At 30.0% G+C, this 57,671-nt stretch carries 56 protein-coding genes and 1 other annotated feature (2 of these 57 only partly in view); of the genes, 42 read left to right on the top strand and 14 right to left on the bottom strand.

The window, feature by feature from the left end; translation table 11 throughout:
• The 4 genes from OCU47_RS16240 to OCU47_RS16225 all read left to right on the top strand — a co-directional run.
• A protein-coding gene (locus OCU47_RS16240) for a YwbE family protein (RefSeq protein WP_261829656.1) crosses the window boundary here: on the top strand, positions 1–114 show its 3' portion. 78 nt of this gene lie to the left of the window's left edge; the window shows 114 of its 192 coding nt (coding positions 79–192); the start codon falls outside the window, past its left edge; it ends in the stop codon at positions 112–114.
• Positions 115–603: 489 nt separating this feature from the next.
• Positions 604–885, top strand: coding sequence for a hypothetical protein (locus tag OCU47_RS16235; RefSeq protein WP_261829655.1), 282 nt, complete (start codon positions 604–606; stop codon positions 883–885).
• A 100-nt stretch (positions 886–985) separates the two neighbouring features.
• Positions 986–1,510: a GNAT family N-acetyltransferase gene (locus OCU47_RS16230; protein WP_261829654.1), complete on the top strand. Its 525-nt coding sequence runs from the start codon at positions 986–988 to the stop codon at positions 1,508–1,510.
• Positions 1,511–1,897: 387 nt separating this feature from the next.
• The gene (locus OCU47_RS16225; RefSeq protein WP_261829653.1) at positions 1,898–2,524 is read left to right on the top strand and encodes a GyrI-like domain-containing protein; all 627 of its coding nucleotides are present in this window, start codon (positions 1,898–1,900) and stop codon (positions 2,522–2,524) included.
• Positions 2,525–2,570: 46 nt separating this feature from the next.
• On the opposite strand, the gene OCU47_RS16220 is transcribed toward OCU47_RS16225, so the two are convergent.
• From OCU47_RS16220 to OCU47_RS16210, 3 genes are all read right to left on the bottom strand, one after another.
• On the bottom strand, positions 2,571–2,936 hold the full coding sequence (locus OCU47_RS16220; RefSeq protein WP_261829652.1) for a DUF2085 domain-containing protein: 366 nt from the start codon (positions 2,934–2,936) through the stop codon (positions 2,571–2,573).
• Positions 2,937–2,943: 7 nt separating this feature from the next.
• A complete protein-coding gene (locus OCU47_RS16215; protein ID WP_261829651.1) occupies positions 2,944–3,249 on the bottom strand; it encodes a zinc ribbon domain-containing protein in 306 nt (101 codons plus the stop codon).
• Between the two features lie 123 nt (positions 3,250–3,372).
• Positions 3,373–4,614: a helix-turn-helix domain-containing protein gene (locus OCU47_RS16210; protein ID WP_261829650.1), complete on the bottom strand. Its 1,242-nt coding sequence runs from the start codon at positions 4,612–4,614 to the stop codon at positions 3,373–3,375.
• A 169-nt stretch (positions 4,615–4,783) separates the two neighbouring features.
• Here OCU47_RS16210 and OCU47_RS16205 point away from each other — a divergent pair, with 169 nt between their 5' ends.
• Both OCU47_RS16205 and OCU47_RS16200 read left to right on the top strand, forming a co-directional pair.
• On the top strand, positions 4,784–6,016 hold the full coding sequence (locus OCU47_RS16205; protein ID WP_261829649.1) for an MDR family MFS transporter: 1,233 nt from the start codon (positions 4,784–4,786) through the stop codon (positions 6,014–6,016).
• A 37-nt stretch (positions 6,017–6,053) separates the two neighbouring features.
• A complete protein-coding gene (locus OCU47_RS16200; protein ID WP_261829648.1) occupies positions 6,054–6,560 on the top strand; it encodes a GNAT family N-acetyltransferase in 507 nt (168 codons plus the stop codon).
• 112 nt (positions 6,561–6,672) lie between these two features.
• Here the strand turns inward: OCU47_RS16200 and OCU47_RS16195 are convergent, their stop codons facing one another.
• The 4 genes from OCU47_RS16195 to OCU47_RS16180 form a co-directional block, all read right to left on the bottom strand.
• Entirely contained in the window at positions 6,673–7,008 is a 336-nt protein-coding gene (locus OCU47_RS16195; protein WP_261830647.1) for a DUF2085 domain-containing protein, read from the bottom strand.
• Between the two features lie 34 nt (positions 7,009–7,042).
• Positions 7,043–7,348 (bottom strand): zinc ribbon domain-containing protein, encoded by a 306-nt coding sequence (locus tag OCU47_RS16190; protein WP_261829647.1) that lies wholly within the window; start codon positions 7,346–7,348, stop codon positions 7,043–7,045.
• 207 nt (positions 7,349–7,555) lie between these two features.
• Positions 7,556–7,732 carry a hypothetical protein gene (locus tag OCU47_RS16185; protein ID WP_261829646.1) on the bottom strand — a complete coding sequence of 59 codons (177 nt, stop codon included), beginning with the start codon at positions 7,730–7,732 and terminating at the stop codon, positions 7,556–7,558.
• A 173-nt stretch (positions 7,733–7,905) separates the two neighbouring features.
• Entirely contained in the window at positions 7,906–8,598 is a 693-nt protein-coding gene (locus OCU47_RS16180; protein ID WP_261829645.1) for a DUF421 domain-containing protein, read from the bottom strand.
• A gap of 165 nt (positions 8,599–8,763) precedes the next feature.
• On the opposite strand from OCU47_RS16180, the gene OCU47_RS16175 reads away from it, so the two are divergent.
• The 3 genes from OCU47_RS16175 to OCU47_RS16165 are packed head-to-tail and all read left to right on the top strand — an operon-like array spanning position 8,764 to position 12,896.
• Positions 8,764–9,195 (top strand): MarR family winged helix-turn-helix transcriptional regulator, encoded by a 432-nt coding sequence (locus OCU47_RS16175; RefSeq protein WP_261829644.1) that lies wholly within the window; start codon positions 8,764–8,766, stop codon positions 9,193–9,195.
• Positions 9,196–9,247: 52 nt separating this feature from the next.
• Positions 9,248–10,987: an ABC transporter ATP-binding protein gene (locus OCU47_RS16170; RefSeq protein ID WP_261829643.1), complete on the top strand. Its 1,740-nt coding sequence runs from the start codon at positions 9,248–9,250 to the stop codon at positions 10,985–10,987.
• A complete protein-coding gene (locus OCU47_RS16165; RefSeq protein WP_261829642.1) occupies positions 10,974–12,896 on the top strand; it encodes an ABC transporter ATP-binding protein in 1,923 nt (640 codons plus the stop codon). Before OCU47_RS16170 ends, OCU47_RS16165 begins: the two co-directional genes overlap by 14 nt.
• Positions 12,897–13,041: 145 nt before the next feature.
• Here the strand turns inward: OCU47_RS16165 and OCU47_RS16160 are convergent, their stop codons facing one another.
• Positions 13,042–13,779 carry a hypothetical protein gene (locus OCU47_RS16160; RefSeq protein ID WP_261829641.1) on the bottom strand — a complete coding sequence of 246 codons (738 nt, stop codon included), beginning with the start codon at positions 13,777–13,779 and terminating at the stop codon, positions 13,042–13,044.
• Between the two features lie 79 nt (positions 13,780–13,858).
• Positions 13,859–14,245 carry a nuclear transport factor 2 family protein gene (locus OCU47_RS16155; RefSeq protein WP_261829640.1) on the bottom strand — a complete coding sequence of 129 codons (387 nt, stop codon included), beginning with the start codon at positions 14,243–14,245 and terminating at the stop codon, positions 13,859–13,861.
• 432 nt (positions 14,246–14,677) lie between these two features.
• Between OCU47_RS16155 and OCU47_RS16150 the strand changes: the two genes are divergently transcribed.
• The 16 genes from OCU47_RS16150 to OCU47_RS16075 all read left to right on the top strand — a co-directional run bounded on the left by OCU47_RS16150 (position 14,678) and on the right by OCU47_RS16075 (position 32,567).
• Positions 14,678–15,502, top strand: a complete 825-nt coding sequence (locus OCU47_RS16150) for a CPBP family intramembrane glutamic endopeptidase (RefSeq protein WP_261829639.1) — start codon at positions 14,678–14,680, stop codon at positions 15,500–15,502.
• 293 nt (positions 15,503–15,795) lie between these two features.
• Positions 15,796–16,131, top strand: coding sequence for a PadR family transcriptional regulator (locus OCU47_RS16145; protein WP_261829638.1), 336 nt, complete (start codon positions 15,796–15,798; stop codon positions 16,129–16,131).
• Between the two features lies 1 nt (position 16,132).
• A complete protein-coding gene (locus OCU47_RS16140) occupies positions 16,133–17,077 on the top strand; it encodes a permease prefix domain 1-containing protein (RefSeq protein WP_261829637.1) in 945 nt (314 codons plus the stop codon).
• A gap of 92 nt (positions 17,078–17,169) precedes the next feature.
• Positions 17,170–17,787 (top strand): HD domain-containing protein, encoded by a 618-nt coding sequence (locus OCU47_RS16135; protein WP_261829636.1) that lies wholly within the window; start codon positions 17,170–17,172, stop codon positions 17,785–17,787.
• A gap of 185 nt (positions 17,788–17,972) precedes the next feature.
• A complete protein-coding gene (locus tag OCU47_RS16130) occupies positions 17,973–19,547 on the top strand; it encodes a VWA domain-containing protein (protein ID WP_261829635.1) in 1,575 nt (524 codons plus the stop codon).
• Positions 19,548–19,876: 329 nt separating this feature from the next.
• Entirely contained in the window at positions 19,877–21,187 is a 1,311-nt protein-coding gene (locus tag OCU47_RS16125; RefSeq protein ID WP_261829634.1) for a zinc-ribbon domain-containing protein, read from the top strand.
• A gap of 41 nt (positions 21,188–21,228) precedes the next feature.
• Positions 21,229–22,074: a hypothetical protein gene (locus OCU47_RS16120; RefSeq protein ID WP_261829633.1), complete on the top strand. Its 846-nt coding sequence runs from the start codon at positions 21,229–21,231 to the stop codon at positions 22,072–22,074.
• A 458-nt stretch (positions 22,075–22,532) separates the two neighbouring features.
• Positions 22,533–23,414: a UV DNA damage repair endonuclease UvsE gene (gene uvsE, locus OCU47_RS16115; protein WP_376778044.1), complete on the top strand. Its 882-nt coding sequence runs from the start codon at positions 22,533–22,535 to the stop codon at positions 23,412–23,414.
• A gap of 90 nt (positions 23,415–23,504) precedes the next feature.
• A complete protein-coding gene (locus OCU47_RS16110; RefSeq protein ID WP_261829632.1) occupies positions 23,505–23,936 on the top strand; it encodes a hypothetical protein in 432 nt (143 codons plus the stop codon).
• A gap of 215 nt (positions 23,937–24,151) precedes the next feature.
• Positions 24,152–25,285, top strand: coding sequence for a tocopherol cyclase family protein (locus tag OCU47_RS16105; RefSeq protein ID WP_261829631.1), 1,134 nt, complete (start codon positions 24,152–24,154; stop codon positions 25,283–25,285).
• Positions 25,286–25,378: 93 nt separating this feature from the next.
• Complete coding sequence (locus OCU47_RS16100; RefSeq protein ID WP_261829630.1) at positions 25,379–26,095, top strand: LytR/AlgR family response regulator transcription factor; 717 nt, start codon at positions 25,379–25,381, stop codon at positions 26,093–26,095.
• On the top strand, positions 26,092–27,111 hold the full coding sequence (locus OCU47_RS16095) for a sensor histidine kinase (RefSeq protein WP_261829629.1): 1,020 nt from the start codon (positions 26,092–26,094) through the stop codon (positions 27,109–27,111). The genes OCU47_RS16100 and OCU47_RS16095 overlap by 4 nt, the downstream gene beginning before the upstream one ends.
• 196 nt (positions 27,112–27,307) lie before the next feature.
• A complete protein-coding gene (locus OCU47_RS16090) occupies positions 27,308–29,134 on the top strand; it encodes an ABC transporter ATP-binding protein (protein WP_261829628.1) in 1,827 nt (608 codons plus the stop codon).
• Entirely contained in the window at positions 29,115–30,965 is a 1,851-nt protein-coding gene (locus tag OCU47_RS16085; RefSeq protein WP_261829627.1) for an ABC transporter ATP-binding protein, read from the top strand. Before OCU47_RS16090 ends, OCU47_RS16085 begins: the two co-directional genes overlap by 20 nt.
• Positions 30,966–31,180: 215 nt before the next feature.
• Positions 31,181–31,615 (top strand): YhfM domain-containing protein, encoded by a 435-nt coding sequence (locus OCU47_RS16080; protein WP_261829626.1) that lies wholly within the window; start codon positions 31,181–31,183, stop codon positions 31,613–31,615.
• Between the two features lie 25 nt (positions 31,616–31,640).
• Positions 31,641–32,567: a tetratricopeptide repeat protein gene (locus OCU47_RS16075; RefSeq protein WP_261829625.1), complete on the top strand. Its 927-nt coding sequence runs from the start codon at positions 31,641–31,643 to the stop codon at positions 32,565–32,567.
• 94 nt (positions 32,568–32,661) lie between these two features.
• Here OCU47_RS16075 and OCU47_RS16070 read toward each other — a convergent pair whose 3' ends face one another.
• Together OCU47_RS16070 and OCU47_RS16065 are read right to left on the bottom strand one after the other, a co-directional pair.
• A complete protein-coding gene (locus OCU47_RS16070) occupies positions 32,662–34,047 on the bottom strand; it encodes a hypothetical protein (RefSeq protein ID WP_261829624.1) in 1,386 nt (461 codons plus the stop codon).
• Complete coding sequence (locus OCU47_RS16065; RefSeq protein ID WP_261829623.1) at positions 34,034–34,603, bottom strand: RNA polymerase sigma factor; 570 nt, start codon at positions 34,601–34,603, stop codon at positions 34,034–34,036. Before OCU47_RS16065 ends, OCU47_RS16070 begins: the two co-directional genes overlap by 14 nt.
• Before the next feature lie 452 nt (positions 34,604–35,055).
• On the opposite strand from OCU47_RS16065, the gene OCU47_RS16060 reads away from it, so the two are divergent.
• The 3 genes from OCU47_RS16060 (at position 35,056) to OCU47_RS16050 (ending at position 38,091) form a co-directional block, all read left to right on the top strand.
• Entirely contained in the window at positions 35,056–35,679 is a 624-nt protein-coding gene (locus OCU47_RS16060) for a hypothetical protein (RefSeq protein WP_261829622.1), read from the top strand.
• 283 nt (positions 35,680–35,962) lie between these two features.
• On the top strand, positions 35,963–36,757 hold the full coding sequence (locus OCU47_RS16055; protein WP_261829621.1) for an alpha/beta fold hydrolase: 795 nt from the start codon (positions 35,963–35,965) through the stop codon (positions 36,755–36,757).
• Between the two features lie 50 nt (positions 36,758–36,807).
• Positions 36,808–38,091 (top strand): serpin family protein, encoded by a 1,284-nt coding sequence (locus OCU47_RS16050; RefSeq protein WP_261829620.1) that lies wholly within the window; start codon positions 36,808–36,810, stop codon positions 38,089–38,091.
• A 131-nt stretch (positions 38,092–38,222) separates the two neighbouring features.
• Here the strand turns inward: OCU47_RS16050 and OCU47_RS16045 are convergent, their stop codons facing one another.
• Complete coding sequence (locus tag OCU47_RS16045) at positions 38,223–39,113, bottom strand: AraC family transcriptional regulator (protein ID WP_261829619.1); 891 nt, start codon at positions 39,111–39,113, stop codon at positions 38,223–38,225.
• 151 nt (positions 39,114–39,264) lie between these two features.
• Here OCU47_RS16045 and OCU47_RS16040 point away from each other — a divergent pair, with 151 nt between their 5' ends.
• From OCU47_RS16040 to OCU47_RS16030, 3 genes are all read left to right on the top strand, one after another.
• Positions 39,265–39,876, top strand: a complete 612-nt coding sequence (locus tag OCU47_RS16040) for a sugar O-acetyltransferase (RefSeq protein WP_261829618.1) — start codon at positions 39,265–39,267, stop codon at positions 39,874–39,876.
• Positions 39,877–39,950: 74 nt separating this feature from the next.
• The gene (locus OCU47_RS16035; protein ID WP_261829617.1) at positions 39,951–41,153 is read left to right on the top strand and encodes an MFS transporter; all 1,203 of its coding nucleotides are present in this window, start codon (positions 39,951–39,953) and stop codon (positions 41,151–41,153) included.
• A 140-nt stretch (positions 41,154–41,293) separates the two neighbouring features.
• Positions 41,294–41,609 (top strand) — a binding site (T-box leader).
• A 184-nt stretch (positions 41,610–41,793) separates the two neighbouring features.
• Positions 41,794–43,797 carry a methionine--tRNA ligase gene (locus OCU47_RS16030; protein WP_261829616.1) on the top strand — a complete coding sequence of 668 codons (2,004 nt, stop codon included), beginning with the start codon at positions 41,794–41,796 and terminating at the stop codon, positions 43,795–43,797.
• Positions 43,798–43,905: 108 nt separating this feature from the next.
• Here the strand turns inward: OCU47_RS16030 and OCU47_RS16025 are convergent, their stop codons facing one another.
• Complete coding sequence (locus OCU47_RS16025; protein WP_261829615.1) at positions 43,906–44,289, bottom strand: hypothetical protein; 384 nt, start codon at positions 44,287–44,289, stop codon at positions 43,906–43,908.
• A 419-nt stretch (positions 44,290–44,708) separates the two neighbouring features.
• On the opposite strand from OCU47_RS16025, the gene OCU47_RS16020 reads away from it, so the two are divergent.
• From OCU47_RS16020 to OCU47_RS15975, 10 genes are all read left to right on the top strand, one after another.
• Positions 44,709–45,629, top strand: a complete 921-nt coding sequence (locus OCU47_RS16020) for a ribonuclease Z (protein WP_261829614.1) — start codon at positions 44,709–44,711, stop codon at positions 45,627–45,629.
• Positions 45,630–45,817: 188 nt separating this feature from the next.
• The gene (locus OCU47_RS16015; protein WP_261829613.1) at positions 45,818–46,537 is read left to right on the top strand and encodes a metallophosphoesterase family protein; all 720 of its coding nucleotides are present in this window, start codon (positions 45,818–45,820) and stop codon (positions 46,535–46,537) included.
• 48 nt (positions 46,538–46,585) lie between these two features.
• A complete protein-coding gene (locus OCU47_RS16010) occupies positions 46,586–47,491 on the top strand; it encodes a helix-turn-helix domain-containing protein (protein ID WP_261829612.1) in 906 nt (301 codons plus the stop codon).
• A gap of 240 nt (positions 47,492–47,731) precedes the next feature.
• Positions 47,732–49,018, top strand: coding sequence for an L-cysteine desulfidase family protein (locus tag OCU47_RS16005; RefSeq protein WP_482027287.1), 1,287 nt, complete (start codon positions 47,732–47,734; stop codon positions 49,016–49,018).
• 248 nt (positions 49,019–49,266) lie between these two features.
• The gene (gene motA, locus OCU47_RS16000) at positions 49,267–50,064 is read left to right on the top strand and encodes a flagellar motor stator protein MotA (RefSeq protein ID WP_261829610.1); all 798 of its coding nucleotides are present in this window, start codon (positions 49,267–49,269) and stop codon (positions 50,062–50,064) included.
• Positions 50,065–50,085: 21 nt separating this feature from the next.
• The gene (locus tag OCU47_RS15995; protein WP_261829609.1) at positions 50,086–50,844 is read left to right on the top strand and encodes a flagellar motor protein MotB; all 759 of its coding nucleotides are present in this window, start codon (positions 50,086–50,088) and stop codon (positions 50,842–50,844) included.
• Positions 50,845–51,177: 333 nt separating this feature from the next.
• The gene (locus tag OCU47_RS15990; protein ID WP_261829608.1) at positions 51,178–51,912 is read left to right on the top strand and encodes a GNAT family N-acetyltransferase; all 735 of its coding nucleotides are present in this window, start codon (positions 51,178–51,180) and stop codon (positions 51,910–51,912) included.
• 16 nt (positions 51,913–51,928) lie between these two features.
• Positions 51,929–52,381 carry a GNAT family N-acetyltransferase gene (locus OCU47_RS15985; protein WP_261829607.1) on the top strand — a complete coding sequence of 151 codons (453 nt, stop codon included), beginning with the start codon at positions 51,929–51,931 and terminating at the stop codon, positions 52,379–52,381.
• An 18-nt stretch (positions 52,382–52,399) separates the two neighbouring features.
• On the top strand, positions 52,400–53,215 hold the full coding sequence (locus OCU47_RS15980; protein WP_261829606.1) for a class I SAM-dependent methyltransferase: 816 nt from the start codon (positions 52,400–52,402) through the stop codon (positions 53,213–53,215).
• Between the two features lie 251 nt (positions 53,216–53,466).
• Positions 53,467–56,418, top strand: a complete 2,952-nt coding sequence (locus OCU47_RS15975; protein ID WP_261829605.1) for an Ig-like domain-containing protein — start codon at positions 53,467–53,469, stop codon at positions 56,416–56,418.
• Between the two features lie 98 nt (positions 56,419–56,516).
• On the opposite strand, the gene OCU47_RS15970 is transcribed toward OCU47_RS15975, so the two are convergent.
• On the bottom strand, positions 56,517–57,257 hold the full coding sequence (locus tag OCU47_RS15970; RefSeq protein ID WP_261829604.1) for an NADPH-dependent oxidoreductase: 741 nt from the start codon (positions 57,255–57,257) through the stop codon (positions 56,517–56,519).
• Positions 57,258–57,568: 311 nt separating this feature from the next.
• On the opposite strand from OCU47_RS15970, the gene OCU47_RS15965 reads away from it, so the two are divergent.
• Positions 57,569–57,671, top strand: the 5' portion of a protein-coding gene (locus tag OCU47_RS15965) for a DMT family transporter (protein WP_261829603.1). 818 nt of this gene lie beyond the right edge of the window; the window shows 103 of its 921 coding nt (coding positions 1–103); it begins with the start codon at positions 57,569–57,571; its stop codon lies off the right edge, out of view.

Below are 57,671 nucleotides of genomic sequence, written 5' to 3'. Positions count from 1 at the left end.
AAGTTAACTGAAGGTGTTGTACAAAGACTTCTTACAAATTCAGAGGTACATCCTCGTGGAATTAAAGTTATGCTTGAGAATGGAATTGTAGGAAGAGTCCAAGAAATAAAATAATAAGATATCTTCTTGGCTGCCAGTTAGAGTGATTATTAATCATTTTAACTGGTTTTTTATAAATTAAGGCATCTTGGAATTACATAGGTTTATATGCTAGCGTATTTGTTTTGAAATCCATAATTGACAAAGGTTGGTTGGAATTATACAATAAGTATGAATAAAGTATTTTTATTAGATAATTTTCTTATGAAAGGAGATGTTGTTTATGAGTTCAGATATAAAGGTGATTAGTGAATAAAACTTAATATGGGCGTAAATGTAACTTTAGGGGTGACCCTTTATTTGTGATGCATTTTCGCAGATTATCATAACCTTTCATAATATACTGCTTATTAAGTATAAGTAACACGACAGAAGGTTCGTGTTTTTTTGTATCCGTAGATAGTAGCCAGATTTAAAGGGTTACTTGTCTACGGTATTTTTATGCCCATTTTTAGTAATAGAAATTAATTTGAAGATATTAAAATTAATAGAGGTGTATTTGTAATGTATAAAAAAGAAAATGAAAATAAAGCAGTAGAAATTATTTTTTCATATGAAGTTAAGAAGGATAATAAGGTGTTTATATATTGGTATGATAAGCTTATAAAAATACTTTCAGGTGAGAATGCAAAGAAGTTCTTATTTAAAATTGATGGGGCTGATAGTTTAGAAGCTCAACAGATTATGGCTAGACTTACAGCCAATCTTAAACGAAAAAAGGATGGAGACATAAACACTATTGTAATTAGAGGGGCACATCATACAAGGAATAAAAATAATTATTAGAGTAGAATTTAATAGAATGCTATTTGAAGTATTATACTATTTGTGATATATTAGGATTATTTATTTGACAAATAGATGTAATTTAAAGGGGGCAATATATATGCAAAGAATTAAATTAGTTTTTCCGACACAAGAATATAAAGATCAAGTTTTGGAATATAGGAATGAATTTGAAATAAATGGGGACAGCATGGATGGGACTGCAGGGTTAGCTAACAAGAAAGATTTTGATGAGTGGCTATCTGCACTAGTAGATAATTCAAAAGAAGAAACTGTAAGGGAAGGACTTGTACAAGCTACCACTTATTTGGCAATAAGAATTTCTGATGGAAGATTAGTTGGTATGATTAATATTCGTCACAAGTTAAATCAGTATCTACTTAATTTTGGAGGTAATATCGGATACAGCATAAGAAAATCTGAACGCAGACAAGGCTATGCAAAGGAAATGCTAGGTCTAGCATTGGAAAAGTGCAAAGAAATAGGAATTGAAAAGGCACTTGTTACCTGCAATAAAACCAACATAGGTTCAGCAAAAACTATTTTAAGTAATGGTGGAGTGCTAGAAAATGAAGTGCCAGAAGATGGTGAAATCACTCAAAGATACTGGATTTCAGTTAAATAACAGAGTAGATTTAATTAATAATAATTTATAAGGGTTTATGAAATAAGCAGTATCAATATTAGTAATATTGGAACTGCTTATTTTTTCTATAGTATAAGGTTATATTATGAATTGCAGCTTACTGCAACGGAGGAAAAAATCATTAATTATTTGAAAAGTCATGAAATCATAACAAATAGATAGGCAAGAGAAGTATCAGGATTATCACCTTCAGGTATTAGGAAAGTGTGTGATGGTTTAGTACAAAAGAAATTAATAGTGGCTATAGGTGATAAAAAGAGCGGAAGTTATAAATTAGATGTATCTCTTTAATTATAATATGACCATATGATGTCATATTAAGAGTGCTATATTATATTTATCAATTGAATATAAAGAGGTGCTATGATGAAATTTGAATGGAGAAAACAAGAAAAGAATTTATATATACCAAAGGAAAAACCAGAATTAATAACAGTGCCACAACAAAAGTTTTTGATGATAAGTGGAAAAGGGAATCCAAACGATGAAGAGTTTAGTGAAAAAATAGAAGTATTATACTCTTTAGCTTATGCTATAAAAATGCTACCTAAACAAGGAGATATTCCGGAAGGATATTATGATTATACTGTTTATCCACTCGAGGGTGTATGGGATTTAAGTGAAGAGGGCAAGCAGTCTAATATATTAGAGAAAGATCAATTAATATATAACATAATGATTAGACAACCTAACTTTGTGACACAAGAAGTTGTTGATAGGGCATTTGAAAATGTCAAAAAGAAAAAGAATCATCATTTACTTGATGAAGTGACTTTTGTAACTATGGAAGATAGATTGTCTGTCCAAATGATGCATATTGGTTCTTATGATGATGAACCCCAGAGTTTTGATCAAATGAAGAAATTTATTGATGAAAATAATCTTGAAATAGTATCACTAAAGCATAGAGAAATCTATATTTCAGATGCAAGAAAAACTGAAAAATCAAAGATGAAGACAGTCTTAAGATATAGAGTTTTCTATAAACACTAAATAAGAGGGATAGATGCTTATTTTAGTACCTATCCCTCTTACTATATCATTTTATTAACTTAGCATAAAACCATTGTCCAGATTGTAGTCCCCACATTATTGCTAATCTGAATAAGCATATGGTAGCTATTCCAGCTAAAATTCCAGTAATTAATCTTCTGATGTTTGTACTTTCATAGTATCCAAGATATTGTCCAGTGCCATCAATTACTAATGGAAGCATCAATGAAAGTTCTAAAAATATGTGCATCCTATGAGATAGTATTACATAAATGATACCTAAAATATATCCAACTAAGATACCTGTGCAACGAGCACATAATGGAAATTGGCGACCTTTAAAGAAAAAGGATCTCTCTGGCAACCTATGGCACAAAAACATATAGTTTAGAAGTTTTTCACAATTAGTCATTATAACATTATAAGCCAGCTACGGCCCCTAGAAGTCCTAGTGCAAAGAATATAACATAAAGAAGAACCCAAGCAATAACTCCACCTATAGTCCATTTACATACCAAACTTGCACTGTTAGGCTTTTCATCCTTCCATAAGAAGTACAATATTAATCCAACTATTGGAAAACAACAGGAGACAACTCCAGCAGCATGAGATGGATTATCTATAGAATTTTTATTAAGCCCCCCTCTATTATCAGTAGCTGCACCACAGTGGATACAAACTGCAGCATTATCGTCAATTTCTTGTCCACAATTTTTACAATACATTGTAAAACCCCCTTAAAAAATAATAGTAAGAATAAAAAGTGTTTGTTTCAGATTAGAAATATTATTCATACTATATATCTTTATGACGATAATATGGGAAAAATTATCAGTGAGCAGAAAAAATTAGAGTAATTGTTTATAAAGTTTATTTGCTTCTTTATATTTTCTTCTACTTTCAAGATATTCAATAAGCTTCAATTTAATATCCCTGCAAAGGTCACTTATTTTTCGTTCCTCGTAGTAAGGAAGAATTTTATCTTTAACTTCAGTATAGAAGAACTCATCATTGAATTTATGTATACATAAGTAAGCAAAATATAGTGCGTTGTAATACATAGAAGATTCAAACTTTTCATTAAGATAGATATCAAAAATTTCATTACAGTCATCAATTTTATTTAGTTTCATGCAAGCTAATATATAGTTATATGCAGGCAGAATACTATCATAAGTAGTTTCCATTGCAAGTTTGCTATATTTTATACTTTTTTCATAATTACCTTTATAAAAATATAAATCAGATAAATTAGTATAAAGCTGAAAATACAGGTTTTCCATATCAAAATGTTTTGCTGACATAAATGCAGCATTAAAATGCTTTTCAGCATTTTCATATATTTTTAGATATGAAAAACATATGCCAAGATAATTATGACACCAGACTGCATTTAGATACATACCACTCTTTTCATAAATGTCTAGAGCTTTTTCTAAATAATATGATCCTTTTGCTGGATTGCTATTAAAGCATAAAGATTGTCCTAAACAAAAGTTTATCCAAGAAGTATCCTTTAGCGTTAAAGCTTGAAGCTGCCTTTCTATAGCTTCTTTAGATTTATGTTGTTTACTAAGGATGATTCCAGATATGAGAAGATACAAAAATTTAAGGTCATAACTTAAGGCGTTTAATATTTTATCCAGTATATCAATATCATCTTTTAATTTGTTATATGGCACATTTTCCACAAAGGTTTTATACATAAGATCGTATATTTTAAATTCGATATTATATGGGGAGCTATTTATTATATTTTCTAGTTTTGAGAGCTCAGTATGTATTTCTTTGGCTCCATCAAAATTATAGCTTTCAATATCATTTTTCATTATATTTAGTTTCTGCCTTATAAGTCCTATGTTAGGCAAATTATCTGTCAGATTAATATTTAGTTTTTCCAGTAAAGCCTCAATTATTTCAGGTCTTAAATGCTTTTTTCCATTCTCAAAATAACTTAGATGGCTTGTGGAGCAGATTCCATGTGCCAAAGCTTCTTGACTGAAGTTATTTTTAATTCTTGTATATCTTATCCAACCAGACAAAAAATCATATTCTAATTCTTTTTCAAATATTGTAACTGTAGACGACATAAGAACCTCCTAGTTAAAGCTATTAAAATATTGTTAGTTTGACTATAAATAGTGAAATGTATATATAATTATACCATTAAAGTAAAGAGTTATATAAAAATTATTCAACAGGAATGTTTTGAGTTAATTTTGTTTAGCAAGTAAAATATTATACTAGGGGGCGATTAGAATGAATAGATTAATAAAAAATTATAAGGGTCTGCCGAAGGAAATGTATATTATTTGTTTTTCAACAATAATAAACAGATTGGGAGACTTCGTAGTACCATTTTTAGCTTTATATCTTACTCAAAAGATTGGTATGTCAGAAGGGTTATCTGGCTTTATTGTAACTATATCAGCTATTATAGGGATACCAGCAGCAATAATGGGTGGTAAGGTATCTGATATGTTTGGAAGAAAAAAAGTATACATATATGCACAAAGTCTGTCAGCAGCAGCCTTGATACCTTGTGCTGTCACAAAGAATCCAGTAATTACTGTAGTATGTTTGCTATTAAGCACATTTTTAAATGGATTTGTAAGACCAGCATTTAGTTCAATGGTTACAGATATATTACCTCAAGAGAAGAGACAAGGTGGATTTTCTCTGCAATATCTTTCTATAAATGTAGGAGTTGCCATTGGACCTATTTTAGCAGGGTTCTTATTTAATAATCTCTTGCCAATGTTATTTTTAGGTGATGCATTAACATCATTTATAGCAGTATTTTTAATATGGAAGAATGTAAAAGAAACTTACTCTCCAGATAGTCATGTTAAGGTAGAAAATAAGGCTGAGAGAGTTGAAAAGGGAAATACTTTACAGATGCTTAGAAAAAGACCTCATTTGTGTTTATTCTTTCTTTTAAGTGCAGTCTATAGTTTTATTTATACTCAACATAGATTTTCACTTCCTATTACAATAGATGCTCAGTTTGCGAGCCAAGGGGCAAAATACTTTGGATATGTTATGAGTATAAATGCTATCAGCGTTTTAGTTTTAACTGTTTTTATAAGTGCTATAACTAGAAAAAATCATCAGCTAACAAACATGGTGTTCTCAGGTCTGTTATATGCTATAGGTTTTGGAATGATAGGATATATAAATAATTTTTGGCTATTTGCTATATCAACAGTGATTTGGACTGGAGGAGAAATTCTAAGTACTATAAGTTCAGGAGTTTATGTGGCAAACAATAGTCCAAGCAACTATAGAGCGAGACTTAGTGCAATTTCATCTATTGGTTGGGCAGTAGGCGCAGCCTTAAGCACCTTTATTTCAGGAGCATATATGCAAGTTCATGGCTGCAAAACTATTTGGACAGCAATATTCTTTATGTCATTAATTGCAGCTGGTTTGATGTTTTCTTTAAAAGTATTTTCAAAGAATATGGAAAAGAAACTTCATTCAGCAATGTAGTAAGTTTAAGTTAAGTATTAAATTGGGGGTTGTGTAGATGGAAGAGTTAGCAAACAATAAAAATGTGATTATAAGGAATGCTGAAATTAGAGATGCAGCACAAGCAATATATATAGTTAAGCAAGTTATGGCAGAAGCTCCTTTTTTTCCAAGAGCATCTGAAGAATTTGTTTTTACAGTGGAGCAGGAAGAAAGTTATATAAAAAATGCAGCTCTATTTTTAGTAGTAGAAGTAGAGGGGAAGATAGTAGGACTAGCAACTTTAGATAGAAGCAACTTAGTAAAAATACATCATACTGCAACCTTTGGAATAAATATATTAAAAGAATATTGTGGACAAGGTGTAGGAAGTTTACTTATGCAGAGAGTCATTGAATGGGCAGAGAATAATGGAGTAGAAAAAATAGACTTAGAAGTATTTGCAAACAATATTTCAGCAATTGCACTTTATAAAAAATATGGCTTTGTTGAAGAAGGAAGAAAAAGAAAAGCAATTAAGACAAATGAAGGATATCAAGATATGCTTATAATGGTAAGATTATAGTTTAATATAATTTTCTAAATATGAAAACTCCACCTAGACTGTGAGTCTAGGCGGAGTTTGGTTCTTAAAAGCTAAAAACAATTCAAGTTGTTGTTTTTTTTTTTTTTTGGAATTATTTTGCTATTAGGTGGTAGAATGCATGTCCTGATTCTAGTCCTAAAACACCAGCTAATCTAAATAAACATATAGTAGATATTCCAGCTAAAATTCCAGTAATAAATCGTCTGGAATTTGTACTTGTAAAGTAACCAAGATATTGTCCGGTACCATCAATTAATAAAGGTACCATCAATGAAAATTCAATTACTATATGCAAAGTTTTAAATGATAATATGTAAATAATTCCTAAAAGGTATCCTACTAGAATACCAGTACAACGAGCACATATTGGAAATTGCCGACCTTTATAGAAAAAAGATCTTTCTGGTAACCTGTGGCAAAAAAACATGTACTTTAGAAGTTTATCAAAGTTAATCATTATATTAGTAGTTTGAAGCAAGGGTTCCAGCAATACCTAAAACAAAACATAGTCCATAAACAATAACCCAAGCAACAATTCCACCTATCATCCACTTGCATACTAGTTTAGCACTATTAGGCTTTTGGTCTTTCCACATAAAGTATAAGATTAATCCTACGATTGGAAAACAACATGATGCAATTCCAGCTACATGAGAAGGATTGTCTACAGGTTCATTACCAATGCTAGAGTTGCCAGTAGCTACACCACAGTGTATACATATAGCAGCCTTATCGTCAATTTCTTTTCCACAATTTTTACAAAACATTATATATTCCCCCTAAAAAATTTAATAACTGATATAATAATATCATTAATGCAATTACTAGTAAATAATTAAATGTTTTTTTGTATAAATATAGTTATATGTGCCAAAATTAGTACTTAATTCAGGGAAAATTCTATAATGCAATAAAACGAAAAATCCCACACCTAACATAGGGTGTGGGATTTTTGTGTCAATTAGTGTCAATTACTAATCTTGATAACTAGATAATTGTTGACAAGCAGAATTAAGAGAATCTATAGCAGATTGTATTTTGCTCTTATTTTCTTGTTTTTCTGCAGAACCAAGAGCTTGTTGTAATGTTGAAACTGCATTTTTTACAGTGCTCATACTTTGGTCAACATGTTGTTTAGCATTTCCTTGCATAATTTGTTACCTCCTTTAAGGTATCTTGGGAAAATAAATTTATATGTTAATTTATTTTCAGATACCTAAATTAAACTTACATTAGTATTATGAGCATAATATTACATCATATGTGTGGATAAATATGGAGGATTCTTAAGGGGGAACCACAGGCATACTATCTTAAAAAAGATTTAAAATCTTTTTTTCTTGGAAATATAAAGTTTTTTGGAACTGTCAAGACCAGCATAAAATACTTCATTAATATTATTTATGCCATAATTCTGAAGTTCAGTTGATAGCCAATTTTCATTTAAATCAGCATTTTTAAGAGTTTCATAAATAATAGTACCATCAATTATTAAGTCTTTAGTTAGAGTTGATTTAGATGACTCAATATTTAGGTCTTCTCTAGTAATTGATTGTTTTTCAGATTTAAGTAATACAGATAAAGTACCGTCTGATTCCAATATTGCCATTTGGACATCATTTATATTAAACACAGTTTTTTCTCTTAATTTCATCATAAGCTCATTGAGTGTTAACTTTATTTTCTTCATATTAAGATTTAAAATTTCACCATTTTCAATTAATGTTACAGGTTGGGCATTTAAAAATTTGCGTAGTTTAAAGTGTTTTATATGAATGTAACCAGTTAAAATTTCTAAGAAAGTAAATGTAAATAAAGCTATTATTGCCGTTATAAACTTATCACCGCAGCTTGTTGATACAGCAACACCAATGAGTGATCCCATTGAGATGGCAATAATGAAATCAAAGAGAGTTGTTTGTGATAATATTTTTGATCCCATAAGCTTTGATACAAATAAGGCCAATATATATATTATGATACATTTTATAATTGTAATAATAATAAAATTATTCATTTAAATCTCCTTAGATATGCAATCTTACTTATTGCTTATATATTTTTTCGCAGACATAATTAGAATTTACAGAATTATATTTAATATACGGAGAATAGGTTGACAAAGAAATTAAAATTAAGATATAATTAGTTAGAAATCTAACAAATATACAGAGGTATAAAATTGAGTAGAGGAATTCATATTGGAAAAGAAGTTCTTAATTTGTCTAATAAAATTAAGAGAAGCATAGGCAAGGAAGCCAGTAAATATGGGATAACAAGTGTTCAAGGAAGAATTCTTGGATTTATATATCATCAGTCTAGTAAAAAAGATATATTTCAAAAGGATATAGAAGAGGAGCTAGATATAAGACGTTCTTCAGTAACCAGTGTTCTTCAGCTTATGGAGAAGAATGGTTATATAAAAAGAGAAAGTGTATCTGAAGATGCAAGGCTTAAAAAATTAATTCTTACAGAAAAAGGTTTGGAAATACAACAAATAGTACATAGTTCTATTCTTGAAATTGAAGAATCCTTGCATGAAGAATTAAGTGATGAAGAAATAGATACATTGGTTAATTTAATTCATAGATTATCTAAAAAAATTGCTGATTAGATGCAATTTTTTTTAATGTAATAGTTAGAAATCTAACAAAGGGAGGAAAATTATGATAAAAAAATTAATAAGCTATGTAGATGAATTCAAAAAAGATTCTATTCTGACACCTGTATTTGTTGGATTAGAAGTAGTAATGGAAGTACTTATTCCTTTACTGATGGCAAAAATTATTGATAATGGGGTAAACAAGGCAGATATAAAATATGTATGTATTATGGGTGCATTGATGCTATTTACAGCATTTTTATCTCTTTCTTTTGGTATATTATCAGGAAAGTTTGCAGCTAGAGCGTCTTCTGGGTTCGCTAGAAATTTAAGAAGAGCCATGTACAATAATATCCAAGAATATTCTTTCTCAAATATAGACAAGTATTCTACAGCTGGTCTAGTAACTAGATTAACTACAGATGTAACTAATATTCAGAATGCTTATCAAATGATTATAAGAATGTTTACGAGAGCACCACTAATGCTTGTATCTGCTATGGCTATGTCATTTTATATTAATGCAAAGTTAGCCCTAGTGTTTTTAGGAGCAATAATTTTCCTTGGAGTAATACTATATTTCATTATGACAAGGGTTCATCCATATTTTCAAAAGGTTTTTAAGAAATATGATTCTTTAAATGCTAGTGTACAAGAAAACTTAACTGGTATCAGAGTAGTAAAAGCGTATGTAAGAGAAGATCATGAAAATGGCAAGTTCTATAAGGCTTCTGAAACTTTATATAAATATTTTATAAAGGCTGAAAAAATAATAATTCTTAATGCGCCTGTAATGCAATTTACAGTTTATACTTGTATGTTGCTTTTATCTTGGCTTGGAGCAAAGATGATAGTTTCAAAATCAATGACAACTGGAGAATTGATGAGTTTATTCACATATACAACAAATATCTTAATCAGCCTTATGATAATTTCAATGATATTTGTAATGGTAGTTATGTCAAAAACCTCTGCTGAAAGAATAGTAGAAGTTTTAGAAGAGAAAAGTGATTTAGCAAACATAGAAAATCCAGTTTATGAAGTAAAAGATGGATCTATAGAGTTTGATAATGTTAATTTTAGTTATAGTAAAAGTATGGACAAGTTAAACCTAGAGAATATAAATTTAGCTATTAAATCTGGAGAAACCATAGGAATTATTGGAGGAACAGGTAGTGCAAAATCAAGTTTTGTTCAACTTATTCCAAGATTATATGATGTTACTGGTGGAAGTATAAAAGTTGGTGGCGTTGATGTTAGAAATTATGACATAGAAACTCTTAGAAATGAAGTTTCTATGGTATTACAAAAGAATGTATTGTTTTCAGGCACAATAAAAGAGAACCTAAGATGGGGAAATAAGAATGCAACAGACGAAGAATTAATAACAGCATGTAAGCAGGCTCAAGCAGATGAATTTATACAACTGCTTCCAGATAAGTATGATACCCATATTGAACAAGGTGGTAATAACGTATCTGGTGGACAAAAGCAAAGATTGTGTATTGCAAGAGCCTTACTAAAGAAACCTAAGATATTAATTTTAGATGATTCTACAAGTGCAGTAGATACTAAGACTGATGCTCTTATAAGAAAGGCATTTAAAGAATCAATACCAGATACAACAAAACTTATAATTGCTCAACGTATTTCTTCAGTTCAAGAAGCAGATAAAATTATTGTTCTTGATGATGGAAAGATAGATGGATTTGGAACACATGATGAATTGCTAAAGTCAAATGCTATATATCGTGAAGTATTTGAATCACAAGTGAAAGGAGCTGATAATGATGAGTCAAAATAATGCAGAAAAATCTAAAGACATGAAGAAACCTAACGGACCTAGACGAGGCAGCGCCAATCCTATGAAAACATTAAAGAGATTATTAGTTTATGTACTTAAAGAGTATAAACTTCTATTTTTAGTGGTTTTTATTGGAATTATAATAAGTTCTCTTTCTGGTGTTGTAGGTACTTTATTTATAAAGAATTTAATTGATGATTATATTGCACCAATGTTAAAGCAATCAGCACCTAATTTTACTCCTTTATTAAAAGCAATGGGATTTATAGCAATTGTTTATTATGTAGGTGTAGTGTCAACTTATGTATATAGTAGGATTATGATTATAATTTCTCAAGGGTCACTAAAGAAAATTAGAGATGATATGTTTGCTCATATGCAGAGTTTACCTATAAAGTTTTTTGATACTCATGCACATGGAGACTTGATGAGTCTTTACACTAATGATACAGATACTTTAAGACAGATGATAAGTCAAAGTTTACCTCAACTATTGTCATCTATAATAACTATTGTCAGTGTATTTGCATCCATGATAGTTTTAAGTTTACCACTAACATTTATAGAAATTTTAATAATAGCACTTATAGTGTATGTTACTAAATTTATTGGTGGTAAGAGTGGAAAGTACTTTGGAATGCAGCAAAGAGACTTAGGTACAGTAAATGGATATATAGAAGAAATGATGGAAGGTCAAAAGGTTGTAAAAGTATTTTGTCATGAAGAAGAGGCAAAAGATAGATTTAATGAATTAAACGACAAGCTTTTTGATAGTGCTAATAATGCAAATAAGTTTGCAAACATCCTAATGCCTATAATGGGAAACATAGGATATATAAACTATGTATTGGTTTCTATTTTTGGATCAATGCTTGCTATTGGGAAGGTAGGTGCTTTCACTCTTGGAGCCCTTGCAGCTTTCTTACAATTAACAAGAAGTTTCAGTCAAACCATGAACCAAGCATCTCAGCAACTTAATTCAATCATCATGGCTTTAGCTGGAGCAGAACGTATATTTAAGATTCTTGATGAAGTGCCAGAAACTGATGAAGGATATGTAACTCTAGTAAATGCTAAGGTAAATGAAGCTGGAGACATAGAAGAAGTTAAGGAACATACAGGAGTATGGGCTTGGAAACATCCACATGGAGATGGTACTGTTACTTACACAAGACTTCTTGGAGATGTAGTTTTTGATGATGTAGACTTTGGATATAATGATAGTAAGATTATATTACACAATATAAAGCTATTTGCAAATCCAGGTCAAAAGATAGCATTTGTAGGAGCTACAGGTGCAGGAAAGACTACTATCACTAACTTAATCAACAGATTCTATCAGATTCAGGATGGTAAGATAAGATATGATGGAATCAATATTAATAAAATAAAAATGGATGATTTAAGAAGATCTCTAGGAATTGTACTTCAAGATACTCATTTATTTACAGGTACAATTGCTGATAATATTAGATATGGTAAGTTAGATGCAACAGATGAAGAAGTATATGCAGCAGCTAAGCTTGCAAATGCAGATCAATTCATTAAGCACTTACCAAATGGATATGAAACTACAATCACAGGAGATGGTGGTAATCTATCACAAGGTCAAAGACAATTATTAGCCATTGCTAGAGCTGCGATTGCAGATCCACCAGTATTAATTCTTGATGAAGCAACTTCAAGTATTGATACAAGAACAGAAACTATTGTTCAAGAAGGAATGGACAAACTTATGAAGGGCAGAACAGTGTTTGTAATTGCCCATAGACTTTCAACAGTAAAGAATTCTGATGTTATTATGGTTCTTGAACAAGGAAATATTATTGAACGTGGAAATCATGAAGAATTAATAGAACAAAAAGGCAAGTATTATCAACTTTATACAGGAGCCTTTGAATTATCTTAATGATCAAAAGATACTATATAGACTTACTTATTTTTGAAGATGTCTTAATAGATAAAAATGCAAAAGCTATGAAACTAATCTACAGTTTCATAGCTTTTTTTATTATTCTTTAGGAAATCATAATAAAATCAAATTTGTGGATAACTTATAATAAAGGTCTTAATAGAATAATTTGACGTTTACCTATCTTAAAGTGATCAACCCTTTTATATTTAGGGTGATTGATGCTAATCTTTTTTCTTGATACAATTGCAACCACAGCATTGTTTGATAGCTTAGTAAGCATATTATCAAGTAAATTGAAAATAGCTTCATCTTCATTTGAAGAACCAATCCAATCTACAATTTTTCCATAAGGTAAATCTGTAATTACAATATCAATGGGGTCTATTTTATTGATATTATTAGGTTTTGTAGCATCACTTGTAAAGCAATTAATATTTATACGGTGAGACATATGTTTTATAGTATTCATCAGTTTTAATGAACTTTGTAATGCTTCATTATGTGATTCTTTTCCGTATTCTGAAATCATTTGCCTTATTTGTTCAGCACGATTTTTCAAGCCTTCTTCAGTTAGCAAGGAAAGATTTTTCTTTGCAAGCTCCAATACAGTTGTATCAACATCAGAACCGTAGATTTTTAATATATCTTCACCAAATAAGTAGCCTATAGTAGTTAGTAGGTAGGCACCACCACAACAAGGATCATATATAGAATATGGGCCTAAGTTTCCATCCTGTTTTAAGATATTTGTGCATCTTTGAAATATTTCGCTAGTTAGTCTCACTGGGAAAGAGGTGGTTCCATGTTGATTATAAAGGACTCTTCCACTTGAATAATCTTCATAATTAATATTTTCTGTAGCAAATTTATAACTCATTTATTAGTTTTAGTGGGAGTGTATTTAAAACTCCTACTAAAGTCACCTCCAGTCATTGTAGTTCTTTTATATAAAGTCTTTATTTCTTAAATATAGATTTTGTTGTTAAGGTTCCCTGATGAAAAATCATCTTCCAATGTCCATTAAAGCATTTCCAAATGGAGCTGCGAAGAGAGTATTTTTTACTTTCATTTACTCCATTGTTCTTTTTAACTTTATAGATTGCTAATATACAATCGTCAGATAGCTGCTTTATTTCAAAATCTACAATATCCCATTTAAGTTCTGTATTATCATCTTGTGATTGAAAAATATCACCATTCTTATAATGATACTCAATTCCAGAACTGCAAAATTCAATATAATCATCTGATAATAGCTTATTTATCTTTTCTGAGGATTTTCTTACTTCTGATTTTAATAAATTATATTCTAATTGTAAAATATGCTCTTTTATTGATTCCATTATAGTAACCTCTATATAATTATTTGAATTTTTAATTACTCTACGTTCTCAAATTGTTTTAGTGTTCATATAGTATCATTTGGAGTTATGTATTGTGCGTAACGTAGATTTATAGCTATATTTTAAAAGCAAAAGAAATATATAACATTTATTCTATATCGGTTTTATATAAAGGTCAATGTGTATTACAAATAGGCAATTAAGAACATTCATAGTTTAACAATTACTACTGCTAAATTGCAAGATGCTAAGTATAATTTGTATTCAAATCAAAATATTTACACAGTGAGTTAAATGTAGTAATATGTTCTGCAAGGGTATTAATAAATGTGATAATAAAAGTGTGAGTTTTTAATTAGAAAACACGATGTAGGCTAAAATTATCATTATATCGATTAGATTACCTTAAAGTTAATTAGTTAGGAGATTAGTATGAAAAAATTAGGTGAATTCATAGTAACGGTTATATTATTACCAGCGTTGTATTTCTTTATATCTGCAATAGGTGGGATTGTCTTTATGTTTGGCTATGCATTAGCTAATAATGAAAAGTCAAGTCATATTGTAGTAGATAGTTTACAAGAGGTGGTAAATAGGAATATTAGTCTTATACTCTTAGTAGTTAATACAATAATGCTGGTAGTGTTATTTATTTTTTGTATACCAACAAAGGCAAGCTTATTAAAAAGATGCAATTTTAAGAAGTGCAGTATAAAAAAGGTTTTATATACCAGTTTGTTAGTGGTAGGAGTTGCTATGTTAACCGCTGTATTTGTTGGTCTTGCTACTAATATATTTTTTAGTTACAAGAATGTATCAAATACTATTGAAAGTTCAACTACTACAGTTTTTCAATTTTTTATTGTGATAGTTTTAGCTCCTATTTTTGAAGAAATATTTTTTAGGGGAGTAATTTTTTACTGGTTAAAAAATAATTTTAATATAGTATTTGCTATAATTGTACAAGCTCTCGTGTTCGCAATAATGCACGGAAACATACTCCAAGGAATTTATACCTTCTTTTTAGGCATAATATTAGCTTTAATAAATATGTATACAGGTTCGTTGTATGGTAATATAGCTGGACATTGTGTTTTTAATCTATTTGGAACTTTAATAATTCCATCCTTTTTAGCAAAGATAAATTTTGTTGCGTATATAATTATTGCATTAGCTTTAATTTGTGTAAGTATTTTTGCAGTTGTTAGGTTAAGAAAATTAGAAACTATTTCTGTTAATGTTGGGATGTATATATAATAAAGCATATCTAAAATTGAAGTCCTACTTATTTTCTATGCATATGGTATATAGTACAAGCTATGTAAGTTAATAAATTAATAGTTGTAATTAAGAAAGAGCAACACTATCTGAACAAATAGTGCTGCTCTTTTCCTATACTAAATTATAAAGGGAATAAATAAATATTCAAGATATTTCTAAAAAGTTTCGAAAAGTACTTGATAATATAAAGTACTTTCGTTTATACTATAAGAGTACTAAACAATATTAAGTACTTTGCTTAATGAAATAATATCTAGGAGGGTAAGTTGGTGGAATTTGACAAGGAGATTCTTAAAGGCTACATTGACTCAATTGTTTTATCTGTGTTGTATGATGAGGATATGTATGGATATTTAATTGTAAAGAAGATTAAAGAAAAATCAAATGATGAATTTAATATTAAAGAAGCAACCTTATATGTATCCTTAAAAAGGTTAGAAAAGAAGGGGTACCTTCAAGGTTACTGGAATGATACAGAAGGTACAAGTGGTGGAAGAAGAAGATACTACTCAATTACTAAAGAAGGTAAAGAGTGTTTTGATAGAAGTGTGGAAGAATGGAATGAGTTTAAGAAAACTCTAAATAACTTTATGAGGGGAAATTAATATGAAGAAGCTTGATGATTATATAAATAAGATTTACAAGAACTTTGATGAAAAAGATGAAGAAACCATAATAATGAAGGAGGAAACAAAGGCTCATTTATATGAGGAAGTTGAAGAATTAAAGAAACAAGGGTTAAGTGAGGAAGAAAGTATAAAAAAGGCAATCTCAAATTTTGGCCAAGAGAATTTAGTAATAAATGAAATGAATGATATTTTAAATAAGCAAAATAAGTTTGCAAAGATACTTACAAGAGTTGCCTTAGTTATATTTTTAGTTGGAGTTATATTTAAAGGGATTAATCTAGCTTGCGATTTTGCACACGTAAATCATGAATTATATACAGCATATGATCAAAATACATCAGAGTATGCTTTCCAAGTTATTTCTAGTAAAATAAGCAATAAAACTTCTCTAGATGAGAATACAAAACAGGAAATAACCACATTTCTTGATAAATTTAATGAGCGAACAAACGGGTTGTACTATATTGCAATAAGGAATTCATCAAAAGTTGAGTATGAATACAAAAAAGATGTACCTAAAGAAATGGCTACAATCAATGGAAATGGTGGTTTGAGAGGAATAAATCAGTTTTCAATAGATTATAAGTTAACTGATTCTCAAGATTATTATGATTCCCAAGTTTCTAGAGCAACATGGGATAAGATAAATAACTCCATACCTAACGTATTAAATCAATCTGCCAATTATTTGTTTTTAAGTGCTTGGATTTTAATCTGTGTTTCTCTTATAAGCAAGGTATACTCAAAGAATTTAATATCTAAAGGATATTTAGGATTTTTTGTAGTTGCATCTATATTAATTGTTGGACTATTTTTGGTTAACTATCATACCTTTCAAGAGCTTATGGTTTTAGTGATAGGAGCTGTTATAGCATTAAGTATTTATTTTAATAAGGGGTACGTGAAAAGAAAGTTAATATAAGCATGTAGGAAGTTCCAATTATAAGATATATAATTATAATTGGAATTTTTGTTTTAATAAGAATGAATTTGTATAGAGAAGAGGGATATGTAATGGATATTAACGCACTTCAAGAACTTGCGCAAAAAATGATGGCAAATAGAAAAGCCCATTTAGAGAGGGAAAAAGGATTTACTTATTATCATGGAGTAAGAGTATCTAAGGTGGCAATAAACTTAAGAAAGATAATTTTACCAGAGGATAGCTCATATGATGAAATTTTAATTACAGCATGCTTATTTCACGACGTAGCCAAGGGCATAGAACCTCATGGAACTTATGGAGCTGTGTTGATGAAAGAAATTCTTAAAGATTACTGCACAGAACAAGAAATCAATAAAATATCTGAACTTATATATTATCACAGTTTAAGAAAGATGGACAAAGATTATTCAGATTATATAAAAATAGTACAGGATGCGGACATACTTGATCATTTTGGTTCTATTGAAATGTGGATCAATTTTCAATATTATGCACATACAGACGAACCAATGCACAAATCAATAGAGTTCTATGATAATGAATTTGATGATGAAGTTCAAAGGCTTAGGGAATTACTTAATTATGATGTATCTCGTAAAATTTTTGAAGATAAAATTTCTTTTGTACATTCATTTGTTGATAGATTTAAAAAAGAAGTTGCAGGAGAATTTAGCATAGAAGTATAGCTGATTATTGCTTTGATTGCATACTTTTTCTTGTAATGTAAAACTAAATACTGATATAATATACAAGAAATTTTCAACAAGGTCTTTCATATTAATGTAGGTTAATGGAGCAATAAGTATATTATTAATTATTTATATAAAAGGATATGCAGTATAAAATCAACAGTAGTGAAAGGAAGAAAAGTATGTTTTGTGGTAACTGTGGCAAAAAATTAGAAGATGGAGATAAGTTTTGTGGTAATTGTGGTAAGGTGCAAAAGCAAGATAATGATACGTCCAATTCCAATTTAGAAAAGAGTAAAATCAAACCTAAGTCAAATAAAAAAATAGTTTTATCTTTATTGGGAGTTGGAATCTGTGCTTTAGTTTTCTTGTTGGTATTTACTTTTTCAAGCGATAAAATAAAGAAACTTTTTAGTTCTAGTAGTGAAACTTTAGTAAATGACAACGGCGGTAGTATGAATAGTAAGGTGTCTAAACCTGCTGATAGTAAGATTTCAATAAATCAAATTGATTCATCAAATTTTCCTGAAATAAGTGTGTATTTTACTGCAGAAGACAGTAATGGTAAGGTTCTGAAGAATTTGACTAAGAATTATATGAAGATAAAAGAAACTAATTCTAAAAATTCAGTTGAGGAAGAAATATTAGATTTAAGACAGATGAATTTAAATCAACCATTAAGTATTAATTTAGTTATGGATACAAGTGATAGTATGAAAGGTAATAAAATTGATATAGCTAAAACTGCTGCTAGAAATTTTATTAATTCAGTTCAATTTAATTCAGGAGATTCAGTTGAATTAATTACATTTAATGAATCAGTATCCATTGCACAAGGATTTACAAGTCAAAAAGATAGGATTGATGGAACACTAAAAAATTTAAGTACTAATAGTGAAACTGCTTTTTACGATGCATTAAATACATCACTTGTAGAGACAAGCGAAAAAAATGGACCTAAATGTATAATTGCTTTTACTGATGGATTAGATAATAAAAGCAAAGTGACTTCTGAGTATGTTGCTGATTTAGGAAAAAAGTTAGGAATTCCAATTTATATAATAGGTATTGGTGATGATGTTGATACGAATGTATTACGAGATATTAGTGAAAAAACAGGCGGCTATTTTACTCACATAAGTGATGTAGAAAAACTTCAACAGATATACAGTGATATATTTAAGAAACAAAAGGAACAATATATTTTAAAGTATAAAACTAAAAATAATGTTAGAGATGGGATATTTAGAAATGTAGATTTGAATTTAATAAGTGAAAGATATGTAGGTTCTGCTTCAGAAAGTTATTTACCTAAGTATGCAATAAATCCCAATGTTGATCCAAGTACTGGTTATTCTTCACAGTATGAAATGACAGGTGTTGAAAGAGCAATGTATGATTATCAATATAATTTTGTTAAAGCTGTTAATGGCTATGATTTTTCGGTTTTGTCCCCATATATTGATGCTAATGGCACTTTATATAATATGCAACAAAAATTAATTGAATCATATAAAAAACAGTCTATACAAGAAAAATTAGTTTATTATTCTATTGAGTCTACAAAAAAGGTTAGTAATGATGAATATCAACTTGTAGTCTATGAAAAATTTTATATAACTTATGATAATAAAAAGCCGACTCTAATGGAATATAGAAATATATATACTATTAAAAATACTAGCAATGGGTTTAAAGTTAGCGATATGCCAGATCTTAAGGTTTTAAACAGTACCAGTGTTAATTACAATTTTTAGTAATAATAATTTAAAATGGATGTTTCCTACATTATGTAGGGACATTTTTTTATGTTTAATTATTTACAAGAGAGAGCATGTTTATATACATAGACTATAAGTTATAAATCACACTGCAAATAGAGTAATAAATGGATATTTTATAATGTACAATCTTTTCATATGATGGTAAAGTCATTTCAGGGGGTGAAAAAAGTGTCATATAGTAGCTAAATAAGGGGGAATTAGCATATTTTACATTTGGAATCTTATTTTATTTAGCAGGAATTATTGTAAGTTTATCATGTTTGGTGTTTTTAATTAACTAGATTTATATAAGGGGGAATAGTATGTTTTGTCCAGAATGTGGAGAAAAGAATAATGATGATTCAAATTTTTGTCATAGCTGTGGTGCTAAATTAACTATAGAAGTTAATGAAGAAAAACAACAGCAAATAAATCAGAGTTCTAATAATAATAAAGTAGTAGAACAAACAGAAGCTGTGTATGGAGTAAATGAATATTATCAAATAGCAAAAGAGGAGAATAAAACAAGAAAAGGTTTTAGCACAAAACAAAAAGTTACTTTATTAATAGTAGCATTTTTAATTATAGCAATTGGAGCTTTTTGGGGAATCGGAAGGTATATTAGTGATCCTAAAAGAATAGCAAAATCTTATTTTCAATCTATGAGTTCAAATGATTGGAACAAGGCTTATTCATATCTCGATGTAAAAGATAGTGATTTTATTTCAAAAGAAAGCTTTGCTAAGGTGGCATCAGCTGAAAAATCAAAGGTTGGTGATATTACAAACTTTAGTGTAATAGATACAGTGAATAGTAAAAAGTCTATGGATGAGTTAACAAAATCTGTAGAGATTAACTATACAGTTAGAAATAGCTCATCTCCAATTTCAAAGAAGATTAATTTAGTGAAGCAAAAAGAAAAGAAATTTTTATTTTTTGATAGTTGGAAGGTTGAACCAGAAAATCTTGTTGTTAGCCAATATACAGTGTATGTTCCTAAAAATACAACTTTAACTATTGATAATGTTAAGGTAAATAGCAAATATATTGTTAAAGGTAATGATACTTCTAGTACATCAGATACAGATACTTATAAGCTTACTAATATTTTTTATGGAAAACATGAATTAAAAATTAATAGTTTGTATACAGAAGATTATAGTGAAACTGTGGACATTGATGAAAGTGGAAGTCATTCTGTACATGAACTTAAACTTAAAAAGCAAGTAGAAGATGATTTAGTTAAGCAAGTTGGTGATGTATATAAAGAATTTTATAAAGCTGCATTAACAGGAAAGTCTTATGATACAGTAAAAGATTATTTTACATCTGATGAGGAAACACAGAAAGAGATGCAGAGTTCATTTGAATATCTTGTGTCAAAAGGTAAAGGTGATTTCTTTGAAAAAATAAAGGACATTAATTTTACTAACTTTAAGGAAGATGGTACAGCAGAGTATAGTAACTCTTATATAGATATGTCATTAACAGCTCAATATACATATACTTCAATTGTTAGTGGAGATGATGAAAAAGATAGTAAGACACTTGAAACTCCAGGAACAACTAATTTGACAGTTGATCTTGTTTTAGAAGGTGGCAAGTGGAAAATAAGTAGGCTGGTTGTTTTTTAATAATATATTATTAGGTAAATAGATTTTAGGAGGAAAATAATATGTCAAAGTTTTGTACAAAATGTGGGAGACCACTTCAAGAGGGAGAAGTTTGTACTTGTCAAAGTGAACAAGTTTCACAACAAGCAACACAAAATGGACAAGCACAATTTCAACAACCAATAAACCAACAACAAGTTGCGCCAAGTGGATTTTCACTATACATAAAAAGATTTTGTGATGTAGCTACAAAAACAATGAAATCTCCTGCATCAATGCTTAGAACATTTGTAAAAGCAAGTGATTTTAAGCTTGGATTAGGTTTCATAGGTGTAAATGCAGCTATATTCTCATTATTTATAGTAATATTATTTGGAAAAGTTAATTCTCTAATATTGTCATTAACTAACCTGTTTGGAAGACTTAGTTCCATGGGTTTAGATAGTGCTATGGGGATGGGAAATAGTTTGAGCTTTCCACTTTTAAAAATCTTTTTGGTAACTTTCATATTAACTTTTGGTGGAGCATGCGTTTTAGCAGCTTTATTACTATTTTTTACAAAGGTTATATTTAAGTTTAATACAGATTATAAACAAATGCTATGTGTAGCAAGTTCAAAAAGTCTAGCATCAATACCATTTTCATTAGTTGCTTGCTTATTTGCGCTTGTAATGCCTACATGGAGTATATTTATTGTATCATTTGGTGCTTTATTAGGATATTTCTATGTAGCAGTAGCTATAAAGGGAGCTGGAATTGTTGATGAGGATAAATTAACATATATTCTATTTTTATCTTTTGCAGCAATGATTATTATTACAGCAATAGTAATGCAAGTATCATATAAGATGTATTTACCATCAGTAGTTTCAGATGGATTAGGTGTTTTAAAAGGCTTTGGATACTAATTTAAATTTATATAATGGTTAGCTAGAATTTTATTCAATAGAGAACTAGTATGTTAACAAAAAACTTTCAAGTAGGGACAAGCCCTATTTGAAAGTTTTTTTATTTATAAGTAATTTTTTTTATTATAATAGATATCAAGTGAAACTTGATTCAGGTGGGGTTTGATCCCATCTGAATCTTAGTTGAACTTATCCATGAGCGTGCAGCTGTTATCTCCAACTTAAGCAGAGAACCTAAATCTATAATTTAGTGTGAATCGGTTAAGCAGACATCTCAAATCTATGATTTGATGATGATCGCTTACTCTGTGAGTACTCATCTGACTTTAGGAAGAGGAGTTTCATATAAAGTTGGAGTGTTACGGATGCTAGCTATCGGATAAATAACTAAAAGATAACTAATGATAATAAGAGATAGTTTATATATATATATAATCAAATCATAAGGGAGGTATAAGATGAGTATAGGATATGCTTGTTTAACTGTTGGAGTTCCTAATACTAATTTAAAGAGCTGCATACTTAAAAATGCAAATGAAGATAGGTTATTAGAATTAATTTCACATAACTTAAATTCACTTGAAAATATAATTGATTATAATATAGAAAATAATATAATGCTTTTTAGAATAAGCTCTGATATTATTCCTTTTGGATCGAGTCCAGTAAATAATATACCTTGGTGGCAGATATTTTCTGATAAGTTTTTCAGAATAGGAAGTAAAATTCAAAGCAGTGGGATGAGAGTTTCAATGCACCCAGGGCAGTATACAGTTTTAAACTCTCCTAATGAAGAAGTAGTAAGAAAGGCAATGATAGATTTGAATTATCATACAAAGGTTTTAGACAGTCTTGGAGTTGGAGAAGCTCATAAGCTTATATTGCATATAGGTGGTGTTTACAATGATAAGAAGACAGCTATGGAGAGATTTATAGATAATTATGCTTATTTAGAGAAGTCCGTAAAACAAAGACTTGTTATAGAAAATGATGATAAACTATACAACATAAATGAAGTTTTAGAGATAAGTGCAAGACTTAATATTCCTGTTATTTTTGATAACTTACATAATGAAATCAATCCTTATGACAAAGAAAAGAGCGATATTGATTGGATTAATGAATGCAAGGGAACTTGGACAGGTAAAGATGGAAAGCAAAAGATGCACTATTCTCAGCAAGATCCATTAAAGAAACCAGGCGCCCACTCAGAAACAATAGATACACATGAATTTATGAACTTCTATCAAAGGTTAGATAGAGAAGATATAGATATAATGCTTGAGGTTAAAGACAAAAATGTTTCAGCAGTAAAGTGTATAAAGGCCTGTAAAAGCTAGTTGTATTTTAATCAATAAATTACATTTTATTGTAATTAATATTACTTCATGTTACTATGTAATCATATATTTCAAATTGGGGGAGGACCTTTGCTGAAGACATTTTTAAAAATAAATTTATCAGGATTACTATTGGGACTTTTATTCTATTTGGTTACTAGTTTTGCAGCTGATCAATACTTTATACAAAAAGCACTTAATATGAGTGATGAAGCATTCTCTACTATGTGTGGATTTTTTTATCTAGTAATATTTTTGTTTATAACTGCCATCGTGCCTATAATCTCATATAAATGGTTAAATGGTAGTTGGTGGTCTATGATTTTAGCTATACTGTGGTTTCCTTATTCTGTTTTAACAATTTTTATTAGGTCACTTCTTCCACCATTGTTTGAATACAGTGGAACTGACTTTGGTTTAGGATTATTGGTAATGTTTCTTATTTTTGCATATCCAATTTACATTCTTATACTTAGTTTGGTAGGAACTTCTTTGAAAAAAGCAGCAATTAGTAAGGTATAAAATAAACTCCTAAGTACGATGTGAGTTACTTAGGAGTTTATTTGTGTTAAATAGTAAGTTACAGCGGTTAAACCTTGCATTCATGAGTTTCTTGATATCAAGATATAATGATATGTTGATATCATATTAGCGTGATATCAGGAAAAGTTCTTATAAATAAGTCATTGAATTTATTGGTAATTAGCAATAGAATAATTCTTAAGAGGTGTTAACTTATGAACAAAAGTGATCTTAGTCGTGATTTATTTATGTTAAAAGGAGCTTTAGCTAAGAAAGGATATGATTGGTGGTGGCATAACTTCACAGCATACAATCATGAAACTGGAGAAGCAAAAGCATTTTTTATAGAGTATTTTGTATGTAATCCTGTTTTAGGAGGAGACAAGCCTATACTTGGACAATCATTAGAAAACCAAGTAAAGCACAAAAAACCATCTTATGCCTTGGTGAAGGTAGGAGCTTGGGGGGATAATCCTAAACAGATTCATAACTTTTACCCAATCACTGAATTTTTTTCAGAACCGGATACTCTTAATTTAAAAATGGGTGAGTGTACTTTATCTGAAAGCCATATGAAGGGAACTTGTGCTGTTACAGAGCAGGAATCTTTAAAGCATCCAGAATTTATGTGTGATGCTGGTGATATGAGCTGGGATATTAAAATAAATAAAAAGATTGCTTATAATGTTGGATATGGTGCATCAAAGTTTTTTCGTGCAATAAATGCCTTTGAGATGTTTTGGCATGCTGAAGGAATTAAAACAGAGTATGAAGGGGAAGTTGTACTAGATGGAGTAACCTATGATGTTATACCTGAAAAGTCTTATGGTTATGCGGATAAGAATTGGGGCTGTGATTTTACTTCTCCTTGGCTATGGATCAGTAGTTGTAATATGAAAAGCCTGATTACTGATAAGGTTTTAACTAATTCTGTAGTTGAAGCTGGTGGCGGAAGGCCTAAAATATATGGAATACCACTAGATCGTAAGCTACTAATTGGTATGTACTATGAAGGAAAGATGTATGAATATAATTTCTCTAAATTCTGGACAAGAAGTGATGTAAACTTTGAATTTATAGAGGGTGAAAAATATCATAAGTGGTCAGTCAATGCAAGCAATAGAGATTCAATTATGGAACTTACATTACAATGTGATAGAAATGAAATGTTATTAATAAATTACGAATCACCTAGTGGTGAAAAGAAACACAACAGACTTTGGAATGGCGGGACTGGCTTTGGAGAGATTAAGCTCTATAAAAAGCAGGGCAAGGATAAGATTTTAATCGACCATCTTGAGATAAATAATGCAGGTTGTGAGTACGGAGAATATTCTCAAAATGAGTAGAATTTAAAGTGATAAGTGTTTCACCCCCCCATTTTTCCAATAAATATAAATATGTTTTTATATTTATATATAAACTAAAGTTAGGAGTGCAAAATGATAATAGGATTATGTGATGATGATAAAACACAATTAGAATACTTAAGTGTACTGATTAAAACTTGGGCAAATGTTAGGAATATTTTCTGTGAGATTAAAACTTATAACAGTGCAGAAGAATTGATTTTTGAAAATATGGAGTCATATGCTTTTGATATATTAATTCTTGATATACAGATGGGAGATATGAATGGAATAGAGCTTGCAAAGAAAATACGAACCCAAGATGAAGAACTTATGATAATTTTTTTAACAGGAATAAAGGATTATGTATTAGATGGTTATGAAGTAAATGCCTTTAGATATATTTTAAAACCAGTAAGGCTAGATAACTTATATATATTGCTAGATGAAGTGAATAATAAGCTTAAAAAAAGCAACAAGAAATATTATATCTTCAACTATTCTGGGGAAACAATAAAACTTGAGCAAGGTCAGATTCTTTATATTGAGTCAATAAAACATTATGTAAATATAGTAACCTTGGATAAGAGCTATGAAATAAAATCAACCATAAATCAGGTTTTTGAGAATCTTGAGCACGAAGATTTTATAAGTGTTCATCGTTCATATATAGTGAATTTAAAGCATGTGGACAGGATAAATAAATCAAGCTGCATGTTATCAAATGGAGTTGAAGTTCCAATCAGTAGAAGTAATTATAAGAATTTTAATGAAGCTTTTATAAAATATTATAGAGGGCAACAATTATGATAGATGTTTTATTCTATGCATTTATATGTGTATATTTCATTTGGAGTTTACCAGAGAAATCATTTAAAAAGAGAATGCTACAATCTGTATGTCTTTTTGTAGTTTCTTTAGGAACAGCAGTTATTATAAGCAGATTTATACCATTTAATATGACATTAGCTTGTAATTACAACCTGCTTTTGATGCTGATGTTTTTCTTATTGCATCTTAAGAAAAACAGAGTTTCTATATTTTCATACATATTGTTTGGCTTTTATTTATTTTTTAGTTTATATGTAACCATAAATTATTATGAAAAAGCTGTATGGATTGACTATATATTATCCACTGTAGTTCTTTTGTTATCTCATAATAATCAACTGTTTATGAAGAAAAGCTATGAAGACAGTGTGGCTGAGTATCAATTTAAAACTGTGCAAAAGCATGTTGAAGAGGTTCAAAGCATCTATATGACCATGAGGGGGTGGAGGCACGACTATCATAATCATATGCAGACCTTAAAGGCACATCTTGCCATGAAGCATTATGACTTAGCTGATGAATATTTAAATGAGCTTGAAAATGATTTGGATGGTATTGATTTTATCGTTAAATCAGGAAATGTTAATTTGGATGCTATTTTAAATAGCAAATTGTCTCTTGCTCAAGAAAAGCAGATTCATATTAACTGTAAGGTTAGTGTACCAGAAAAGCTCAAAATTACAGATATTGATTTATGCGTTCTTCTTGGAAACCTTTGTGATAATGCAGTAGAATCCTGTGAGACCATGGCTGAATCAGAAGAAAAGTTTATAAGACTTTATATTGGAATTTTTAAAAAGCAGCTATATATTTCAGTGACTAATTCCACAAAGGAGCTTGTAAGAAAGTTTGATCATGAGTATATAACCAATAAGAGAGGAAATCATGGGCATGGTTTAAAAAGGATTGATAATATAGTAAACAAATATGAGGGTTTCATAAACCGTAAAAATGAACCTGGAGTATTCGTGACTGAAATAATGCTGCCACTTTAAGATATTCTCACAAGTAAAAATTAAGATATTACTTTGAGCACATTAACCACTGGTGCACGATTTTAAACAACTCGTGTACTTTTTTTATTATAGGGGACATTTTTTTATACAATACAGATAATGAAGCAATAAGGCATTGTGAAAAAATAAATGAATGTATGTGAGTTTATTTTCAGATGCCTAAGGGGAGGTTTATATGAAGTATTCATTATTTAAAAATATGGTCTATGTTTATAGAAGAGTCTTTAATTTTAATAAGAAACTTAGGTTTCAGATTCCGCTTGAAATGTTAAGTGAAATATTGATTCCAATTATGGCTACAGTTATACCAGCTATAGCTGTTGGGCTTATTACTGATAAGGCTAGTATTCAGGAATTTTTGCTTGTTATGGGGGGGGTTACAGTACTAAATGCTATTTTATTATACTTAAAACAATATTTATTTACTGTTATTGATATGGAAAACACTTTAGCTAGAATACAAGAATTCTTTTTTGAAAATTCAAAGAAGCTAATGAAAACGGATTATCCTAACGTTGAGCCACAGGATAAGCAAATATTAATTCAAAAAGCAATAAATTCTTTTAGCACAAACTGGGTTGGGATTGAATTTATGATGAAGAGTACACCTAAGTTTTTTGTTAATATAGTAGGATTAATTACCTATGGAGCTATGATATCTTCACTTAATTATATAATCATAATAATACTGATATTGATGGCTGTGTTAAATTTTATACTTGCTTCCTATGCTAGAAATTATGATGAGAAACACAAAGAGGATTATGTAAAATATGATAGGAAGATTGATTATTTATATAAAAATTCTACATCTTTAATAAATGGAAAAGATGCGAGAATATATAAGATGGAAACTTGGTTTTATAATGTATTTCAACAGCTTATTAAGAAAAGAGTAACATGGAATAAAAGGGTAGAATATCGCTATTTTTTACCTAGTCTATCAGATAATATTCTTCTATTTATTAGAGATATTGTAGCTTATTCTATGTTGATTTCCATGGTGTTAGATAAAGAGATAAGTGTATTTACCTTTACATTGTTTGTTGGTGTAATTGCAGGTTTTTCTTCTTGGCTTAATGAGTCAGTAACAGCTTATTCCAACTTAAAAAGAGCCAATATGGGGGTAAATGATTATCGTGCTTATGAAGAAATTAGTGAAGTATTTAATCATGCAAATGGTTGTGAGGTTCCAAAACCTTCAGATTTTCCATTAACAATTGAATTTAAAGATGTTTCTTTTAGATATCCAGGGGCAGAGAGAGATACTATTTCTAATTTAAATCTTAAAATAAATGGAGGAAGTAAAATAGCTCTTGTTGGTAATAACGGTGCAGGTAAAACTACTCTAGTTAAATTACTTTCTGGGCTTTACTACCCAACTGAAGGAAAGATTTTAGTTAATGGTAAATCCATAAAAGACTATGATATAGAAGAATATTATAAATTAATAGGTGTTGTATTCCAAGATGTTGAGGTTTTAGCTTTTACTATAGCAAAAAATGTAGCAGCTTGCGAAGAAAGCATGATTGACTATAGCAGGATAAATAAATGTTTAGAGTTAGCTGGGTTAAAAGATAAAGTAGATTCGTTAAAGGATAAAGAAAAAACGTATATAACTCAAAGTCTTAATAAAGATGGTATTTTACTATCAGGTGGACAAATGCAAAGGATGATGTTAGCTAGGGCTCTATATAAAAATGCTCCAATCATTATTCTTGATGAGCCAACCTCTGCTTTAGATCCAATAGCTGAAAGTGAACTATATGAGAAATACAATGAATTAACAGAGGATAAAACTTCACTATTTATTTCACATAGATTAGCAAGTACTAAATTCTGTACCCGTATTCTATTCTTTGAAAATGGAAAAGTGGCAGAGGATGGAACTCACGAAGAGCTTATGAACATGAATGGTAAATATGCTCAAATGTTTGAAATACAGAGCCATTATTATAAAGAAGAGGTGGGGGGAGAAGAAAATGAAGAATTCGCACTTTAAAGCCTTTGCTAAGGATTGTAAATCTATATTGAGCATGGTTTCAGGTATCTCAAAATCTTTTATTGTTTTAATATTTGTACAAAATATAATAAAAGCCACAATACCTTATATAAATATTATATTTAGTTCTTTAATCCTAGATAACATATTATCAAACAGAAACAAAGAAATTATTTTAAATTATGTTTACTGGATGGTAGGAATAAATCTTGTTTTTGGAATATTGAATGCGTTATTAGAAAGAAGTGTAAAAGTAAAAAAGTTATATATAGAGTTATATATAAAATCTAAATTAGCAGAAAAGGCATTAATGTTAGATTATGAAGTGCTAGAAAAAAAGGAAACTTTAGATTTGCTGCATAAGGCTGAAGAAGGTGTGAATAGCAATGGAGGTATATATTCCTTTCTTAATACGTTAGGAGATATTATTAGTGATATTATTTCATTGATTTGCTCTATAGTATTATTAAGTTCCTTGTTTATAGTTGTACCTATGAAAAGTCAAAGTTCAATTATGCATCTTTTTAATTCTCCATTATTAGCTGTTTTGTTATTTGGTGTAATGATAATTTCTATACTTTTAAACTTTGGCATATTAAATAAACAAAATGTTGTACAGTATAAGTTCTTTGAAAAAAATGTGGATTCTAATCGTAAGTTTGGTTACTTTGTTGGCTTGCCTAACAATTATAAGCTAGGGAAAGATATAAGAATATATAATATGTGTAATATGATAATGGAAGAGATGTGGAATGCTAGAGAAGCAGTGATTGAAGATATGAGAGAGATTGAAAGAGTATTTAGTAGATGGAGTGGACTAATGGAGATTAATAATCAGGCTGTTATGTTTTTAACCTATGGATATGTTGGGGTTAAAGGGATACTAGGATTAATCAGTGTTAGTAGTGTACTTAAGTATGTAAGTACTATTACAAAATTTACTGCTTCATTGTCAGGTGTAGTTCAAAGATATGCATATTTAAATTTGCAGAGGCAATATCTAAACAATTACTGCTATTTCTTAGACCTTGAGAATGTAAAATATCAAGGAACCTTGCCAGTGGAAAAACGAGATGATAATGAGTATGAAATAGAATTTAAGAATGTGTCCTTCCACTATCCAAACAGTGAAGATTTGATTTTGGACAATGTTTCTTTAAAGTTAAGTATTGGCAATAAGATGTCTATAGTAGGTAAAAATGGTGCAGGGAAGACCACTTTTATCAAGCTGCTTTGTAGAATTTATGATCCTACAGAAGGAGAGATTCTTCTTAATGGTATCAATATTAAAAAATATGATTATGCTGAATATTTAAGAGTGTTTTCTGTGGTGTTCCAAGATTTCAACCTGTTTTCTTTCCCAATAGCTGAAAATGTGGCAGCTTCAGTAGAGGTAGACAAAGAAAGAGCTTGGGAAACCTTAGAGCAGGCAGGAGTGGCAGAACGTATAAGAAAAATGAAGGATGGACTTGGTACAAATCTTTATCAAAATGAAAAAGAAGGAGTAGAAATCTCAGGTGGTGAAGCACAAAAAATAGCTATAGCCAGAGCATTATACAAGGATGCACCATTAGTAATTCTTGATGAACCAACAAGTGCCTTGGACCCAATCTCTGAATATGAAATATACTCAAAGTTCAATGAACTTGTATTAGATAAAACCTCAATCTTTATCTCACATAGAATGTCTAGTTGCCGTTTCTGTGATAATATAGTTGTATTTGATGCAGGAAAGATTGTACAAGTTGGTAATCATGATACCTTAATCAAGGACGAGGCAGGATTATATTATAAACTATGGACATCGCAGGCGCAGTATTATGTTTCTTAGAATTTAGGGTAAAAACTTTAATTATCTGAAAATATATAACAGGCTAAATAGACTAGTATATAAACCTATGTACCTTCATATGTTTTAATAAGTAGAAGTTAAGAAAATATTCTTGGTAAGTATATTACAAGGATATTTTCTTTTTTTTGTGGATTTTGCTCGGTTTACAACGTATATATTTATAAGAAAATATTATGTAAATAAGGGGGATTTCAATGAAAAAGAAATTATTGTATAGCGTAATTCTATTAGTAATGATTATATTTGCAGTTTGTAGCCTTCTATTTGCAGGCTTTGGGGATGCAATAAAAAGAAGTACACAAATTAACACAATAGAAATAACTAGACGTTCAGATTCAAAGGTATTGATTCTTTCTGATAAGGGGACTATAAAAAAATTTGTAGATGCAATTAACAATTGCGAAAAGACTGATGGTAAGATTGATATTAGAGCTAATGATTATTTTGTAAAGATTGATTATAAAGATAAAACAAGTAGTGAGTACATGCTATGGGTAGGCAATGATAATACAAAGGGTGTATTAATGAAGAATGACAAAACTTGGTTTATTAGCGAAAAGTCTAATACTATATTTAAAGAAATTCTAAAAGAAAACACTTATTTTACTTATATTTCAAGGGAAATATAATATAAACAAAGAGGAGGGGGTAAAGATGTTAACTTTAATTTTATTGGAACCAATAATATTAATTTGTATGTTTATATGCATTGTTGTCATATTGGTTTATCTTATAAGATCAAATTCTAATAGTAAAAAAAATAGATATAATTGGTTCATCCAAGAAGGTAATAATTATATCAAAGAGGGAAATTATAAATCAGCTTTACACGTTTTTTCAAAATCAGTGGAACTTAAACCTGATGATGCTACAGGATATTTACTAAAAGGTTATGTTCTTTATAAATTAAATAGATATAAGGATGGCATTAATGAACTTTCTAAAGCTATAGAGTTAGATGCAGATAATGTCGAGGCATATAAGGTCAGGGCACATATATATATAGATATGGATGAATTCGATAAAGCTCTTTCGGATACTTCTACAATTTTAGAATTGAATCCTATAAACCCATCTGCTTATAGTACTAGAGCAATGGTTTATTTAAAAAAGAAGGAATTAGATAGGGCACTAAGTGAGCTACTTAAAGCAATTGATTTACACTTAGATGATTGTGTGACATATGACCTTTTATCATCAATATATATTAAATTAGGTGATTATGAAAAATCATTGGAGAGTTCCAACAAGGCTATTAATTTAGACAACGAAAGATTTTCTGCTTATAAGAATCATGCTTATGCATTAATAAAATTAAATAAACTTGATGAAGCTAAAGAATATATACAAAAGTCTATAAATATAAGTACTAATTATGGTGATGCTTATATTATCTTATCTATGATAAATCTCATTGAAAAAGATTTGATTAGTTTTTATGAGAATTTAACTATTGCTTCACTTAAGAAAGTTTACTACATTGATTATTTTGACGAGCCTATCTTTGATGAAGTAAGAAATACAAATAATTTCATTGAAGTCTATACTAAGTTGAAGATAAGTTACAAAGGAATCTCTTAAATTTTAAAATAGCATTTTCAGTTATTATCAAATTAGAGGTAACATAAAATGATTTAAAGCATTTTATGTTACCTCTTTAATAATAGTTAAAAAGTTATTTAGAATTATCGCGGTAATATTCTGTTAAGATATAATCATGATTATTAGCATCTCTTTGAGTAATGATTGTATCTTCTGGGAAGTTATTATCCTTAAGCCATTGATTGTAGTTTTTACCGGTCAAATTTTCTAGGGTATTCCAATTTATAGAGAAATACTTTCCATCCTGCTCAATAAAGCAGTATTTTATTTGCTCAGCATAGCAAACAGCATATAAGTTATATTTGCCATGTCGCTTATCGGTCAAAGTTATCCAATGCAAGGACATGTTGTTTCCAACTAGATTTTCATTTAATCGATCAATACCCGAATCTTTTGATAAGACTTCAAAATATTTTAATGCACTAGTTTTAGCAGTATCATTAAATACTACAACATTATTTTTTAAGCTATCAGTAATCATTGTAGCACCACTAGAAGATGCAACTTTTCTTATTACGTTAGCAAAGCATTCCTCACCAGAATGTAAATAATATGATGCACCACTATGGTCCAAATATGAATAATTATAATAATCAAATAACTTCTTAAAGGTTTCTTTATCCTTTATTGTTAAACTAGCTATGCTATCAACATTTTTAGAATCGTTTGAATTTATATCTCCTCTAATAGAAAAGAAAATCAGTGGTTGGGTATTGGAATAAATGTTAAGTGGAATTTTTATAGTGTCATATTTAATATTTATTTCTTTAGAATTAACCTTGAAGGTAGTTGTTGTTACATTTTTTAAATATAATACAACCATTAATCCACTTTGAGTATTATAAGTATCGTAGAAACGTCTATTTGTAAAATTTCTATTATATAAACTTATATTTTTCTCTTGAAGCATATCATTTACCATATCTATAATTTTAGAATCATTAGAGGTTTCTGTTAATAGTGCTTGTCTATTAAAAAAAACTAAATCAGTAAAGGATTGGCATTTAACTAATGCATCAGAGTTAATTATCTTTACATTTGTGTCTTTAGTTTTAATGTTGTCAGCATTTTTATTGCTACTAGCAGCAGGAGTAGGGGTGATTCTATTATAGTAGTCTTTTAGCATAGGTGGCAAAAATATAGCTATTAACATTACTAACATGCAAGGGACTATAGTTTTTACAAGAAACATACATGCTTTTCTTAAGTCCATTCTATGTGGAACTAAATATTTATTTGTATCAATTTTACTTAAGATTTCATTTGTAGAATCATAGAACTGAAACCCTTCTAGCTCTAAACTTTCTCTTAAATCTTCTTTTGCCTGCTTTTGATAGAGATATTCGTTATGACAATTTGTACATTGTTCTATATGTTGAAAAAAATCTTTAGTTTCATTTGAATTTGTGTCGTTTTCTAATATAGCAGGAATTAAATCTATACATTTATTGCATTTCAAATCTTTCACCTCTTATTTTATTAGATTTGTTTAGAAAATTTATATATCTTTTATATAAGGAATAATATCTACTTTTCGTAGCTGCTTCGCTAATTTTTAAAATACGCCCTATGTCATTAAAATTCATATCACTATGATAGTATTTTAAGTATAATAACTGCTTATTTTTTTCATCTAATGTCTTTATAAAAGCTGAAATAGAAGATTTTGTTTCATTAAACTCAGCAATAGTTGAAGGACAAGCTTCCTTAGATTCCACCAAGTCAACAGAAGAGTCTGAATCTATTGAAACTTTTTTGCTTTTCCTAATATAATCGATGCATTTGTTTCTAGCAATGGTATAAAGCCATGTTTTAAATTTATACTTTTGATCAAAGGTGTAAAGTTTATTGTAAACACAAATGAAAATATCCTGTACTATATCTTTTGTAGTTTCATTGTCTCTTATATTAGAATAGACATATTTACTTATCTCTAGTTGATATTTCTTTAGCAACAGTTCAAAGGCACTGTCATCTCCCTTCAAAATATTTTGAACTAAATTTAGATCATCCATAGTAACCCCCTAATTTTGTCTTTCAATAGTTAATACGGCACTTTTTTAGAAAAGTAAGTATGGGTTTTGTGATTTTTAATATTTTTTACAAGTTATAAACATAATCTATCATTAATTTTAGTTGTATATATAGGAAATTGTCGAGAAAAATGTATTCATTGTTTTATACAAAATTCATAATGTTTACGAAACATATTTTTCAAGTAAAAATGAAGAGTTTAGTATACATGTTTTTTAGTAAGGTTAGAATGGCTAGTATAGATGTATTTATTTTTTAATAAAATTGTTATTATATTGAATAATTAGTGTGCTAAGCTTAATTTAAAAGAAATTAGTATTTTAAATACTTGGAGAAATGGCTAGAATGTTTAATATATTTAATATAGTAAGAAGGAAGGTGCAAATCGTTATAAAGATATAAATATCAGCTTCTATATAACGATTAAATTATTATGAAAAAGATAGTGCTAGGCATATTATTGTGTACAATGTTTTTAAGTGGATGTTCATTAAATAATTCTAATAATGACAATAAGTTACCAGATAGCAAGTCAACAGAGGTTGCTGCTCAAAGTAATGATATCCCAGAGCCAAAAGCATCAACACAGGATTCAAGTGATGCTTCTAAGCAAAATTCAACAAATGGGGCTTCAAATGAAAAAATTAAATCCTCAAAGGATAGTATAAAGAATAGAACTTATACAGAGCAGAATATTAGTGAAAAAGTTAAGGAATACATTATTAATGGTCAAGGAGATAAAGCAGAAGCAAGTAAAATAAAATGGAGTAAGAGTTTTTTAAATAAAGCTGATATTGTAAGTTTATATAAGCAGTATGTAGCAAAAGGCGGAAATTCTCAGGACTTAGCAAAGTTTGCAGCTTATATGACTTCAAATGCACCTATCCTTAATGATTGGCAACAGTTATTTGAAAAAGATTTGAATGATATTTATGGAGAAAAAGTAGTTAGATTGGAGCATTTAAATAAAGATTTATATCAAGCATATGTTAAGAAAAATAATAAGGAAGTACCTTATGTTGTAGTTTCAGCAAGAACTGGTTATTTTCATGGGTAACAATTAGTAGAGAATGACAACTATATATTAGGAAAGATTTATTTTTTGAAGATGCCTAAAAGAAACACCGTATCCATGTAATTGCAGAATGGATACGGTGTTTCTTTAGTTTAATGAAATTATTTTTAAAGAGTAGAGGTTTATTTGGTTTATATGTATGTTATTTGAGAAAGCTTAAATATAATGTATATAGTACTGTAAACTTTTGGATGAAAATAATCGTATATATTAATGAGTAGTTATAGATATTGTAATAAGAATACATTAAAAAAGAGGAGAGATTATGTATAAAAGTGGTTTTGCAAAAGTGAATGGAACAAGTTTAAATTATGAAATGGCTGGAGAAGGTGAAGCTATAGTTTTAATACACAGTGGTTTTACAGATTTAAGGTTATGGGATAAGCAGTTTGATTTCTTTTCAAAGAGCTATAAGGTTATACGATATGATGTAAGGGGCTTTGGAAAATCAGAAACACCAAGTAAGTCATTTTCTCATATAGAAGATTTAAAAGGGTTACTAAATTTTCTTGAAGTTCAAAGGGTAAATTTGATTGGAGTATCTATGGGTGGAAGTATTGCTATTGATTTTACACTTGAATATCCTGAGTTGGTTAAATCCTTGATATTAAGTGGACCTTCATTAAATGGATATCAAAAGTTAGCTGGAGAAGTAAGTACAGAGGTGTCTTTGGCAACAGTCTCAATAGCAAGTAGAGATGAAAACTTTGAGAAATCAGTTGAATTTATGATAAATACTCCTATTTGGAGACAGAATGATGCTGAGTCTCAGGCTCGTTTAAAAAACATGTTTTTAGATACTTCTTTAGAGTGGGCATTAAAAGATATAGAGGTAGTAGCAAACCCACCTGCAGCAGAAAGACTTCATGAAATAGACAAGAAAACCTTACTAATAATAGGATCAGAAGATTCAGAACCCATAATGAAGATTGCTAAGTTCTTGGAAGATGGTATAGTTGATTTACAAAGGGTAGATATAAAAGGTACGGGACACGTGCCTAACTTGGATAAACATGAGGTGTTTAATCAGATTGTAATGGAATTTTTAGATAATAACTAGTTTGATATGTGATAGTTATAGAGTCTAATAGTATAAAGGGGATTTTTGAGATGGTTAAGATTAATTTTAGGATAGCAAAATTTTGGATAATTCCAGCTGTAGTAGCAGTAGTAGCAATTATATTTTTTGTGTGGATATTTTCAAAGGAGAATACATTAAATGTATCAGCTCAAGACTTAATGAAAGGGGTAAATCACAATAAGGTAGATACAGTTAAGCTAAAGGATGAGTTTTTGAAATCTACAACAGATTTTTCTGTAGATTTATTTAAGCAATCTTACGATAAAAATGAAAATTCGCTTGTATCTCCAACCTCAGTTTATCTAGCACTTGGCATGACAGCCAATGGGGCAGATGGTAATACCTTAAAAGAGTTTCAAAAATTGCTTGGTAAGTATGGCCTTAATACTAAAGATTTGAATTCATACTATAAAACTCTTGCTGAAAATCTTACTAAGGTCAACGCAGGAAAGGTTAGCATTTCAAATTCAATATGGTATAACGATGATAAAACTATTGATATTAAAAAGGATTTCCTACAGACCAATGCAGATTATTATAATGCATCACTTTATAAGTCAAACTTTAAAAGTAGCGAAATAGTGAATGATATAAATAATTGGGTAAAGTTCAATACAGGGAAAAAGATAGATAAAATCGTAGAGACAGTAGATCCAAAGACAGTAATGTATCTTATTAATACCATATATTTTGAGGAAAAGTGGGAAAATATTTATGAAACAAAAGATGTGCATGAAGGAAGCTTTCAACTGGCAGATGGGAAGAGAAAGTCTGCTAGTTTCATGCATTCAGCAGAGATTGGCTATTTGAGTGATAATATGGGAGAGGGTTTTATTAAGCATTATAAAGATGGAAAGTATAGCTTTATGGCACTTCTTCCTAAAGAGAATATAAGCATTGAAAGTTATGTGAATTCACTTTCAGGAGAGAGTTTTAATAAACTTCTAAAAAATAAAGCAGATGAAATGGTAGTTGCAGAATTACCTAAGTTTAAGGCAGAATATAGTGTTAGGTTAATTACAACACTACAAAAAATGGGACTTAATGATTGCTTTAGTATTGAAAAAGCAAATTTTGCCCCAATGGGTTCAAGTAAGCAAGGGAATATTTATATAGAAGATGTATTGCACAAAACTTTCATTTCAGTAGATACTGAAGGAACAAAGGCAGCAGCAGCTACGAAAGTTGAAATGAAGAGTGGGGCTGCTCCATCTAAGCATTTTATTAAACTTAATTGTCCCTTTGTGTATGCAATAATTGACAACGAAACTAATCTACCTATTTTCATAGGTACAATGATGAATCCAGAATAAAAATATATAATAATTTATTTAAATAGTAATTCATATGGAAATCTACCATATGAATCACGGATGTACATGAAGGAAATTTTCAACTGAAACAAAGACAAAAATTGCAAGGTTGATGCAGCCAAAATAAATTTCTATTGTGTTAATAAATTATTTCTATATGTTTTGGGTGAAACACCATAATAACATTTAAATTGACGATTGAAATTTGAAAGGTTTTGGAATCCACTTTCTAAAGCAATTTCTGATACAAGTAAATCAGTAGTCCTTAAGAGGTCAGCAGCAATTCGCAATCTCAGTTGGATGATGTATTCTGCACAGGATATACCAACCCTCTGCTTAAAGAAACTCATAAAATGAGTTTTACTAAAATGGCATAAATTCGCTAATTGAATTATAGTAATGGGCTCTTTGTAATTATCTTGGATATATTGCAGGGCCTTTTTTATTTTATCCATATGAAGAGAAGTTGATTTAGTAACATTTGTTTCAGTAATGCAATTATATTTAAATAGCAGATAAAAAAGATGATGTAGTTTTTCTTTTAGTAATAACTCAAAGTAAAAATCTTTTGTAGTTACACAATTAAGAATATCCTTAACACATGGAAGAAGTTCTTTGTAAGCAGGATGTTCCTTATTCATATGGGACAGCAAATTTAGTGCTCCATTAAAAAGAGGACGAAGGTATGTAATTGTGCATTGATCCATAATTGAGTAACCAAGCAAATCTAGGTGAAAAACTAAAGTGTCAGAAATATGTGTAGTTCCAGGGACAGGATAAATTGAATGCAAAGTGTTTGGAGGTACAAAAATTAAATCACCTTCGTGAGAATAAAAAGTTTCTTCGCCAACTTGATAAATTGCACTACCAGTGTGTACGTAGGTCAATTCGGCTTCTACATGCCAATGAAGCAGTACATTTGGTGTATTTATAGGAATAACACAGTGAAAAAAAGCATAAGGTTCAAGGTGATTTTCTTTTGATATTTCTTGTTTTTGTGATGAAAATAAAAATGGATGCATGGTAGATACCTCCTATAATTAGGTATTGATATAATACTATAGTATCAGTTTTAGAGATTATAATACAAGAGTTTGAATGCATTTAATGTTATAATATCAGAAAGGAATAAGGGTTAAAATTAAAGTTAAGATATAAAAGGAGAATTTGAGAATGAATCAAAAAGAGAGAATGTTAGCAGGATTGCCATATAAAGCTTGGTTAGATGGACTTGCAGAGGAAAGAATGGAAAATAAGTTAAGGATACATGAATTTAATTTACTCCGTCCAGATGAAAAAGAGAAAATAGATAAACTAATTAAAGAGATACTTGGAAAGACTGGTGAAACCGTTGTTATAGAGCAGCCTTTCCATTGTGATTATGGTAAAAATATTGAAGTCGGGAATAACTTTTTTGCTAATTATAATTGCACAATATTAGATGTAGGTAAGGTGATTATAGGAGAAAATGCTCAATTTGCTCCTAATGTATCAATTTATACAGCTGGACATCCAATTCATCCTGAGTCAAGAAATTCAGGGTATGAATATGGAATTGGAGTTACTATTGGAGATAATGTGTGGCTTGGAGGAAGTGTAGTTGTTAATCCAGGTGTTAAGATTGGAAATAATGTTGTCATAGGGTCTGGCAGTGTTGTTACAAAGGATATTCCAGATAACGTTATTGCAGTAGGAAATCCATGCAAGGTTATAAGACAAATAACAGAGGATGATAGAAAGTATTATTTTAAGGATAGAGAATTTGATGTTGAAGACTATAAATAACATTAAGTAATATCTTGTTTTGTAATAATCAACATATGATATAAAGCAGAAATAGAAGAAGAGGTACGAATATTATGTTTACATTTTTGTTAGTTATAATTTATTTATCATTTATTAGTTTAGGCTTACCAGATTCATTATTGGGATCTGCATGGCCTGCTATGTATAAGGATTTGGCAGTATCATTGTCCACACAAGGGGTTCTATCTATGCTTATTTCAGGTGGAACTATTATTTCTAGTTTATTTAGTGGTAAATTAATTAAACGATTTGGAACAGGGAAACTTACATTTATAAGTGTAGCTATGACAGCAGTAGCTTTACTAGGATTTTCAATCTCACCATCATTTATTTGGTTATGTGTTATGGCAATACCTTTAGGTCTTGGAGGTGGTTCTGTAGATGCAGCCTTAAATAATTTTGTGGCATTGCATTATAAGGCAAAGCATATGAGTTGGCTTCACTGTTTTTGGGGTGTTGGAGCTACTGTAGGACCAATTATTATGTCAATGTTCATGGGAAAAAGCAATGGTTGGAAAAAGGGTTATTTTACAATATCGATGATACAATTTGGTCTTGTAATTATACTATTTTTAACTTTATCATTATGGAAGACAGTTGAAAAAGTTCAGGATGAAAATGAGATTAAGGAAGAACAAGAAGAGGCTGATGGGAAAAGCTCTATGAAGATCCCAGGTGTAAAATTAGCCTTACTTTCCTTTGCATGTTATTGTGCAGCAGAATCAACTGCAGGATTATGGGGAAGTAGCTATTTGGTTAATTATAAGGGTGTATCTGTTGGAGATGCAGCAAGGTGGATATCTTTATTTTATATAGGAATAACTGCAGGTAGATTTTTGTCTGGATTTTTTACTATGAAGTTTAGTAATAGTACTTTAATTAGAGGTGGACAAGTACTTTGCATTATTGGAGCAGTAGTTCTTTTAATGCCACTACCAACGAGTTTTTCAATGCTAGGATTAATTTTATTTGGTCTTGGTTGTGCGCCTATCTATCCTTCTATGATACATGACACTCCAAAGAGATTTGGAAAGAATGCCTCACAAGCTATAATTGGTTTACAGATGGCGTTTGCTTATATGGGAAGTACTTTTATGCCTCCATTGTTTGGAATTTTGGTTTCTAAAATAAGTATAGGTGTTTTTCCTTGTTTTTTGTTGGCTTATGTTTTCATTATGATAATAAGCTCTGAAAAAATTAATAAGTTAATTAGTAGAAAACAGAAAACAGCAGAAAAAATAGAAATGAAAGTATAAAAAATCTCATTTGAAGAAAAATAGATAATATATAGAACTTCTAATTACGAAACTAGCAATTTATTTTTAAAATTAATTATATATTAGCAATTACAAAAACTTGACAGTATAGTTTGATTTAGATTATACTGTCAATAATTTTAACGGCTAGGAAGAGAAGAGTAGTCATTTTAAAAACTTACAGAGAGTCTCAGTTTGCTGGAATGAGATAGTTGGAAACTTGATGAAACAAGCCTCTGAGCTTCATACGGATCTTATTTAGGTATCTGAAAATAAATAACAAGTCCCAATAGACTAGGATATAAGCCTATGTGCTTTCAGGTGCCTTATTTAGTAGGTGATGCTATGACGTGAGTTCACGTTACAGAACTAGGGTATAATTTGTACTCGATAAGGTTAATATGGTGACATGTTAATAAATTAGGGTGGTACCGCGGAGAATATTTCGCCCCTGCAAGTTAAATTGTAGGAGGTGTTTTTTTATACATTTTTTTATTATTAAACCTATAAAACCTAATATTTTTGTAGGGATGATAAGTTAACTAAGGCATGTGAAAATAAATAGCAAGTTTAAATATCTATTGCATATGGACTTATTTATTTTTTGAAGATGCCCAATATATTGTTAGGAGAGTTGTATATGGAAAAAAACATTGAGCGAAATACCAGAAAGAATGAAAGACCAACCTTCCCCAAGAGAGCTGTAATAACAGCAGGGATGCCATATGGAAATAAAGAGTTACATTTTGGACATATAGGTGGAGTTTTTGTCCACGCTGATACATTAGCAAGATTTTTAAGAGATAGAATTGGAAAAGAGAATGTTATATTTGTATCAGGAACAGATTGCTATGGTTCACCAATATTAGAAAGTTACAGAAAGATAACTGAGGATAATTCATACTCAGGTACTATAGAAGACTATGTTAAAGAAAATCATTTAAAGCAAAAGGATGCCTTAGATAAATATGAAATTAGTTTGAATCTTTTTGCTGGGTCAGCTTTAGATAGAGCTGGAGAAATTCATAGTGAGGTTTCAAAAGAAGTATTTGAAAAGTTATATGATAATGGATATCTAACCAAGATGTCTAATCCTCAATTTTATGATGAAGAGTTTAATGTTTTTCTTAATGGAAGACAGGTTATTGGAAAGTGTCCAATACAAGGTTGTTCATCAGAAAAAGCCTATGCAGATGAATGTTCTCTTGGACATCAATATATGCCAAGTGAACTTATAGATCCTATAAGTGCTTTGTCAGGGAAAAAACCTGTAGTAAAAGATGTTACCAACTGGTATTTTAAATTGGATAAATGCAACGATTTACTAAAGGAAAGAGTAGATTATTTAAGACAAACCAAAAAAGCAAGTAAGTATTTATTAAATACTGTTGAAGAGTTTTTAAAAGAACCTGTAATCTATGTTCAAAAGAAAAACATAGAGGATTTAGATGCCTTAGAAGCAGAGTTACCAGAACATAGTACTATAAATGAAGAGAAAAAACCTTCTGTAACCTTTGTGTTTAAGGATTTAGAGCATAGAGATGAGGCTAGGGTTATGCTGGGAAATAAAGGAATTAACTTTAGAACAGGAAAAACTCTAGTACCATTTAGATTATCGGGGAATGTTGACTGGGGAGTTAAGGTTCCTGATAAGGAAGATTTAAATGATTTAACATTTTGGGTATGGCCAGAATCACTTTGGGCACCAATATCATTTACAAAAGCCTACTTAGAAAAGCAAGGTTTTGGTGATGAAGAATGGAAGAAGTGGTGGAACAATGATGAAGCTGAGGTTTATCAATTTATAGGAGAAGATAATATATACTTCTACGGAATTGCAGAAATGGGCTTATTTACAGCATTATTAAACAGCATAGATGAAAAGCCTGATATGTCAAAGATTCAGTTACCAAACATCATTGCTAATAACCATATTTTATTTATGGGCAAAAAGGCAAGTAGTAGTTCAGAAATTAAACCTCCAATGGCAAGGGAACTTCTTGATTACTACACAGCAGAACAACTACGTATCCATTTTTTAAGTCTAGGATTATCAACAAAGAGTGCAAGCTTCCAACCACAAGCCTTTATGGAAGAAGATAAGCGTGAAGGTGTAGATACAGTTTTAAAAGAAGGAAATCTTCTTACTAATGTATTTAATAGACTTGTTCGTTCTTGCTTCTATACATCACAAAAGTATTTTGATGGAGTAATTCCTCAAGGTGAAGTGAGCGAAGAAATACTTAAGGAGGCACATGAGGCAATCCTTACTTATGAAAAGCATATGTATAAGCATGAATTCCACAGTATAACTTATGTATTGGATAGTTATATTAGAAACATGAATAAGTACTGGGTTAATAATATAAAGCAGGCTGAAGCTGAAAACAATAATGAATTGCGAAAGAAGATTTTAATAGATTCTTTCCATGCAGTACGTACAGTAACAGCATTAATCCATCCAATAGCACCAGAAGGAGCAGAGATGGTAAGAGAATACCTAGGAGCCAATGAAGATATTTGGAATTGGGAGTATATCTTTGAACCAATATACTCTTTCATTGGTAACAAGGAAGTTCATAAGCTTAAGTTTTTAGAACCAAAGGTAGACTTCTTTAAGAAGCATGAAAGTCAATTTAAATAAGGACTAAGTATTGAGTAAAAATGCAAATAGGCGGTGAATCCGCCTATTTTTTATTGGGTTGAATTAAGACGAGCAACTAGTGCATCTTTATTTAAATGTTAGTGAATTTTACCCTTCTTCATACCTAATCACAAACTTACTGTTAGGTAAATAATAAAGCTTGTACCTACTTTTTTCTTTAGGTTTGAATGCCCAAGGATTGTATTGATATTCTGCACCGTCTAAAACAAAGGAGTGGCCTGAGATATATTTCTTTTCAACTGTGCCCTCATGGCAAGAAAGATTGTTAGCAAAAGCATTATGTAAATCTTTAATTTTAGGTAAAGTAAGAGCGCAAAAAAGATAAGTGGCTAATGGAATTAATATTAGTGCTAATATTAGATAACCCTTTTTTTTCTCTTTCAGAAAGGTTTTAAAAACCACTACTATTTTATAGATACAATAAGTAATAAAAACACATTCTAGAAGTAGTGCAACATAGAAATAGTTCATTGAAGATCCCCCTTTTGCTGTTTTCATGAATTCTAGTTATTTATTTTTTCAATATGCTTTATTGTTTTCAGTATTATGTAAATGTATTGTAAGGCATCTGAAAGTAAATAACAAGTCTTAAGATTCTTTGTATAGAGCTATTCCATAATAATGTTGGTGGACAAGTTACAATAATTCGACTTTTTTCTACCAACATTTAAGTGGAATAGTTCTATATGCAAGTATATAAAAATACTATTTATATATATCTAATTAATCTGAATATTAGTATTAACTAAGGTAAAGATAAGGTAAACTATTAGTAAAATGTGATATATTTAAATTGTTTAGTAAGAGTGAATTTATTTTTTTAATATAGATAAGAAAGAACTTTATAGATAGCAAAAGATACTTAAAATTATGAAAGAGTGGTGGTAATCATGGTTGATTTATTATTGTTAGGCTGTGGTGGAGGAATGCCAATGCCAAATAGATTTTTATCTTCTACATTACTGAGTTATAAGGGGAGAAAAATACTTATAGATTGTGGAGAAGGAACTCAAGTATCAATGAAAATATCAAATACAGGCTTTAAAAATATTGATGTTATATGCATTACTCATATTCATGGAGATCATATAGTTGGTCTACCTGGACTTCTAGCTACTATAGGAAATAGCGGAAGGATAGAACCTCTTACAATAATAGGGCCAGAAGGTATAGAGGACACTGTAAATAAGTTGAGAGTGATTGCAAGTTGGCTTCCATATGAAATTAATATAATAGAAAATCCAAAGGAAACATTTGAAATAAAAAATGAGTTTATAGATTTAGGGGTAGAAATATCAACTTTAGAGCTAGAACATTCATCTCCATGTATAGGTTATAGTTTTTATTTTAAGAGAGCACCTGAATTTGACCCTAAAAAAGCTATAACTAATAATGTGCCTAAGGCTTTATGGAGTAAGCTGCAAAAAGGTCAAGAAAATATAGTCCATGATGGGATAAAATATACTAGAGATATGGTTTTAGGAGAAGAAAGAAGAGGTATAAAAGTTAGCATAACCACAGATACAAGACCTCTTGATTCTATTCCAGAATTTATTAAGGATAGTGATTATTTTATATGTGAAGGTACTTATGGAGAGGATGAAGATCTTCCTAAAGCTATAAAGAACAAGCATATGACCTTTAAAGAAGCTGCAACCTTAGCATCAAAAGGGAAGGTAAGCAACTTGCTGCTTACACATTTTAGTACTGCTATGGATGAACCTACTGATTATATAGATAATGCAAAGATGGTGTTTGAGAATACCATAGTAGGTTTTGATAGATATAGTGTAGAATTGAAATTTCAATAATCTTTATATTGATATTTAGATGAAGGCTTTGTTTTATACAAGGTCTTTTTTTATTTCTTCACTTTTACTGTATTTGCTTAGTGAATAAGTAGTTTATATTGATTAGTAGTAAAAAATTAGAATATAATATAAATTATACTTAATTATAGAGATTAATATTAATACTTAAATATAGGGGGGGATTGAAAATGAAGATAGGTGTTTTATCAGATATTCATGGTAATGCTATTGCGTTAGACTATGCAATAGAGGATTTGAGAGAACAAGGAATAACGAAGGTTGTAATTTTAGGTGATGTGGTGATGAAAGGGCCAATGCCATCTGAGGTTATAGATACATTGAAGAATAGTGAATTAGATATACTAAGTTGGATAAAAGGGAATACAGATATATGGTTTGAAGAATTTTCAGAAACATATGAAGCAAATAATGATAGAGAAAAACAGATATATGAATATTATAAGTTTGCTAAAGAAAATTTAGATGAAGATAAAATAGCCTTTATTAATGCACTACCTTATGAATATTCATTTTCAGTAAATACATATAAAATCCTTTGTGTTCATGGTACACCAAAATCCATTGTTGAAGCTGTGGATAGTACTGTTCCAGAAACTGAAATTAGAAAGGCAATTGAAGGAGTTAAGGAAGATATAATCTTAAGTGGACATTCTCATACATCGTTTATTGGTGAAGTAGATGGAAAGAAAATTTTTAATGTGGGGAGTATCGGAAATCAACTTGATGGTGATAACAGAATCTCTTATGGAATTTTAGATTTCACAGGAGATGAAGTTAGATTGATGAATAGGCGTGTTAGTTATCCAGTGGATGAAATAATTAATATGGCAGAGAAGAGAGAATTTCCTTTCTTAGAGTCTTATAAAGACAGTATATTAAATGCTTGACCTTCTACCTTGTGGAAGGTGTTTAATATTATTAGGGGGTGAGCGTCAGTGAGGATCAAAGAAGTTGAGGAGCACATAGGAATCACAAGTAAAAACATAAGATTTTATGAAAAAGAGGGATTATTATTACCTAATAGAAACACTGAAAATGGCTATAGGGAGTATTCTGAAGTAGATTTAGAAAAATTAAAAAAGATTAAACTGCTTAGAAAGTTAGGTATAAGTATTGAAGATATTCGCTTGCTGCAAGTGGAACAAATTGAGTTTAGTGATGTTTTAAATAAGCAAATTGATAATTTCAAGAGTGTAATAAATAGTTTGAATGAAGCAGCCAACCTATGTGTAGACTTACAAAAAGAAAGTGTATCTTTTAAGAACATTGATTCTAATCTTTGGTTATCTAAAATGAATGAATTAGAACGCAAGGGGGCACGCTTTATGGATATTAATAACGATGAGATTATAAGATTTTTGCCAGATAAATTCAAAATGCAATATTATGAATCAATAATTAAAAGCGGACAAATTGATAGTGAACTTTTAGAACAGATTACTTCCTACTTTGAAGAAATTTATAGAAAATCAGTTGATACAGAAAAATTACTTATAGATACGCTAAAAAATGTTGATTATGATGAAAGAAATAAATTACTCGATATGGTGAAGGAAAACAACGTAGAGTTATATGCAAAACTATCAAACAGCATTTTTGATTTTGAGGGCATAGTTACTGTCAAAAAAGAAGTACTTAAGGATATATTAAACAGATTTGACATACAGAGTATAGTAAAGGCTTCTATGGCAGCTTCTCCTCAAGTTAATGAATACCTGCAAGGCATATTTACTGATATTGATTTTATAGAAGAGAAAAAAATACTTGGAAGTAGAAGAATAAGTGAAGTGTTAAGCATTCAGGATGAAATAATTAAGGAAATCAACAACAGAATAAAATAATAATGTATGTAGGCCAGCAATATAGTTTGTTGGTCTTATTCATTTTTGATAAAACTTAAATTATTTAAAAAATAGAGTGATACTTTTTTAATAATTAAGTTATTTTACTATTAATATTGATAAAGTTTTCTGGATAGCTTATATTTTAATAAAACAGTGTTTATAAGGATGCTAAATTATTAGCGTTTATAAGAGCAGTATTGTAAATTTAATGAGGTATATTTTGATTATTGGGGGGCAATGTTAATGAGTATTGATGAAAAAAAATATAATGCATATCTAAAAATTCTTAAGGAGGAATTGGTACCAGCACTGGGGTGTACTGAACCTATAGCGATTGCATATGCAACAGCAAAAGCACGTGAAGTTTTAGGGTGCTTTCCTGAAAAGGTAATAGTTAAATGTAGCGGAAATATAATAAAAAATGCCAAGTCAGTTGTAGTGCCTAATACAGGAAATTTAAGGGGGATTAAGGCTAGTGCAGTTACCGGAATGGTTGGGGGAGATGCTTCTGCATGTCTTGAAGTTCTGTCAAAAATTTCAGAAAATGATGTGAAAACAGTTAAAAGGTTAATGGACACAGAATTGTGTGAAATAGAAATGCTACCTGAAGATGCTAACTTACATATTATTGTACAAGCTACATTCAAGGATGAGTATTCAGAAGTTGAAATAATACATACTCACACTAATATATGTAGAATTCAGAAGAATGATAAGATTATATTTGAGAAGGATTATGGGAAGGAAAATTTTAATGCTCCTTTATCAGATAGAAGTGTTTTGAACGTCAAAGATATATATGAATTTGTAAATAAATTAAAGATTGAAGATGTAAAAGAACTCTTAGAAAAGCAAATTAAATGTAATCTAAAAATTGCAGAAGAAGGACTTACAAAGAATTATGGGGTAAATATAGGTAGAATGCTTATGGAATGCTATGGTAATGATGTATTTACCAAGATGAGAGCATATGCAGCGGCCGGCTCTGATGCAAGGATGAGTGGTTGTAGTATGCCTGTTGTAACAAACTCAGGAAGTGGGAATCAAGGAATGACTACATCAATACCAGTTGCAATATATGCAAAAGAGAAAAATATTGAAGCAGAAAAAATGTATAGAGCTCTTGTTCTGGCAAATTTGGTTACTATCCATCAAAAGACAGGCATCGGAAGATTATCAGCTTATTGTGGAGCAGTCAGTGCAGCTTGTGGAAGTGGTGCTGGGATTACATATATAGAAGGGGGAACCTTGGAACAAGTAGAAAAAACTATAACAAATACTATAGCAAATATTTCGGGAATAGTATGTGATGGAGCCAAATCTTCTTGTGCAGCTAAAATAGCATCTTGCCTTGATGCAGCTAATATGGCTCATTGCCTTGCAATGAAAGATGTATGTTTTGAAGTAGATTCTGGTATCGTTAAGAAAAATGTCGAAGATACTATATCTGCAGTAGGAAGACTTGGCCGGGTAGGAATGAAGGAAACCGATGTGGAAGTATTAAAAATAATGCTTAATCAATAAATTTTATTTTAGTATTGAATTTTATTAACGATATAAATAGTGTTACGACAATTCTTTCAAGAAAAAGACAAACTTCGTATAGAATAATTAAATAATGTTATAAAGATAAAGCAAATAAGTATACATTTTACCATTTTGCTAAATAAACAAGAATTGTGTAATAAAATACTAATAAAAAGAAAGTTTTCACTAATAAAATATTATGATATAATATTTTGTATAAAACAATGTATAATGGGGGAAAAAATATGGATATTTTCTTAATTGCAGGTATAATTGCAGGGTTTGCTGCAGTACTTTTAGGAATGGTTCTTAAAGGTGCTAACATTGCACTATTATTCAGTGGAGAAGCACTGCTTATAATCTTCGGTGGTACAATTGCAGCAACTGCAAACTCATTTCCAAAGAAGGAATTTCTTAATATTCCTAAGATTTTTGGAGTGTTATTCAAAGAAAGAACAGATATTGATCCAATTGCTATTATTAACAAGATAGTTGAAATGTCTCAAGCAACTAGAAAGAATGGTATATTAGCATTAGAAGGCGACATCCAACAGATGGAAAATAAGTTTATGAAAAAAGGCTTTGAGATGGTAGTGGATGGTATGGATCCAGAATACATAAGGGAAGTATTAGATACTGAAATTGAAAGTATGGAAGAAAGACATAGAGTAGGAGCTTCAGTTTTTACAACTGCAGGTAGTTCTGCACCTACATTAGGGGTTCTAGGAGCTGTTGTTGGATTAATTGGTGCCCTTGGAGATTTGAAAGATACTGACAAGCTAGGAGAGTCTATAGCAGGAGCCTTCGTTGCAACACTTTTTGGTATATTCGTAGGATACGTTTTTTGCCATCCTGCTGCATCTAGATTAAAGAGAAAATCTGCTGAAGAAATAAAGACAATGTACATCATTGTTGAAGGTGTATTAGCTATACAAGAAGGTAAAAACTCAAAAGCTATACAAATGAAGTTAGCTGGTATGTTGGATCCAAAACAAAGAGAAGCTTTAGAAGCAGCAGTAGGAAATGCAGAAGGTAGCAAATAAATATAGTAAAGGAGAATAATCATGGGCAAGAAAAAAAAACATCATGACGAGCATGTAGATGAAGCATGGCTTCTTCCTTACTCAGACCTTCTAACATTATTATTAGCATTGTTTATAGTTATGTTTGCTATGGGACAAACTGATAAAGCAAAACTTGAACAAGTAAGTAAGTCTTTTCAAACTATTTTTGCTGGTGGCAGTGGAGTAACAACTCAGAGTGGAAATGCAATAGTTTCTAATGAAAATGCAGGTTCTTCATCAAAAATGTCAAATGCACAAATTGAAACAGATAAGATGGAAAGTGTAAAGAAACAACTTGAAAAAGAGATTCAGGATAAAGGTTATTCAGATAAGGTTAATGTTCAGCTTGATAAAGAAGGATTAGAGATATCAATACAATCCACAGTACTTTTTAATTCTGGTGATGCAACTATAGTTAATGGTGTGACACCAATGCTTAATGATGTTTCTAAGATGCTTTTAAATTTAAACAACAATGTACGAATAGCAGGACATACAGACAATATACCTATAAGTAATGCTAAGTTTCGTTCAAACTGGGATTTAAGTGCTATGCGTGCAGTAAATGTTTTGAACTTTATGGTTAATGCAGGAATGAATCCAAATAAGATATCAACACAAGCGTATGGAGAATATCAACCTAAGTATGATAACGCTACTGAAGAGGGAAGAGCTAAAAATAGAAGAGTTGAGATTTTTGTAATTCGTAACTTCCCAGCTACTACAGCAGAAGATAAAAATACAGGTTCAACAAATTAACACAGATAAAAATATTATTTTGAAGTTATAAAATAATATTTAAACTAAATAAATATATGAAATTTAGAAATGCTAATCAATTAAGATTAGCATTTTTTTTGCTTTATAATATAATTCTATACAAAAAAGTAAGTTTATTTTTTAAAATATTATGTAGAAATTTCTAGCATTATGATATAATTACAATAATACAAGGTGGTAAATCATACTAATTAGAGAAGTATAGGTTAAGTTTATAGATTGCTTTATAAATTCTGCTAGATTTGAACAGCATATTGAAAAAAGTTGAGTTTACTAAATAAGTAAAAGATCAAATGTGCATGAGGGAGAGTTATGGACTATTCAAAGTATTATTGTAACTATTTAAATATAAATACTGAATTACTCAACAAAGGAAGTTTTATTTTTGAATCTGATCAAAGAAATAAGCCTATCTGCTTCTATTATTACCATTTAGTAATTGTATCAAGTTTTAATGGAATAGCAGTTGTTTCAATAGCTCCACATTTTGATAAGGTTTTCAGTGAGTATAATATTAAAAATAGAGAATTAAGAGACGTTGAGTTGTTAACAAATATGTTTAGCAGTGAATTAGATGATTTTAATGTAAGAAATATGTATAGAATGGGCTTAGTTTCAGATAAATATAAACAAATTAATACAGCAAGGGTTATACAATTAAAATCTGGTCATAAAGATGTATATTTCAATACAATAGCATCTATAAGTGATGCTTCTATTAAGGAACATAAGTGGAATTTAAGAAAAGAGCAAATAGACCAAGGAAGGGTATTTGTCATAATAGAAGATGAAATAATAATATCTCAAGCAGTTATATCTGATATTAATTTTAATGGAGGAAATATTCATGTCTGGACATCTGAAGAGCATTCAGGAAAAGGTTATGGAAAATCAGTTACAGCTGCAGCTGCACAATGGTGTGTGGACAATGGCATTTTACCAGTTTATTTGGTGGATAAAAGTAACAATCCATCTTTAAGTATAGCAAAAAGTGTAGGATTTGAAGTTCTATTTGATGAAGTGGTATTGTCTCAAAAAATAAAATGAAAGAAGGTGTGTATATATGCGAATTGTAGAAACGCATCCAAACGCTTCAGAGACTACTTTATTATTAAATGAATTATCAGAGGAATTGGAATCAATAACAGGTAATAGCGGCAAGAGTTCGTTTAATGAAAATGATGTATATGTTCCGCGTTCTTTATTTGTTGTAGCATATAGTGGGGCTGATGAACCCATTGGATGTGGAGCTATACGACCAATTAGTGAAGACATTGCTGAAGTTAAGCGAGTGTTTGCTAGAGTAAAAGGGAGAAATGTAGGAACTGAAGTTTTAAATTATTTAGAGACACAGGCAAAAAAGATGGGGTATTCTACTCTTTGGCTTGAAACAAGACTAATAAATAAACGAGCAGTGATATTTTATGAGAATAGAGGATATCATCGTATCCCTAACTATGGTAAGTATGAAAATAGAGCTGAGGCAATTTGCTTTGAAAAGAATCTAGATGAATAGGCTAAGGGGTAACAAAGCATGAATAAAACTAAACAAATTAAGAACATATGGGACAAGGTAGCTCATAATTTTGGAGAAGTTGGTCCAAGGTATTGGAATGAATTTGGAGGCAGACTAGTTGAACTTTCAAATATAAATAATGGCGCAAAAGTATTAGACATAGGTATGGGAAGGGGTGCTTCATTGTTCCCTGCAGTAGATAAGATTGGTGAAAATGGTTTAATTGTTGGAATAGATTATTCAGAAGAAATGGTAAAAGCAACTCAAAAGGATATATTGCTAAAGGGCATTAAAAATGCTGAAGTAAGAAGGATGAATGCACAAAGTTTAGAGTTTGAAGAGAACAGCTTTGATAATATAATTTGTGGATTTGCTATTGGAATTCTGTTATTTGGTGAAGAAAAGTTAAATGGGGTAAAACGAATACTAAAGAATGGTGGACAAGCTGCCTTTAGCGTGTGGGGAGTACAAGAAGATCAAAAGTGGTTAACAGAAATCATAAACTCCTATTTACCCTGCAACAATAATACAGGAAAATCGAATGCGCCAAAGTTTGAAACTATAAAGGATATCCAAAATATATTAGAACAGTTCGATTTCAAAGATATTAGAGTTTATGAAGAAAGTAATTATGTTATGTATAAGAGTAAGGAAGAATGGTGGCAGCATATGTGCACTAATGCAGTTAGAGGTATATTTGATTGTATAGAAGAGTTAGGAAAGGAACAATTTAATAAGTTCAAAATGGATGTTTTTAAAGGACTTAATAAATTTAATAAGGGTGATGGATTTTACTTTAAGATGCCAGTGATATATGCATTTGGAAATAAGTAAGGCATATTTTAAAGCATTAAAAGTAACAGAAGGTATTAAGAAATTTAAAAATTACTTATCAATGATAAGCAAGTAAATATATGAATATTATATAGAAGATTTAGTTAGGAGTGTAGATATTGTGAACTTTAAAGAGGTTAAATTGGTTAGTTTAGGAAAGGGGGGATAAAGTTAAATAAAAACATGACAAAAAATGATTAGTATGTTGATTTTATATATGCAGCTACTAAGAATAGGAATAAGGGGATATCATGAAGAAAATAAGTTATGTTACTAAAAAGATTACAACAATATTAATTTTAATTATGTTTTTCTGTACTATGGGTATAGATTCAATGATTGCTTTTGCAAAAAGTGGAAGTATGTATATTTCTGCTCAAACTACAGATGGAACAACAGTATATTCAGGACCTGATTCAAGTGCCTATGTAAAAGTAGGAAGTGTTGATTGGCATGAAAATGTTAAAGTATTAGGATTTGATTGCGGATGGTTTTTTATTGAGTACTATGTAGGAAATCCATCAAATAATGTACGTAAGAGGGGATTTGTTCCAGTATCCTACATATCAGGGTCTCCAGTTGTGCCTAATATGTCATATGGACCTAATCCAGGATATGTAGGAAGTGGACAAACTGTTTATGCAGGTCCTGATTATAATTATTCTAAAGTTGGAAGTGTAGATGATAATGAGGGCGTAAGAATACTAACTAGTGAAAATGGGTTTTCATATATAGAGTATGAAACAGACTCAGGTCTTAAAAGAGGATATGTAAAAGATTCACCAACAGCATTAGGTACATTAAATATACCTAACTTATCTGTTAATGGTGTGACTTATGAGAAGTATGGCACAAGTGGAAGAGGAAGAAGTTTAGGAGCTTATAAAATAGGAAATGGTCCTAAAACAATTATAATGACATTTGAAGTTCATGGATTCGAGGATGCATGGAGAAGAGATGGAGAAGAACTTGTAAAAATAGCAGACAGAGTAATTAATGATTTGGCTAGTTATTCCAATAATAATGGTGGATTAAATGGATGGACAGCATACATTGTAAGAAGTGTAAATCCAGATGGACTTTGTGATGGATTTACTAATAATGGACCGGGAAGATGTACTATAAGTGATAGGGTTGATATAAATAGATCATTCCCTGTTGATTATACAGACTATACTACTGGTAGAAATAATACAGGTGGAAGAAGTTTGTCAGTACCAGAAGCTAAAAGTTTATATGATTTTATTAAAGGGAAAAATCCTGATGTAGTAATAGATATGCATGGATGGGAAAATGGTACTTTAGGAAATTCAGAAATAGGAAAGTATTTTGATGATCAATTTGGTTTTGGACACAATGATCATTTTCAACAAGGTTCAGTTACAGATTGGGCAAAAACATTAAAAGGAGGCACTACAAAATCTACATTAGTAGAATTACCATGGCCTCAAAGTTCTCAAGATATTGCTAATAGAAAATATGCTGAAAAAGTTTCTAATGCAACATTAAACATAATAAATAAAGATGCACCACCAGCTAGATTAGTTATAGATTCTCCAAGTGATAATCAAAATGTAGATAGTGATTTTATGATAAGTGGTTGGGCAGTAAATCAATCAGGCATAAATGAATTAAAAATATACATGGATGGTAAATATTACACATCCTTAAATGTGAATGTAGCAAGACCAGATATAGCAAAACAATATCCACAATATAAGAATGTAGCTAATTGTGGATATGAATGTAAAATAAATATAAATTCCATGTCTGATGGCACTCATTCAATAGGAGTAGGTGCAATAGGAAATGATGGAGTAGAATTAAATTATCATAGAACAGTAATAGTAAAAAAGAAGTTAGAAGCTAAGATGGATTTAGAGTTGCCTTCTGAGAATCAAACATTTACTAATAAGGTAGACATAAAAGGTTGGGCATTAAATCAATCAGGAATAAGTAAAGTACAAATATTAGTTGATGGACAAGAAGTAGGAAATGCAACAACTGGTTTAAGTAGAGAAGATGTGAAGAAAGATTACCCTAACTATCCTAATGCTGATAAGAGTGGTTTTATTTACAGTTTAGATGCTAGTAATTTAAAAGACGGAAAGCATACAATTGAAGCAAGCGTTATAGGTAATGATGGTGTTGTAATAAAACAAAGTAAGACAGTAAATATTTCTCAACATCCATCTAGAATGAATTTGGATGCACCTATCAATAATCAAACATTTACAAATACAAATAAGATAGATGTTGGAGGATGGGCATTAAATGAATCAGGAATAAATAAAATACAAGTGCTAGTTGATGGACAAGAAGTAGGTAATGCAACAATTGGCTTACCTAGAGGAGATGTGAAGAAAGCATATCCTAACTATTCAAATGCTGATAAGAGTGGTTTTATCTATAGTTTAGATGCTAGTAATTTAAAAGACGGAAAGCATACAATTGAAGTAAGAGTTATAGGAAATGATAGCATAGCAATAAGTCAAACTAAAACAGTAAATATGTCTCATTATCCAGCTAGAATGAATTTGGATACACCTATCAATAATCAAACATTTACAAATACAAATAAGATAGATGTAGGAGGATGGGCATTAAATGAATCAGGAATAAATAAAATACAAGTATTAGTTGATGGACAAGAAGTAGGTAACGCAACAACTGGATTAGCTAGAGCAGATGTGAAGAAAGTCTATTCTAACTATTCAAGTTCCGATAAGAGCGGTTTTATTTACAGTATGAATGCTAGTGATTTAAAAGAAGGACAACATACTGTTCAAGTAAGGGTTATAGGGAATGATGGTGCTGTAACTACTCAAAGTAAGATGGTAAATATTTCTCAAAACCCACCTAGAATAAATGTAGATTCTCCAGTTAATGGACAAGTATTAAATGATAATATTGATATAAGAGGATGGGCACTTAATTCATCCGGAGTAAAAAATATAGTAATAAACATTGATGGACAAGATATTGCAGACGCAATAAATTTAGGAGAAACAAAAGTAACAGTAGGAAAGAGTAGAAAAGATGTATGTAATGTATTTCCTAATTATAAAAATAGTAATAGTGGTTTTGAGTATATCATGCCAATAAGTACGCTTTCAAATGGAACACATAAAATAAAAGTAACAGCTATAGGAAATGATAATACTTTCATAGAGCAAATTAAGACTATTACTGTAAGTAAGTAGTAAAGACTAAATATAAAAAATAATAATGCATATATTAAGCTCCAATTGATTTTATCAATTGGAGCTTAATTATGCATATTTTAAATACAATTATATGCTTATTTTGTACCTGTAAAACCTTGTTTTTCTAAGGCCTGCTTTACTTTTGGATAATAAACACTCTTATATGTTCCACCTATAGTTTCACTCCAAGTTTGATCATACACTCCATTAGTTACATTTATCATATGATTTTTTAGTACTTGATCATACTCTTCTATTTCAGATTTTAGATCTGTATTATATTTTTCTTTGTGATGTATAACTTCTTCAGGAAAACGAGGTTTTAAATTAGAAATGTCTTCAGGATGACCGACAACTAAGCCAACCATAGGAAATACATACTTAGGAAGTTCTAAAAGTTCTGCTACTGCTTCAGCATCCTTTCTAATTCCACCGATAGGAACTATTCCTAAGCCTAAAGATTCTGCAGCAGCAATTGCATTTCCCATTGCAAGACCTACATCAACAGCACCTACTAATTTTCCTTCTTCACTTTCTGCAAGAACCATATCTTCTCCTACAATATCAGCTGCAATTTTTGCTCTATAAAAATCTGCACAGAATATAAGAAATAATGGAGCTTGATCTACGTAAGTTTGATTTCCTACTAGCTCAGAAAGCTTTTTCTTTTTTTCTTTATCTTCTACGCTTATGATTGTAACTTGTTGCCCATGTATAGAAGAAGGGGCTGCTTGACTCGCTTTGATGATTAATGATAAATCTTCTTTTGACACGGGTGTAGATTTATAATTACGAATAGATCTATGATTTGTTAATGTTTTAATGACTTCATTCATTTTGGTTCCCTCCTTAGGCATCTGAAAGTAAATAGGTTTATATGCTAGTTTATTTTCCGATGCCATCTTATAAATTTTTATTTGAGATAATTAGGTATAAGTATATAATATTTATTATTAATTAATAATTACTTTTATCTATTGTAACATTAAATTAAATTGCATACAACTAAAATTTTATAAATATTAGTAATTTAATGAGAAAAATATTTTACAAGATTTATATTTGTGTATAGGCTATAATTTATTGTGTAGATTTAAACACTATAAAAATTATTATTAGATATTCAAGAAAGGAAAATACGTATTATATGGACAAAATTAAATTTTATACTAAAAGAAAAAATATTGTGGTATTAGCGATATTGTGCTGTGCCTTATGGGGAAGTGCTTATCCAGCCATAAAAATAGGGT

It is taken from the genome of Clostridium sp. TW13 (genome assembly GCF_024345225.1).
Classification (GTDB): domain Bacteria; phylum Bacillota; class Clostridia; order Clostridiales; family Clostridiaceae; genus Inconstantimicrobium; species Inconstantimicrobium mannanitabidum.
This window is presented reverse-complemented; position numbering and strand designations above follow the sequence as displayed.

Coding starts and splice junctions, on each gene's coding strand:
- OCU47_RS16235 (WP_261829655.1), top strand. CDS start 604: ATGTATAAAAAAGAAAATGAAAATAAAGCAGTAGAAATTATTTTTTCA.
- OCU47_RS16230 (WP_261829654.1), top strand. CDS start 986: ATGCAAAGAATTAAATTAGTTTTTCCGACACAAGAATATAAAGATCAA.
- OCU47_RS16225 (WP_261829653.1), top strand. CDS start 1,898: ATGAAATTTGAATGGAGAAAACAAGAAAAGAATTTATATATACCAAAG.
- OCU47_RS16220 (WP_261829652.1), bottom strand. CDS start 2,936: ATGACTAATTGTGAAAAACTTCTAAACTATATGTTTTTGTGCCATAGG.
- OCU47_RS16215 (WP_261829651.1), bottom strand. CDS start 3,249: ATGTATTGTAAAAATTGTGGACAAGAAATTGACGATAATGCTGCAGTT.
- OCU47_RS16210 (WP_261829650.1), bottom strand. CDS start 4,614: ATGTCGTCTACAGTTACAATATTTGAAAAAGAATTAGAATATGATTTT.
- OCU47_RS16205 (WP_261829649.1), top strand. CDS start 4,784: ATGAATAGATTAATAAAAAATTATAAGGGTCTGCCGAAGGAAATGTAT.
- OCU47_RS16200 (WP_261829648.1), top strand. CDS start 6,054: ATGGAAGAGTTAGCAAACAATAAAAATGTGATTATAAGGAATGCTGAA.
- OCU47_RS16195 (WP_261830647.1), bottom strand. CDS start 7,008: ATGTTTTTTTGCCACAGGTTACCAGAAAGATCTTTTTTCTATAAAGGT.
- OCU47_RS16190 (WP_261829647.1), bottom strand. CDS start 7,348: ATGTTTTGTAAAAATTGTGGAAAAGAAATTGACGATAAGGCTGCTATA.
- OCU47_RS16185 (WP_261829646.1), bottom strand. CDS start 7,732: ATGCAAGGAAATGCTAAACAACATGTTGACCAAAGTATGAGCACTGTA.
- OCU47_RS16180 (WP_261829645.1), bottom strand. CDS start 8,598: ATGAATAATTTTATTATTATTACAATTATAAAATGTATCATAATATAT.
- OCU47_RS16170 (WP_261829643.1), top strand. CDS start 9,248: ATGATAAAAAAATTAATAAGCTATGTAGATGAATTCAAAAAAGATTCT.
- OCU47_RS16165 (WP_261829642.1), top strand. CDS start 10,974: ATGAGTCAAAATAATGCAGAAAAATCTAAAGACATGAAGAAACCTAAC.
- OCU47_RS16160 (WP_261829641.1), bottom strand. CDS start 13,779: ATGAGTTATAAATTTGCTACAGAAAATATTAATTATGAAGATTATTCA.
- OCU47_RS16155 (WP_261829640.1), bottom strand. CDS start 14,245: ATGGAATCAATAAAAGAGCATATTTTACAATTAGAATATAATTTATTA.
- OCU47_RS16150 (WP_261829639.1), top strand. CDS start 14,678: ATGAAAAAATTAGGTGAATTCATAGTAACGGTTATATTATTACCAGCG.
- OCU47_RS16140 (WP_261829637.1), top strand. CDS start 16,133: ATGAAGAAGCTTGATGATTATATAAATAAGATTTACAAGAACTTTGAT.
- OCU47_RS16135 (WP_261829636.1), top strand. CDS start 17,170: ATGGATATTAACGCACTTCAAGAACTTGCGCAAAAAATGATGGCAAAT.
- OCU47_RS16130 (WP_261829635.1), top strand. CDS start 17,973: ATGTTTTGTGGTAACTGTGGCAAAAAATTAGAAGATGGAGATAAGTTT.
- OCU47_RS16125 (WP_261829634.1), top strand. CDS start 19,877: ATGTTTTGTCCAGAATGTGGAGAAAAGAATAATGATGATTCAAATTTT.
- OCU47_RS16120 (WP_261829633.1), top strand. CDS start 21,229: ATGTCAAAGTTTTGTACAAAATGTGGGAGACCACTTCAAGAGGGAGAA.
- uvsE (WP_376778044.1), top strand. CDS start 22,533: ATGAGTATAGGATATGCTTGTTTAACTGTTGGAGTTCCTAATACTAAT.
- OCU47_RS16105 (WP_261829631.1), top strand. CDS start 24,152: ATGAACAAAAGTGATCTTAGTCGTGATTTATTTATGTTAAAAGGAGCT.
- OCU47_RS16100 (WP_261829630.1), top strand. CDS start 25,379: ATGATAATAGGATTATGTGATGATGATAAAACACAATTAGAATACTTA.
- OCU47_RS16095 (WP_261829629.1), top strand. CDS start 26,092: ATGATAGATGTTTTATTCTATGCATTTATATGTGTATATTTCATTTGG.
- OCU47_RS16090 (WP_261829628.1), top strand. CDS start 27,308: ATGAAGTATTCATTATTTAAAAATATGGTCTATGTTTATAGAAGAGTC.
- OCU47_RS16085 (WP_261829627.1), top strand. CDS start 29,115: ATGAAGAATTCGCACTTTAAAGCCTTTGCTAAGGATTGTAAATCTATA.
- OCU47_RS16080 (WP_261829626.1), top strand. CDS start 31,181: ATGAAAAAGAAATTATTGTATAGCGTAATTCTATTAGTAATGATTATA.
- OCU47_RS16075 (WP_261829625.1), top strand. CDS start 31,641: ATGTTAACTTTAATTTTATTGGAACCAATAATATTAATTTGTATGTTT.
- OCU47_RS16065 (WP_261829623.1), bottom strand. CDS start 34,603: ATGGATGATCTAAATTTAGTTCAAAATATTTTGAAGGGAGATGACAGT.
- OCU47_RS16060 (WP_261829622.1), top strand. CDS start 35,056: ATGAAAAAGATAGTGCTAGGCATATTATTGTGTACAATGTTTTTAAGT.
- OCU47_RS16055 (WP_261829621.1), top strand. CDS start 35,963: ATGTATAAAAGTGGTTTTGCAAAAGTGAATGGAACAAGTTTAAATTAT.
- OCU47_RS16050 (WP_261829620.1), top strand. CDS start 36,808: ATGGTTAAGATTAATTTTAGGATAGCAAAATTTTGGATAATTCCAGCT.
- OCU47_RS16045 (WP_261829619.1), bottom strand. CDS start 39,113: ATGCATCCATTTTTATTTTCATCACAAAAACAAGAAATATCAAAAGAA.
- OCU47_RS16040 (WP_261829618.1), top strand. CDS start 39,265: ATGAATCAAAAAGAGAGAATGTTAGCAGGATTGCCATATAAAGCTTGG.
- OCU47_RS16035 (WP_261829617.1), top strand. CDS start 39,951: ATGTTTACATTTTTGTTAGTTATAATTTATTTATCATTTATTAGTTTA.
- OCU47_RS16030 (WP_261829616.1), top strand. CDS start 41,794: ATGGAAAAAAACATTGAGCGAAATACCAGAAAGAATGAAAGACCAACC.
- OCU47_RS16025 (WP_261829615.1), bottom strand. CDS start 44,289: ATGAACTATTTCTATGTTGCACTACTTCTAGAATGTGTTTTTATTACT.
- OCU47_RS16020 (WP_261829614.1), top strand. CDS start 44,709: ATGGTTGATTTATTATTGTTAGGCTGTGGTGGAGGAATGCCAATGCCA.
- OCU47_RS16015 (WP_261829613.1), top strand. CDS start 45,818: ATGAAGATAGGTGTTTTATCAGATATTCATGGTAATGCTATTGCGTTA.
- OCU47_RS16005 (WP_482027287.1), top strand. CDS start 47,732: ATGTTAATGAGTATTGATGAAAAAAAATATAATGCATATCTAAAAATT.
- motA (WP_261829610.1), top strand. CDS start 49,267: ATGGATATTTTCTTAATTGCAGGTATAATTGCAGGGTTTGCTGCAGTA.
- OCU47_RS15995 (WP_261829609.1), top strand. CDS start 50,086: ATGGGCAAGAAAAAAAAACATCATGACGAGCATGTAGATGAAGCATGG.
- OCU47_RS15990 (WP_261829608.1), top strand. CDS start 51,178: ATGGACTATTCAAAGTATTATTGTAACTATTTAAATATAAATACTGAA.
- OCU47_RS15985 (WP_261829607.1), top strand. CDS start 51,929: ATGCGAATTGTAGAAACGCATCCAAACGCTTCAGAGACTACTTTATTA.
- OCU47_RS15980 (WP_261829606.1), top strand. CDS start 52,400: ATGAATAAAACTAAACAAATTAAGAACATATGGGACAAGGTAGCTCAT.
- OCU47_RS15975 (WP_261829605.1), top strand. CDS start 53,467: ATGAAGAAAATAAGTTATGTTACTAAAAAGATTACAACAATATTAATT.
- OCU47_RS15970 (WP_261829604.1), bottom strand. CDS start 57,257: ATGAATGAAGTCATTAAAACATTAACAAATCATAGATCTATTCGTAAT.